This window comes from Vibrio crassostreae (assembly GCF_041439375.1).
Classification (GTDB): domain Bacteria; phylum Pseudomonadota; class Gammaproteobacteria; order Enterobacterales; family Vibrionaceae; genus Vibrio; species Vibrio crassostreae_D.
Genome location: NZ_JBGONY010000040.1, coordinates 1 through 47,421 on the forward strand (window position 1 = coordinate 1; position 47,421 = coordinate 47,421).

Sequence of the window (47,421 nt, forward strand, 5' to 3'; positions counted from 1 at the left end):
ATTTAGGTTCTGGCGCCGAGAGGTGTGAGAGTTCAAGTCTCTCCGACCGCACCATCATTGAATGAAACCCAGCTTTTTAGCTGGGTTTTGTTTTTTATCTGGAATATGTAAATCTGATAACTCCGTCACCAAGTATTTCTCCCTATCTAATCACTTCATGACTTTTTTATAAGACAATGTCTGCTCCATTTTCTAATTGAGTATGACTGCCCTATGAAAAACCTCACCCTAACGATCGGTTGCTACACAGACACTCCCAGTAAAAGCCAAGGCGTATATCAGGCTCAATTAGACTTGGAAAGCGGAAAGCTATTACCTTTAGAGCTCGTTGCAGAGTGCACTAACCCGTCTTTTGTCGTAGCGACAAAACTTGGCATCTATACCGCGTCTGAAATTGATCAGCCAAAACAGCCGCAGCTGATTCATATTCCTAGCCCTAACTCAAAGACGGTTAAGAACTCCGGTACTATCGCTGGCGGTCACCCCTGTCACATCACGATAGATCCACACAATAAGTTTGCTATCACGTCGCAATACTCATCAGGCACATTCGATATTTTTAGTTTAAGTATTAATGGCAATATCGATAAGCGACTCAAAACGATTGCTATGGTGGGTTCAGGGCCGAACAAAGAGAGACAAACTAGCCCGCACGCCCACCAATGCCTGTTCTTACAAAACTCGCCACAATTTGTCACCGTCGACCTTGGCGCTGATCGAATCAACTTCTATTGCTTTGATGAAGAACAGGAAGAGTTTCTAGACGAGCCTATGCAGTCTATTAAAGTGCCAGCCGGCAATGGACCTCGCCATTTAATCTTTAACAAAGCAGAAGACAGAGCCTATGTGATCTGTGAGCTCTCTGAATCGATACTTATGTTGGAAAAGGCTTTGGGTGTATGGAATATCGTAGAAGAAATTGATGCGCTTCCCAATATGGAGAAAGGAGAAGCTACGGCTGCGATAAAACTATCGCCAGATGAGCAATTCCTCTATGTATCTTGTCGACACCAATCAAGGATCAGTTGCTTCAGAATCGAGCCTACAATAAAAATGCCTATTTTTATTGATAGCTATAATACTGAAGGCAACTTCCCTCGCGATTTTCATATTACTGACTGCGGACGATGGGTTATCGCAGCAAACCAACACTCCAATAACATCACCTCATTCAAACGAAATAATGAGGATGGGTCTTTGGTTTATACAGGATACTCTTTAGAGATCGACGCACCGGTTTGCGTTACACAGCAGTTATAGCACTCAGCACCAAACAAAAAAGGAGAGCATCTGCTCTCCTTCTCTATATAGATAATCTGAACTAATAAATTAAAGGCCTAAGGCGTATTTCAATACTTGGGTTTTAATCGGCCCAGAGTTCTCTGCTAATTTTAGCGCAGCATTACGTGCAAACTTGAGCGGACCAATGTCGTTGCTGAATGTCTTGTAGAAAAAATCCATGCCACTCTGCATCATTAGGTTGTCGCCTCTTCTCATCACTTCATAACGTTTTGCTACAAACTGATTCAATTCACCCTTTTCGTTGGTGACATCCAACAGTACTGATACATCTTTAAAGCCTAAGTTAACACCCTGCCCTGCCAATGGGTTGATCGTATGTGCAGAGTCCCCGACTAAAATACAGTTATTCTTCGAATATGATTGAGCATGACGTCGTGTCAGAGGAAAAGAACCCGAATTCAAGACTTTAATATCACCTAACTCTTTAGGAAAGTGAGAAAGTACTTCGTTACGTAGTTTTTCAGGGGTCATTGCTGACAGTTGCTTAATACGCAGTGGAGAATCATACCAAACTAATGACCCCTGCCCGATTTCTTGACCGTCAGAGGTTAGAGAACACAAAGGCAAAAATGAACGAGGACCACTTGGTAAAAACTGCTGCCAAGTAATATCTTGCTGAGGCTGCTCGGTTTCTACGTTGATAAGCATACAGTGCTGGCGGTAGTCCCAAGCAGTAATACCGATACAAGCTTGTTGACGAACGGCTGAATTCGCGCCATCAGCACCAACCACCCACTTCGCAGACAACTCAGCCCCTGATTGAAGCTTTACGATATTGATTTCACCAAACTCAATCACATCGAGCTTTTCTGGGCATAACAGTTCGAGATTGTCGTAGGCATCAAATTGAGACCATAAACCTAATTGAATGAGTCTGTTCTCAACGATATAGCCCAAACGAGGAAGGTCTAGTGAGGCAGCATCAAATCGAGTACGACACTCTGGGTGCTCCCACGTCTCTAAACGTTTATAAGAACACACTCGCATTGCTGCAATACTTTGCCATGCACCAAGATTTTCAAGCAAATCGACCGATGCTTGAGAAATCGCTGACACACGAATGTCCATCGCTTGCCATTCATCAAAAGCTTGTGGGGCAAAACCTTCGATCACCGCAACACTCAGACCTTGCTTTGCAAAACCGATTGCTGTTGCTGCGCCAACCATGCCGCCACCGACTACTACAATATCGTAACTGTTCATATTTTGTACTTATCAGTTTGATTCTTTGACTGTTTTTGATTGTACTTTTTCATAACTAACTTGTAACCAAAAACCTTATTCGAAAAAAGGGTTATCCCTTATGGCATATGGCGTTAACGATAATAAAAACCACTACATAAGAGATTTGTTCAGACTACTAGTCAGTCGGTTTTGAAACCAGTACAATACGCCGCTTGCCGCTAGAGCCTGTCATAAAATTGAATACTGAATTATGACATATGGAGCTAGCGGATGAATAATGGGCGATTTGCTCCCTTAAATTAAACTAACGATCGAGCGAACATATAATGAGTAAGAAACTGCTAATTAAAACTTGGGGCTGTCAGATGAATGAATACGATTCATCAAAAATGGCCGACCTGCTTAACGCTGCAAATGGCTATGAGCTAACTGAAGTACCTGAGGAAGCAGACGTACTACTATTGAATACTTGTTCTATCCGCGAAAAAGCACAAGAAAAAGTATTCCACCAGCTTGGTCGTTGGAAAACGCTTAAAGATAAGAAAGAAGGTGTGGTGATCGGTGTGGGTGGCTGTGTAGCGACTCAAGAGGGTGATCACATTCGTCAACGTGCACCTTACGTAGACGTTATCTTTGGCCCACAAACACTGCACCGTCTGCCAGAGATGATTAAATCATCACTGTCTAACGAAAAGCCAGTAATGGACATCTCTTTCCCAGAGATCGAAAAGTTCGATAACCTGCCTGAGCCAAAAGCTGAAGGTGCGACGGCATTCGTTTCTATCATGGAAGGTTGTTCTAAATACTGTACTTACTGCGTTGTACCATACACACGTGGTGAAGAAGTTAGCCGCCCAATGGATGATGTACTGTTCGAAGTGGCTCAACTTGCAGAGCAAGGCGTACGTGAAGTTAACCTACTAGGTCAGAACGTAAACGCATACCGCGGTCCAACACACGAAGGCGATATCTGTTCATTCGCAGAACTGCTTCGTCTTGTTGCTTCTATCGATGGTATCGACCGTATTCGTTTCACAACTAGCCACCCGCTTGAGTTTGGTGACGACATCATTGAAGTTTACAAAGATACTCCTGAACTAGTGAGCTTCCTTCACCTGCCAGTACAAAGTGGTAGTGACCGTATTCTTACGATGATGAAGCGTCCACACACGGCTATCGAGTACAAGTCTATTATCCGTAAACTGCGTAAAGCTCGTCCTGATATTCAAATCAGTTCTGACTTTATCGTTGGTTTCCCTGGTGAGTCTAAACAAGACTTCCAAGATACAATGAAGTTAATTAAAGAAGTTGATTTCGATATGAGCTTCAGCTTTGTTTTCTCTCCTCGTCCGGGTACGCCAGCGGCAGATTACCCATGTGACGTACCAGCACAAGAGAAGAAAGATCGTCTATACGAACTGCAACAAACGGTAAACACACAAGCTATGCGCTTCTCTCGTCTAATGCTAGGCACAGAGCAACGTATCCTTGTTGAAGGTCCATCAAGAAAGAACCTAATGGAACTTCGCGGCCGTACAGAAAACAGCCGTGTTGTGAACTTCGAAGGTTCTGCAGACCTAATCGGCCAGTTCGTAGATGTGAAGATCACTGAGGTTTACACCAACTCACTACGTGGTGAGCTAGTTCGCACAGAAAAAGACATGGGTCTACGCGTTGTTATGACTCCAGCAGAAATGATGGAAAAAACAAAACGTGAAGACGAGCTAGGTGTAGCGACATTTACACCGTAGGCAATACAACTGTTTGAGCACAAAGCGCAAACACAAAGCTTGAAATTACCTAACTAAGTGACCATCTTAGAAATAGGGATATCACAATCAAAAGCCCGGTCTAAATCGGGCTTTTTGCTCTTTGTTTTATTTAAGAGCGAGTGGCACAAAATGAGAGGCTAATTTGAGCAATAAAATCGTTACCTTAGAGATAAATCTAGAGCCAGCCGACAACAAGCGCTTGGCTAGCTTATGCGGACCATTCGACGACAACATCAAACACCTTGAGCGTCGTCTTGGCGTTGAGATTAATTACCGAAGCAACTTCTTCACCATCGTTGGTAAGCCTCACACAGCAGCCGCTGCTTTAGACATCATCAAACACCTCTATGTTGAAACGGCTCCAGTTAAAGGCAACATAATCGATATCGAACCAGAGCAAGTGCATCTGGCGGTCACCGAATCTGGCATTTTGGAACAACACGTCGAGTCTGAAATCGAGTACGGCAAAGAAGTGACCATTAAGACTAAAAAAGGCGTCATCAAACCTCGTACGCCAAACCAAGCACAGTACCTAATGAACATGGTCACCCATGACATCACCTTTGGTATTGGGCCAGCAGGTACAGGTAAAACCTATTTAGCCGTTGCAGCAGCAGTTGATGCACTTGAACGCCAAGAGGTTCGCAGGATCCTACTGACTCGCCCTGCTGTAGAAGCCGGTGAGAAGCTTGGGTTCCTACCGGGTGATTTAAGCCAGAAAGTCGACCCATATTTGCGCCCACTTTACGATGCACTGTTTGAGATGCTCGGTTTTGAACGTGTTGAAAAGCTGATTGAACGTAACGTGATTGAAGTCGCTCCACTGGCTTACATGCGTGGCCGTACACTAAATGATGCATTTATCATTCTTGATGAGAGCCAAAACACCACGGTAGAACAGATGAAAATGTTCTTAACCCGTATCGGTTTTAATTCGCGTGCAGTTATCACAGGTGACATTACGCAAATCGATTTACCTCGTGGAGCGAAGTCTGGTCTACGTCATGCAACTGAAGTGCTGAGTGAAGTGGATGACATCAGCTTTAATTTCTTCATGTCTGAAGATGTGGTTCGTCACCCTGTTGTTGCTCGTATCGTCAACGCCTACGAGAAATGGGAAGCGAAAGACCAGAAAGAGCGCAAAGAGTTTGAAAAGCGTAAACGTGAAGAGCGCGAAGCCAAACTTCTTGAGGCTCAGCAGGCAGTTACGACACAATTAGCAACACAAAATAGTTCTGTGATTACAGAACAAGGTGATAAATAGATGTCTATTGAACTAGACCTGCAAATAGCAGTCGAAAATGAGCAAGGTCTTCCAACTGAGCAAGATATTCAGCTTTGGTTGGACAAGACAATTTCTCAGTTTCAAGAGAACGCTGAGTTGACGGTTCGTATCGTTGATACGCAAGAAAGCCACCAGCTCAATCATGAATACCGTGGCAAAGACAAGCCAACTAACGTGCTGTCTTTTCCATTCGAGGCACCTCCAGGGATCGAGCTAGATCTGCTAGGCGACCTCATTATCTGCCGTCAAGTTGTCGAAAAAGAAGCAGAAGAGCAAAGTAAGCCTCTGCTAGCACACTGGGCTCATATGGTTGTACATGGCAGTCTGCATCTGCTAGGTTATGATCATATCGAAGATGATGAAGCAGAAGAGATGGAATCACTCGAGACAGAAATCATGCAAACTATGGGGTTTGAAGACCCGTATATTCTAGAAAAGTAAATTGATTCTAGTAAAGTAGGTTGCAGAGAAACAATAACTCATCGAACCTGTGATTTCCGCAGGAATCTGAGTTGTAACGTGTGCTATCACACTTCTGATAGCGTTATTTTTTGAGAAATCATGAACGAAGGTAACCCCCCCACTTCTGAGGGAAGTAAAAAATCTGAAGGTCCGAGTAGAAAGTCCTTCTTTGAACGCCTAGGCCAACTATTTCAAGGTGAAGTAAAAGATCGCCAAGAGCTCGTGGATGTAATCCGCGACTCAGAAATTAATGACCTAATTGACCACGACACGCGCGACATGCTCGAGGGTGTAATGGAAATTTCAGAGATGCGAGTACGCGATATCATGCTGCCTCGCTCTCAAATGGTTACAGTTGAACGCACCGATGATTTAGATACATTGATTGCGCTTATTACTGATGCTCAACACTCTCGCTACCCAGTGATCAGTGAAGATAAAGACCATGTTGAAGGCATTCTATTAGCGAAGGACCTACTTAAGTATTTGGGTTCAGAAAGTGCCCCATTTGATATCGAACAAGTGATTCGCCCTGTCGTAGTTGTTCCTGAAAGTAAGCGAGTTGATCGCCTGCTTAAGGAGTTCCAAGAAGAGCGTTACCACATGTCTATCGTTGTCGATGAGTTTGGCGGAGTTTCTGGCCTAGTAACCATTGAAGATATCCTCGAAGAAATCGTTGGTGAAATTGAAGACGAGTTCGACGATGAAGAAGAGTTAGATATTCGTAAGCTGAGTAAGCATACCTTTTCTGTAAAAGCTTTAACCACTATTGAAGAGTTTAACGATACGTTTAACACTGCCTTTAGTGATGATGAAGTAGATACAGTAGGCGGCATGGTTATGACAGCACTCGGTCACCTGCCGGTTCGTGGCGAAATTGTAGAAATTGAAAACTACCATTTCAAGATAACATCAGCAGATAACCGTCGTGTAATTCAGCTACAGGTAACCATTCCTGACGAACAGCCTCTTCCGACTATCGAAGAATAACAACTTCTCTCTAAAGAGATGACAGAAATTAGATGACTAAGACCTTTATTCATCGCCTATTACGGCCGCTTGCGGCCGTTTTTGTTGGCGCTATAACCACCCTTTCATTCGCTCCATACTCCATATGGCCTCTTGCTATTCTCAGCCCAGCTTTGTTGCTGTTACTGATCCACAACCGCTCTCCTAAAAGCGCGCTTTGGATTGGCTACGCATGGGGTTTAGGCCAATTCACGACAGGTATCAGCTGGGTATACGTCAGCATTGATGGTTTTGGTGGCATGCCACTGGCGGCTAATCTATTTTTGATGGCATTGCTCGTTGGCTACCTAGCTGTTTATTCAGGTCTGTTTACCTGGAGTTTGAACAAGTTCTTCCCTGTTAATAATCTAAGCCGCTGTTTCCTCGCTGCTCCAGCATTGTGGTTAGTCAGTGATTGGCTACGTGGCTGGGTAATGACGGGCTTCCCTTGGCTTTGGTTGGGCTACAGCCAAATCGATTCGCCATTAGGTTCATTTGCACCGATTGGCGGCGTAGAGCTAGTAACTCTAGCGATCATTGTTTCAGCCTCTGCATTCGCTTATGCGATTGTTAACAGGGCTTGGAGTATCGCTATCATTCCCGCCGTCGTATTTAGTGCAGGTTTTGGTATTCGAAATATCGATTGGGTCACGCCGAACCCGGAAAAAACTACGTCAGTCGTTTTAATACAAGGCAACGTCGATCAAGACAGTAAATGGCTACCAAGTCATCGCTGGCCGACCATGATGAAATACACCGACCTCAGCAGAGAAAACTGGGATGCGGATATCATCATCTGGCCTGAAGCCGCTATTCCTGCTTTTGAAGTCGAGATACCCTCTTTTCTGCGCAACATAGACAGCGCTGCTAAGATGAATAACAGCTCAATCATCACAGGTGTACTGAATCAGTCTGAAGACAAGAAGTACTACAACAGCGTTCTCTCACTTGGTGTAAACCCATACGGTGAATACAGCTACGATCCAGACGAGCGCTATCATAAACATCACCTACTGCCATTTGGTGAGTTTGTACCGTTTGAGGACATATTGCGCCCATTGGCACCATTCTTTAACTTGCCAATGTCTTCGTTCAGTCGTGGTGATTTCATCCAACCAAACATCGTGGCCAACGGTCGTCATCTTGCGCCTGCGTTGTGTTACGAGATCATCTTTAATGATCAAGTTAGGCAGAATGTGACTGATGAGACTGACTTTATCCTCACACTCTCCAACGATGCGTGGTTTGGTCGTTCGATTGGGCCATTGCAACATATGGAAATCGCACAAATGCGGGCTCTGGAGCTTGGTAAGCCGCTTATTCGCTCTACCAACAATGGTGTGACGGCGGTGACAGATTACAAAGGCAACATCATCAAACAAGTGCCTCAGTTTGAAACGGCCGTATTAAAAGCTGAACTCATTTCAACGGATGGTCAAACGCCTTATCACACAGTAGGTACTTGGCCGCTGTATATATGGGCGATGCTCAGCTTGGTGATTGGTTGGCTAATAAGAAAGCCCAAAAGCTAGATTCGAGATTCGAGATTCGAGATTCGAGATTCGAGATTCGAGATTCGAGATTCGACGAAAGGTGATTGGAGGGTTGACTGATTGAGTCAACCCTTTTTATTACTGTGGTTTTGCATTGATACTGTACGGTTCAGGAGCTTACGGCTTAAGGGCCTTACGACTAAACCCTTTAGAGCCACATTTAATACATGGAATGATATTGGTTGGGTGGTTATATTCAGTTTGGTAACCACACTCGTCACATACCAAGGTTCCTAAGCCTATGACTTCACCCGCTTGATACAACCCCTGATGCTCTAAATCTTGGAACAGTTCAACCCACTCCACCTTAGTACGATCAGTGATATCCAACAGTCCTTGCCAAATAGAGTCTGCAATCATCAAATAGAATGGACCGCTTTTACTCTCTTCATAGCTTTCGGAAAACTCTTTTAAGTCCGACTTCACGTAGGCAGAAATCAATGAAAGCTCGTCTTTAGTCATATCATTAGCTGCTTTCGCATACTTGCCTGACGTTTCGATTTTGTTGTTGAGCTCTTCAGGACTATGCTTCAGCGTTTCAATCACCTCTTCGACGACTTCTTCATAGAGCGCTTTTTTCTTCGGCATAACAACCTCCTTAAGATAACCAACCTTTTAGTGAGCAAACGGGGGCGCTGCAATGCACTCCCGCTCACAAACAAATGCAATTCATACTCTTAAGTATAGTTGCCCTGCGAAATTCAGTGAAAATTACACAATCTACTAGGTAGCAACTGCAAGTATGAAGGGTATAACTATTGTTGTACTCAGCTCCTTTAGGTATTCTATGACGATCTGTAAGATTCTGTTCTAACCGAACTCACAAATTCCAAGATAACCGGATACCATCGATGCAAGAACAATATAACCCGCAAGAGATTGAACAAAAGGTTCAACAACACTGGGATAACAGCGAAACTTTCGTTGTAAGTGAAGACCCAAACAAAGAAAAATTCTACTGTCTTTCTATGTTCCCTTACCCAAGTGGCCGACTGCACATGGGTCACGTGCGTAACTACACCATCGGTGATGTGGTATCTCGTTTCCAACGTCTACAAGGCAAAAACGTAATGCAGCCAATTGGTTGGGATGCATTCGGCCTACCTGCAGAAAACGCAGCTGTTAAAAACAACACAGCGCCAGCACCATGGACTTACGAAAACATTGAGTACATGAAAAACCAGCTTAAACTTCTAGGCTTCGGTTACGACTGGAACCGTGAATTCGCAACATGTACTCCAGAGTACTACCGTTGGGAGCAAGAGTTCTTCACTAAGCTTTACGAAAAAGGCCTGGTTTACAAGAAGACATCTTCTGTTAACTGGTGTCCAAACGACCAAACAGTACTAGCAAACGAGCAAGTAGAAGACGGTTGCTGCTGGCGTTGTGATACTCCAGTAGAGCAAAAGAAAATTCCACAGTGGTTCATTAAAATCACGGAGTACGCTCAAGAGCTACTAGACGATCTCGACAACCTTGAAGGTTGGCCTGAAATGGTTAAGACCATGCAGCGCAACTGGATCGGCCGCTCTGAAGGTGTTGAGCTGTCTTTCGCTGTCAACGGCGAAGAAACGCCACTGGAAGTTTACACAACTCGTCCAGACACACTGATGGGTGTTTCTTACGTGGGTATCGCTGCAGGTCACCCTCTTGCAGAGAAAGCATCGAAGAACAACCCAGAGCTTGCTGCATTCGTTGAAGAGTGTCGTAACACTAAAGTTGCTGAAGCTGAACTAGCAACGATGGAAAAGAAAGGTATGGATACTGGCCTAACGGCTATCCACCCTCTTAACGGTCGTGTTGTTCCTGTTTACGTAGCAAACTTCGTTCTAATGGATTACGGCACAGGTGCGGTAATGGCGGTTCCTGCTCACGATCAACGTGACTACGAATTCGCAACTAAGTACGGCATCGACATTATCCCAGTAATCAAACCTGAAGACGGTTCTGAGCTAGATGTGTCTGAAGCGGCTTACACCGAGAAAGGCGTATTGTTCGATTCTGGTGAGTTCGATGGTCTTGCGTTCCAAGAAGCATTCGATGCAATTGCTGCGAAGCTTGAAGCTGAAGGTAAAGGTAAAAAGACAGTAAACTTCCGTCTACGTGACTGGGGTGTATCTCGTCAGCGTTACTGGGGTGCTCCAATCCCAATGGTAACCACTGAAGACGGTGAAGTTCACCCTGTCCCAGCAGACCAATTACCAGTAATTCTTCCTGAAGATGTGGTAATGGATGGCGTAACTAGCCCAATCAAGGCAGACAAATCTTGGGCTGAGACAACGTTCAACGGTGAACCTGCTCTACGTGAGACTGACACGTTCGATACGTTTATGGAGTCTTCTTGGTACTACGCACGTTACTGTTCACCACAAGCAGACGACATTCTAGATCCAGAGAAAGCAAACTACTGGCTACCAGTTGACCAATACGTTGGTGGTATCGAGCACGCTTGTATGCACCTGCTTTACTCTCGTTTCTTCCACAAGCTTCTACGTGATGCTGGTTACGTGACGTCTGACGAACCGTTCAAGCAACTACTATGTCAAGGCATGGTTCTGGCTGACGCGTTCTATCACGAAAACGAAAAAGGCACCAAAGAGTGGATTGCACCGACTGACGTAACGGTTGAACGTGACGGTAAAGGTCGCATCGAAAAAGCAGTCGACGATCAAGGCCGCGAAGTTGAACACTCAGGCATGATCAAAATGTCTAAGTCTAAGAACAACGGTATCGATCCACAAGAGATGGTAGACAAGTACGGCGCTGATACAGTACGTCTATTCATGATGTTTGCATCACCTGCAGACATGACGCTTGAGTGGCAAGAGTCTGGCGTTGAAGGAGCTAACCGCTTCCTTAAACGTGTTTGGAAATTGGTTCACGCTCATTCTTCTAAAGGTGCAGCTGAATCTGTTGACGCTTCTGCGCTATCTGGCGACCAAAAAGCACTTCGTCGTGATATCCACAAGACTATCGCGAAAGTAACGGACGATATTGGCCGCCGCCAAACGTTCAACACAGCTATCGCTGCAATCATGGAACTGATGAACAAGCTAGCGAAAGCACCTCAAGAGTCTGTACAAGATCGTGCAATTCTTGATGAAGCGCTAAAAGCAGTAGTTCGTATGCTTTACCCAATGACTCCACACATCTCTTACGAAATGTGGATTGCACTTGGTGAATCAAACGTAGACTCAGCAACATGGCCAACTTTCGATGAGAAAGCGCTAGTTGAAGACGAGAAGACTATCGTTGTAATGATCAACGGTAAGCTACGAGCGAAGCTAACGGTTGCTGCTGACGCGACAGAAGAGCAAGTTCGTGAACTTGGTCTAAACGATGAGAACGCTAAGAAGTTCCTAGATGGCCTAACGATTCGTAAAGTTATCTTCGTTCCTGGTAAGCTTCTAAACATCGTTGCTAACTAATTTCGTTAGTACAGTGCAATTGCTAAAGAATTAACGAACTTAATTCATCAAAAGCAGTCTGTAGACAGGGGAGCTAATTGCCCTGTCTACTTATTTAAGCGCTTTAGATTTGAGCCTAACAACTCAATCTAGCTAAAGCCTTTAAATAAGTATTCTACCTTCATGAGAGCCATCAAATAATGCGCCTGATTTCACTATCTTCATTGAAAGTTACTATTGTTGTTTTAACCGTCAGCCTGTTAAGTGCGTGTGGTTTCCACCTGCGTGGTGATTACTCCGTACCAGAAGAACTCAACAAGATCTCCGTAACCAGTTATGACCAATACAGTACGTTTACACGTATGATGAAAGGTCAGCTACGCATGAATGATGTAGAAATCGTGCCACCTGCTGAAAATACCCCTAACCTACACATTATTAGTGAGAGCGTTGGTGAGCGTACCCTTTCTCTATACCAAAACACTCGTGCAGCAGAAAAAGAACTGACATTTCGCGCTTCATATCGCGTAACGATCCCAGAGCTAGGCTCAAAGACATTCTCAACCAGCGTAACCCGCAGTTACCTAGACAACCCACTGACAGCACTTGCGAAGTCGGTTGAACGAGACATGATTGAAGATGAGATGCGCAAGTTGGCAACAAGCCAAATTCTTCGCCAAATGGCTCGCCTTAAAGCGACTATTGCCGCTGGTAACATGAACCTAGAAGAACTAGAGCACGTTGAAGTAAAAGAACTTGAAAAGCAATACAACATTAAAAACATCGAAGTTGAAGACGTTGAGATCGTACCGGCTTCAGAAGAGCAACCAACACTTAGCGAATCGACTGAGTAATAGGTTTATTTGATGCGTATTTTTGCTGACCGCTTATCAGAGCAACTTGCTAAACAGCTAAGCAGTGTTTACCTCATTTTTGGTAACGAGCCTCTGCTATTACAAGAAAGCCGAGAAGCAATTCAAAAAGCTGCAAAACAACAAGGTTTTGAAGAACGTCACCGCTTTGCTATTGATAGCAGTCTGGACTGGAATCAAGTCTACGACTGCACTCAAGCACTGAGCTTATTCTCTAGCCGTCAAGTCATCGAACTTGAACTGCCAGAGTCAGGCGTCAATGCCGCAATAGCGAAAGAGCTACTCGCAATCTCCGAGCATATCCACAGTGATATCTTGTTAATCTTGGTGGGCACTAAGCTCACCAAAGCTCAAGAAAGCGCTAAGTGGTTTAAGGCTCTTTCGAATCAGGGTCACTGGGTCAGTTGCCTAACGCCAGATGTCAGTCGGTTACCTCAGTTTGTCCAAGCGCGTTGCCGTCAAATCGGTTTAACGCCAGACCCTGAAGCGATTCAAATGCTGGCGCAATGGCATGAGGGTAATCTATTTGCTCTCACCCAAAGCCTAGAAAAACTGGCTCTCCAATACCCAGATGGAAAACTCACGTTAGTACGCTTAGAAGAATCGCTGAGTCGACACAACCATTTTACTCCATTCCATTGGAGTGATGCGTTATTGGCAGGCAAAGGTAACCGAGCACAACGAATCCTGCGTCAGCTAGAAGCTGAAGGTGTCGAACCCGTCATTTTATTACGTAGCATACAACGAGAGCTTGCTCTGCTATTACAAATGCAGCAACAAATGAAACAGATGCCGATTGGTCAGGTCTTCGAAAAACACCGTATCTGGCAATCTAAAAAGCCTCTTTATAACGCCGCGCTAACAAGAGTTTCGATTTCTCAATTACACTCTTTGTTCGCGTTGCTCACTCAAGCTGAATTGATGACAAAAACTCAATATGAGCAGTCGCCTTGGCCACTAATTCATCAGTTAAGCGTAGAGTTTTGTATCCCTTCAGCTTCAATACCATTCCACGCATAAAAGCGTGTTATATTCTAGGGTCAACAAGCCCTAAACAAAGCTAAATTCAGATTAAAGGAACACCCAGTGTTACGTGAAGAACTAAAAGATTTTCTTGCAGACAAAGCCGACGACATGAAAGCAGAATCGATTGTAACTATCGATGTAGAAGGCAAATCAAGCGTTACTGATTACATGATTGTTTGTACTGGCACCTCTAAACGCCATGTTGCCTCTATTGCACAGCATGTTGCTGATGAAGTGCGTAAAGCGGGTATGCAACCTCTAGGTATGGACGGTCAGCAAGAAGGTGAATGGGTTGTTCTAGATATGGGCACAAGCATGCTTCACGTTATGCAAGAAGAGCATCGTGAGCTGTACCAACTAGAAAAACTTTGGGGCTAAGCTTTGAAGATCCAGTTAATCGCAGTTGGCACAAAAATGCCAAAGTGGGTTGAAGAAGGGTTTAAAGAATACAAACGTCGCTTCCCTCACGATATGCCGTTAGAGCTCATTGAAATTACTGCAGGAAAGCGCGGTAAAAATGCCGATATTGCACGCATTCTTCAGAAAGAAGGTGAAGCGATGCTGGCAGCGGTGCCAAAAGGCAACAGAATTGTCACGCTCGACATCCCAGGTAAAAAATGGGATACACCACAACTGGCTGAGCAACTGGAAAGCTGGAAGTTGGATGGACGTGACGTTTCTATCCTGATTGGCGGGCCTGAAGGATTAGCACCGGCATGTAAAGCGGCAGCAGACCAAAGTTGGTCTCTGTCTGCGCTTACTCTCCCTCACCCATTAGTACGCGTTATCATGGCTGAAAGCTTGTATCGAGCTTGGAGCATCACTGCTAACCACCCTTATCATCGAGAATAAGCGTTAATGTTACGTAAACGTAGCCAAATCCGAGACTACAAAGCAGAAGCACGACTATTTACTAGTCGTGCTTTTGTTGCGTTTGCAGGTATCATAGTGATGATGTCGATGTTGGTTATGAACCTTTACAACATTCAAATCAACCAATATCAGGACTATAAAACCCGCTCTAACGACAACCGTATCAAGGTCGTTCCAATCGCGCCTAACCGTGGTTTGATTTACGATCGCAACGGTGTACTTCTTGCCGAAAACCGCCCCGTTTTCAACCTAGAAATCACACCAGAAAAAATCAACGATATGGATGACACGCTTGTCCGTCTACAAGAGTTAATCGAGATCCCACCAGAACGCATCGAGCGTTTTAATCGTGATCGCCGTAATTCAAGACGCTTCAAGTCAGTACCGATTCTGAACCAACTCACAGAAGAACAAGTTGCGGTCTTCTCTGTAAACCAACATAAGTTCCCTGGTGTTGAGGTCACAGGCACATTAAAACGTTTCTACCCTTATGGTGATGTGCTGACTCACGTTATTGGTTATGTTTCGCGTATCAATGACCGTGATATGCAGCGCCTAGCACGAGAAGAGAAAGACGCTAATTACCAAGCGACTCGTGACATCGGTAAACTTGGCATTGAGCGCTACTACGAAGACATGTTGCACGGTACCGCTGGTTATCAAGAAGTCGAAGTAAACAGCCGCGGACGAGTGATCCGCACTCTGAAGTTTGTGCCTTCGGTTCCGGGTAAAGATATCGTGCTCAACTTGGACATCAAGCTACAGCTATACGTACATAAATTACTTGATGGTCGCCGTGGCTCAGCCATCGTTCTCGACCCTAAAGACAATGGCGTGTTAGCCATGGTGTCTAGCCCAAGCTACGACCCAAATGCATTTGTGCATGGTATCTCCTCTAAAGGTTATAACGCGCTACTTCAAGACAAAGACCGACCTTTGGTTAACCGTGCAACGCTAGGTATTTATCCACCAGCGTCGACGATCAAACCTTTCATTGCTGTTGCGGCTCTGCAAGAAGGTGTGATTACACCTAATACAACGCGTAATGACCCAGGTTATTGGAAGATCCCTAACTCAAAAACAAGACCATTCCGTGACTGGTTGCGTTGGGGACACGGTGTCGTTGATATCGAGAAAGCGATAGAAGAGTCAGTGGATACTTTCTTTTACCAAATTGCTTATGACCTTGGTATTGATCGCATATCCAAATGGATGATGATGTTCGGATTCGGTGATTATACCGGCATCGATATTTATGAAGAAAGTAAAGCCAATATGCCAACTCGTGATTGGAAAATGGCAAGACACCGTGTGCCTTGGTACCAAGGTGATACTATCCCTGTCGGCATTGGCCAAGGCTACTGGACAGCAACACCAATGCAGATTGCAAAAGCCACATCAGTTTTAGTTAATGAAGGGGAAGTAACAGCCCCTCACCTACTGCGTTCAACCATTGATAACGGTCGCCCATTCGATGAACAAATTATGTCGGATATTGAAACTTACCCACCACTAACCGGGGTTAAGAAGAAGTATTGGGATATCGCTCAGGAAGGCATGAGACTGGCTAACCACGGTAAGAAAGGCACAGCAAGACGTTCATTCCAGAAGATGTCTTACCAAACCGCTGGTAAGTCGGGTACCGCGCAGGTGTTCGGCTTAAAAGAAGATGAAGAGTACAACGCGGATGAAATCGCAGAGCACTTACGCGATCACGCCCTCTTTACGGGTTACGCGCCTTTTGAAGATCCTGAAGCCGTCGTTACTATCGTTCTAGAAAACGCAGGTGGCGGCTCTTCTAACGGCGGCCCAGTAGTAAGAAGGATTTTAGACCATATTATCCTTGCAGAAGATTATCAAAGTGAGTCAATTAAATAATGAAACTTGATCCTTCAACTGGACGAAATAGAGCCTTATTCGAAAGGCTGCATATCGACCTGCCGCTTTTACTTGGCATTCTGGTTTTAATGGGCTTTGCCCTACTGATCATGTACAGCGCAAGCGGACAAAGCCTTGCGATGATGGATCGCCAGGCGATGCGTATGGCTCTGTCTTTAGGTGTGATGATCTTCCTAGCGCAAATCTCACCTCGCACTTATGAGACCTTGGCACCACTACTGTTTGCAGGTGGTGTCATCTTGCTATTAGGCGTATTGTTCTTTGGTGAAGCCTCTAAAGGTGCACAGCGTTGGTTAAACTTCGGCTTTGTTCGATTCCAACCCTCAGAGCTGTTAAAGCTGGCGGTACCTTTGATGCTGGCGCGATTTATCGGTAAGCGCTCACTTCCACCCACCTTCCAAACATTAGCGATCTCGCTAGTGATGGTGTTTGTACCTACGATTCTAATCGCAAAGCAACCCGACCTAGGCACATCTATCCTTATCGCCGCATCCGGTATCTTCGTGATATTCCTAGCAGGTATCAGTTGGAAAATCATTGCTAGTGCGGCAATAGCGTTGGGGGCATTTATCCCAATCTTATGGTTCTTCTTGATGCGTGAATATCAAAAAGTACGTGTAAGAACCCTTTTTGATCCTGAATCCGATCCATTAGGTGCGGGTTACCACATCATTCAAAGTAAGATTGCGATAGGTTCTGGTGGTATATCAGGAAAAGGTTGGCTGCAAGGCACTCAATCCCAACTAGAGTTCATTCCAGAGCGCCATACCGACTTCATTTTTGCGGTAATTGCCGAAGAGTGGGGCATGATTGGTATCTTGTTCTTGCTTGCCATCTACCTGTTTATTATTGGACGTGGCTTAGTGCTCGCTAGCCAAGCTCAAACAGCATTCGGCCGAATGATGGGCGGCAGCATTGTACTGAGCTTCTTCGTCTACATTTTTGTAAACATTGGCATGGTAAGTGGCATTCTACCTGTTGTAGGTGTTCCTCTTCCTCTGGTCAGTTATGGCGGTACTTCAATGGTTACCCTTATGGCTGGTTTTGGTATTTTAATGTCGATCCATACACACAGAAAAGCATTCTCAAAGGCGACCTAATCGATGTCTATTACAACGTTTCCAAAAAAAGCATCCTTAGTTGATGAGCTGCCAATCAAAAAAATAGTCTCTATCTTAGGGCTAGCGGTTTTAATCAATGGGTGTTCTTCACAAAAGCCAACAGGTCGCTACGATATTGATTCAGATATTGCACCAGACGCACCGATTTCGGTAGAGCATTTAGAAGATGCTCACCCTCAGTATGAACCTTATAGTTTAGGTGGTAATACGGATTACACTCTGCGTGGCGAAGACTACAAGATCGTAAAAAAGACCGAAGGGTTTACTGAGAAAGGCAAGGCCTCTTGGTACGGTAAGAAATTTCATGGTCACTTAACGTCTAACGGCGAGATCTACGACATGTATTCGATGTCAGCAGCTCACAAAACATTGCCAATTCCAAGCTATGTAAAAGTGACGAATACCGACAATAACAAAACCACTATTGTTCGTATCAATGACCGTGGCCCATTCCATGAAGGCCGAATCATTGACCTTAGTTATGCGGCCGCTTACAAGCTCGATGTATTAAGAACCGGCACGGCAAATGTTGAGATTGAAGTCATTACTGTGGCTATGCCAACCGACGCAAATAAAAAGGCCGCTTTACCGCAATTTATCATTCAAGTCGCAACATCTCCGCATGAAGATAGAACCGAGAAGTTAGCTAAAGATCTAGCCGAAAAGCTAGAAGTAGCAACGTTCTTGCAGCCAAATGATGACAACTACCGTCTGATGATTGGGCCATTTCATGACTATGCTCTGACTCAAGAAAAATTAGAACAAGTTAAGCTAATGGGTTACCCGTCAGCTTATATAAAAAAACACACCCTAACTCGCTAATTAATCTAACAGTTACTTCTGGTAATCAGCGCTCTGGTGTGACAGAGTGATTCTGTTAATATATGAATAGTTCACCAAATAATTGCATTCAAAATGATTAAATCTAATAAACTTGTTAAATCGATTTTTGCTACTTCTGTTGCTCTTTCTGCAACGATAGCTACATCGTCATTCGCCGCTCCTATTGTTGTTCCTGATGCACCTCAAATCGCCGCTAAAGGTTTTGTTCTGATGGATTACCATTCAGGCAAAGTACTAGCAGAGAAAGAGATGAATACTCAACTTTCTCCAGCAAGTTTAACCAAGATGATGACGAGCTACGTAATTGGCCAAGAGCTAGAACGTGGCAACATCAACTTAAACGACGATGTTGTAATCAGTGAAAATGCTTGGGCTAAAAACTTCCCAGATTCATCTAAGATGTTCGTTGAAGTAGGTACAACGGTTAAAGTTGAAGAACTGAACCGCGGTATCATTGTTCAGTCAGGTAACGATGCTTGTGTTGCGATGGCTGAACACATCGCCGGATCTGAAGATGCATTCGTTGACCTAATGAACGCATGGGCAAGCTCTATCGGTATGAAAGACACGCACTTCGCTAACGTGCACGGTCTAGACAACCCGAACCTATACTCAACGCCTTACGATATGGCGCTACTTGGTCAGGCTCTGATTCGCGACGTACCAGACGAGTACCGTATCTACTCACAGAAGAAATTCACTTACAACGGCATCACCCAGTACAACCGTAACGGTCTGTTATGGGATAAGAGCATGAACGTTGATGGCATCAAAACGGGCCACACAAGCAATGCAGGTTACAGCCTAGTAAGCTCAGCGACCGAAGGCAAAATGCGCCTAGTTGCTGTAGTTATGGGTACCAAGAATGCTAATGCTCGTAAGACAGAAAGTAAAAAGCTGCTTAGCTACGGCTTCCGCTTCTTCGAAACAGTGGCACCACACACAGCGGGTGAAACCTTCGTAGAAGAGAAGATCTGGATGGGTAGTAAAGACACCGTTGCACTGGGTGTCGACGAAGATACTTTCGTTACGCTACCTCGTGGTCAAGCTAAGAACCTGAAGGCAAGCTTCGTTCTTGAGAAAGAGCTAGAAGCGCCAATCAGCAAAGGCGATGTGGTTGGTAAACTATTCTACCAAGTCGACGGTGAAGACGTTGCTGAATACCCACTACTAGCACTTGAAGATGTAGACCAAGGCAGCCTATTCAGCCGCCTATGGGACTACCTAGTTCTTCTGTTCAAGGGTTTATTCTAAACCAGCCAAAGGTTTGTTCTAAGTAAAACCTAAGCTTGTTGTCTAGCTAACCTAATGAGTAAGTTCATGATTTACTCATTAGTGAACCAAAAGCCGCCATGTGCGGCTTTTGTTGATCTTGAGTTCGGTGATATTTACACGTAATATTCCGCCTTATTACTCGTGTCTGTTGACCGAATACGCTTTTTATCGACATTTCGCCAATTTGCGAGAGTCTAGCCTTTTGGAGCTAATCATGAACATCAATTCTGATGCAAAACTAAAAGACCTCTTAGAGTTCCCTTGTTCATTCACTTACAAAGTAATGGGCCACGCTAAGCCAGAACTGACTGAGCTAGTGCTAGAAGTGATCCAGCGCCACGCTCCTGGTGACTACAGCCCAACGCTAAAACCGAGTGCGAAAGGTAACTACCACTCTGTTTCTATCAATATTACTGCGACTTCAATTGAACAAGTAGAAACTCTTTATAAAGAACTGGGCGAGATCGAAATCGTTCGTATGGTTCTGTAGTCTTTGATTACGCATGAAAAACAGCGGCTTATTGCCGCTGTTTTTGTTTAAAGCACAGTATCGACACCAAATTCATTCAACTTAATTTTAAATAAATACAAAGAAAGTTGAAAAACCTTGCAGTCCGTCTGTAGTTAGAATCATGTTTCGCGTTTATAATGCGTTCACTTTATTAATCCTTGAGGGAGTGCCGCTTTGCAAAATAAGCTAATCGTAAAAAAATTAGGCCGTCAGGATTATGAACCTGTATGGAAAGCCATGCATAAGTTCACAGACGAACGCACGGAAGAAGACGTAGACCAAGTTTGGTTGGTTGAACACAACCCTGTCTTCACTCAAGGACAAGCAGGCAAAGCTGAGCATGTTTTAAATGCCGGTGATATCCCTGTGATACAAAGTGACCGCGGCGGCCAAGTGACTTATCACGGCCCAGGTCAGTTAGTTGCTTACTTTCTGATTAACATTCGCCGCAAGAAATTCGGAGTGCGTGATTTGGTTACTCATATCGAGAACCTCGTAATCAATACTCTGAAAGCTTACAATATAGATTCAGCTGCCCGACCTGACGCTCCTGGTGTTTATGTCGATGGCAAGAAAATCTGTTCACTCGGATTACGTATTCGACGTGGCTGCTCGTTCCACGGGCTAGCACTGAACGTCGATATGGACCTGTCTCCATTCCTACGTATTAACCCATGTGGTTATCAAGGTATGGAAATGGCACAGGTCAGCCAACTTGGCGGACCAAGTGAACTAGAAAACGTTGAACAACAGTTAATACAAGAGCTCGTAGAGCTACTCGGCTATGACCAAGTAGACATTCAAGCCACCAGTAACATTACAGCAGAAGCATAAAATCATGAGCAAACCAATCCAAATGGAAAAAGGCGTTAAATATCGTGACGCTGACAAAATGGCATTAATTCCCGTAAAGAATATGCCTGCTGAACAGAAAGAAGTTCTACGTAAGCCTGAATGGATGAAGATTAAACTTCCTTCAGACAGCCATCGTATTCAAGAAATCAAATCAGCAATGCGCAAAAACAACCTGCACTCAGTTTGTGAAGAAGCGTCTTGCCCTAACCTAGCCGAGTGTTTCAATCACGGTACGGCAACGTTTATGATTCTTGGCGCTATCTGTACTCGTCGCTGCCCGTTCTGTGATGTTGCCCATGGTCGTCCTGTTGCTCCTGAAGCAGAAGAGCCGAAGAAACTGGCTAAGACGATTAAAGACATGAAACTGAAGTACGTAGTAATCACTTCAGTTGACCGTGATGACTTGCGTGACGGCGGTGCTCAGCACTTTGCTGACTGTAACCGTGAGATTCGCGAACTAAACCCACATATTCGTATCGAAACACTGGTTCCAGACTTCCGCGGTCGTATGGATGTTGCGCTTGATCTAATGAAAGACAACCCGCCAGATGTTTTCAACCACAACCTAGAGACAGCGCCACGTCTATACCGTAAAGCGCGTCCAGGTGCGAACTACAAGTGGTCTCTTGATCTACTGAAGAAATTCAAAGAGCAGCACTCTGATATTCCAACAAAATCAGGTGTGATGATGGGTCTTGGTGAGACGAAAGAAGAGATCGTTCAAGTACTGAAAGACCTTCGCGAACATGGTGTGACTATGCTGACACTAGGCCAATACCTAGCACCAAGCCGCCACCACTTACCAGTAGAACGCTACGTGCCGCCTTCTGAGTTCGATGAGCTGAAAGAGATTGCTCTAGAGCTTGGCTTCACTCACGCAGCTTGTGGTCCATTTGTACGTTCTTCTTACCATGCAGACTTACAAGCTCAAGGTATGGAAATTAAGTAAGCCATTACTTAACTCCCCTCTATTTGAAAGGCGCATCCCCTCAGGTATGCGCCTTTTTAGTATCGACAAACTGTCACGTTACATCGCCATCATTCAGATACAACAAAGAAGACGAGTGAACAATAGACAAATGGACAAATGGACAAATGGACAAATGGACAATAATGGCTAATTAGCCGAAAGAAGCCCAGATAACCGTTGCTACCAAGATTGGGCACACGAACTTCACATACATAGGCCAAACCTTACCAAACCAACCCAATTGGAAATCAGAGCAACCTTGCTCAAGCTCTTTCACTTTTGAAGCTCGGCTCCATACCCAACCACCAAACACACAGAACATCAGTGCAGCGACTGGTTGAAGGTACTGAGTTGCAATCATCGCTACCATGCCAAACATCGCAGCAAAGTTGTAAACAATCACCACACTAAACAGCGCGATAGCACCACCAATCACCCAACTTGTTGACGTACGTTTAGTATTGAAGCGCTCACTCACTAACGCTACCGGGCCTTCTAACATTGAGATAGAAGAAGTCAGCGCGGCAATGGTTAGTAACAAGAAGAAAACAATTGCGAAGATCTGACCAAGCACACCTAAGCTATCAAACATCAACGGCAGAACAGTGAATACCAGTGTGTCAGAGCTCAATAGTGAACCGTCTTCCGCATAGATTTGAACGCCTTTTTGCATCGCAACAAACATTGCAGGCATTACTACCAAACCAGCAATAAAAGCCACTGCAGTATCTACCAGCGTCACGTTCATCGCCATTTTTGGCAGGTTTTCTTTCTTACTTAAGTAAGAGCCATAAACCAACATTGAACAGCCACCAATCGTTAGCGAGAAGAAGCCTTGCCCCATCGCCGCTAGAATCAGCTTTCTATCCCACACTTTCTCAAAGTCTGGAACTAGGTAATGTTTTAAGCCTTCCATCGCACCAGCTTGCGTCATGATGTAGACAAACAATAGGCCGAACAACACAAACAGTGCTGGCATCAAACGCGTCGACCACTTCTCGATGCCTTGCTTAACACCACCCTGTACAATCAGAATCGTCAGCACATAGAACGCGACGGTACCAAATACATTACGCTCAACGCTGAAGCCTTTAAACCAATCAGCAGCAGCCTCTAAACCAATCAGATCAGCGACGGCGCCAATTAGGAAGCAGATTAACCAACCACCAACAATACTGTAAAACGCCAATACGGCACTTGGTACACTTAAGCCAATCCAACCGACAAACTCACCGACTTTTTTACCTAAAGGGTTTGCCGTCAACGAGCGCATGCTATCAACTGGATTTGCTTGGCCGTGACGACCGATCGCCATCTCAACCACTAGCATTGGGAAAGCAACCACAAAGATCATGATCAAATAGACCAAAAGGAAAGCACCGCCACCATTGCTGGCAACTTGAGTCGGGAACCCCCAAATATTACCTAAGCCAACCGCTGCACCAGCCGCTGCTAAAATAAAGCCTAAACGAGAGCTAAAATGCTCTCTTGAAGAGGAAGATTGTTGGTCCATATCGCCCGCATTAAAAATCAGTGAACTAGTTGAGAAGTACAGTAATAAAAAGCAATGATAGGTACAACCAATAAATGAACAATTATCTAATTTTTACAATCAATGCGCTATTTAGAACCATAAAATTAACAAACGACCAGTCTTATCGTTCAATTAAAAGCAATAAAGCGAGGTGGCAGGCTTGAAAAGGAAATGGATTAAATTGAGATAAATACTCGCCGTGTGGCTACATTTGTACAAACAAAAAGAGCACCAACCGATGCTCTTGCTATTCATAAGTCGATCCAGATTAGATCGTGAAGACTTGATAGTCTTTTAGGTTCGGAATGATTTCATGCAACTCTTGCTCTTGCTCCGCCATCTCATCAAGAGAATCACAGAACTCGTTTGCTTCTTCTTGTACTTGTTGAGAGTGTTCTTTCATTCGCTCTTCAACTTTCAGCTTTAATTCAGCCATACTGTCAGCTAGTTCGGTAAGGTTTAGACCACCGTCTTGTTTCATTTTTTCTGACATCGCATTAAAAGCGCTAGAAATAAATTCTTGGTTAAAGATCTCTTTAGCCTTCTCGAAATCTTCAGACCAACCATTGGCCATCGAATCAAAGCTTTCTGCTGGTAGTACTAGCTCACCATCTTTGTAGTAACGAGCCTCAAGTTCAGCAAAATACGTCTTCATTGACTCTTTTACGTTATCAAACGACTCAGGCGAATCTAGGCTAGCAGCAATATCATCAATAACGTCATTGGCTAATGCTAAGCTCTCGTTAGCCATTTGCTTTGCGCGAGGTAAATACTCACTCATGCTGCCACGATACTTCTCTATTGCAGCTTGTTGGTTAGCATCGAGCTCAACTTTTTCGCCATGGATATAGAGGTCATTGTTTTCATCGAAGACCGCAGTATCACCATTCACCTGATGAATTTCGACTTTTTGGTCATCGATTCGTAATTCATTCTTCAAATCAACTCGACACTGCGCTGCAAACGTTGGCAGGCTCACAACAGCAATAACCGCTGTTAGTGATGCAATTAATACACTGTTTTTCATAACATCCTCTCATCAATCTGACAAATTACTATACCTTGGGTTTATACTTCTTTGTCAGAGCAACGTCTTATATTCCTTAGCCAATTATTCAGTCAACCGATATCACTTCGTAGCAAAACTGTTTATCAGCAACTTTAAATTCAATTTCATCACCGACTTCTTTACCCATTAACGCCTGACCAAAAGGTGCATTTGCCGTCACGATAGCTACTTCATTATAATTCCACGTGACAGACAGCCCCCCAACTCTCGGCCCCATAAAGAAGTGTTTATATTTATCTCGCTCGTCAATGACCACAACATAGCTGCTCACCGTAATCTTCTCACTATCACGCAGCACTAAGTTACGATAACACTGAATGTCGTCCTCACACTCTTGCACCCTCACCGCTTGACCATGGGCAAGATATGAAGCTTCTAGCGCCAATGTATCGTACTTATGTTCAGGCACTGTCTCTTCATCTGTCGCAGCGTCAATCGCGCGTTGAGTGGCAGATTGTGCGATACGTAATCGGGATTCGAGTTGCTCTATAATTATTTGGCGAAGCTCAGACTTATTCATACTATTGGGGTGCTTTTCTATAGGAGCTACAGAATAGAATTAGGTACAATCAGGTGCAAGACATTTGATTCATCAAGCGACGCTATCATGAATAGGCGCCCGCTTTAGCATCAATACGACACTTAATAACTCAGGTAGAACATAAATGATTGAGCAGAAGCTAAAACAAGTATTCGGATTCGACTCACTGCGTAATGGACAAAAGCAAGTCATTAATAATGTTCTATCTGGTCACTCAACTGCGGCCATATTCCCTACAGGCTCAGGTAAATCTCTGTGTTATCAATTACCAGCATTAGAATTGCCGCACTTAACCTTGGTGATATCACCGCTGTTAGCCTTGATGAAAGACCAACTCGCTTTCCTGCACAGTAAAGGCATTAGCGCGGCAGCAATCGAATCAAGCCAAGACAGACAAATCACCCAACAGGTCATGCAGTCGGTACGTAACGGTGATACAAAGATCCTCATGATCTCCGTTGAACGCTTGAAGAACGAGCGCTTTCGTCAGTTTATCTCTCAAGTGCCGCTCTCACTGCTTGTGGTCGATGAAGCGCACTGTATTTCAGAATGGGGACACAACTTCAGACCAGATTACCTGAAGCTTCCTCAATATCAGAAACAGCTCAATATTCCTCAAGTGCTGCTACTGACAGCAACCGCGACGACATCTGTTATCCAAGATATGAAATCGAAGTTTGAAATTGATGAGGAACGCGTTGTGGTTACGGGGTTCTATCGTCAAAACCTCGACCTGTCGATTCAACCTTGCGAACAAACCAGCAAGCTAGAAACCTTGTGTAATGTCGTTAACCAAGCTTCTCTCGCTCCGACTATTGTTTATGTCACCCTTCAACAAACAGCAGAGATGGTGGCTCAGCAACTTCGCAATGCTGGCGTTAATGCGGTGGCTTACCATGCGGGTCTTAAGCCTGAAAATAGAGATGCTATTCAACATCAATTCATGAATGATGAAGTGAGCTGTATCGTCGCAACCATTGCGTTTGGTATGGGCGTGGATAAGTCCAACATCCGCCGAGTAATTCACTTTGATTTACCAAAATCGATAGAGAACTACTCACAAGAGATCGGCAGAGCTGGCCGAGATGGTCAAGCGTCTGAATGTATTCTACTCGCTAACAAACATGGTTTAAGCACACTCGAGAACTTCGTTTTTGGTGATACGCCCGACAACATATCGATCCAGGCAGTATTGAAAGAGATCTACGAAAATCAAAACATTGGCGCTTCTGGCTCGAACCAATGGGAGATCATGCTTAACCAGCTATCACGTGAATCCAACATTCGTCAATTACCGCTTAAAACACTACTGGTGTATCTCGAAATTGAAGGTGTGATTGAGCCGAAGTACAGCTACTTTGCTGATTACAAATTTAAGTTCATTCGCCCAAAGCAGCAGATCACAGAGCAATTTCAAAGTGAACGTCGTCAATTTGTAGAAGCGGTTTTCCAATGCTCTCCTCAAGCAAGAGTGTGGTGCCAAGTCGACTTCGATGCACTTTGGACTCACTTCCAAGCCGATCGTCAGCGCGTAATTGCAGCTATCGATTACTTCAATGAACAAGGTTGGATTGAATTGGAGAGCAAGCAGATCACGGATGTCTACACGATCCACAATACTTCTGAAGATATGATGCAACTGTCCGAACGTCTAACTGAGTTGTTTAAAGCAAAAGAGAACAGCGAGATAAACCGTCTTGACCAAATGCTGAATTTCTTTGAGGCGGATACTTGCCTTAGCTCACGCCTTGCGAGTTACTTTGCTGATGATAAAGCACCAACAAACTGCGGTCACTGCTCTGTATGTAGAGGAGAAGTGGCAATCTTACCAACCGTTGATGTTGAACCTGTCGATGATGAGACGGTGATGACATGGATACATGAATTTATTTCTGCTAGCCAACAATTGATTACCGACGAAGCTATTACTCGCTTCTTATGCGGAATCGCCACCCCACTTTCAACCAAGCTTAAAGCCAGTAAAATGGTTGGTTACGGTAAGCTAGAGCAGCAACCATTCAGTGATACCTTAGCGCGAGTTAAGCAACTTCCTAGATAAGCTAATTTCCTTGATTAGAAAAAACCGACTAGGTTATCAAACCTAGTCGGCATTCAAATACCAACACTTCTAAATCTATACTCCCAACGCCTTACCCTAAAAGAAACTCAACTGGCGCATTTGATCTTTGGGTTGCAGCATCACACTTAAACCAAGCAGGCGTATTTCTCGCCCCTGTTGTCTTTTCAATATTTCACTTAACAGTTCTTTGAAGTGTTCACGATCTAAAGAGGCGTGGATGTGCTCAATAGTAGTTTGTTGAAAGTCGGCAAACTTGAGCTTAATGCCCTGTTTGATGATCGCTTTGCTTGGGCTGGCTTTTTCTAAACGAGTTTCGAGTTCAGGAAACAACTTGTCTTCGATTACCTGCCAGCATTCGGCGTAGGTTGAAATATTTTGGGTAAAGGTGCGCTCTACGCCTACCGATTTTCGCTCGCGCTCGATGATAACTTCTCGATCATCAATGCCATGACTGCGCTTCCAGAGTGATGCACCTTGACGGCCAAACTTGAGTAGCAGGTCTCGATAGTCAGACTCCTTGATATCCTTACAAGTAAAAAAGCCTGCTTGATGCAACTTTTCAATACTCACCTTGCCGACACCAGGAATCTTTTCAAGTGGTAGCTCATCGATCACTGATTGCACATCTTGTGGAGGGATAACAAACTGACCATTGGGCTTATTCAGATCCGAGGCAACTTTGGCTAAGAACTTGATCGGGGCAATGCCAGCCGAAGCGGTCAGGTTGAGTTCATTCCAGATATCACGGCGAATCGACTCAGCAATAAGTGTTGCTGAACCATGACACTGCGTAGAATCGGTGACATCAAGAAACGCTTCATCTAAGGAAAGAGGCTCTATGACAGACGTGTATCGAGAGAAGATTTCACGAATCTTTTTAGATATCTCGACATAGACCGACATTCTTCCCGGCACAACCAATAGATTAGGACAAAGCTGTAGCGCTTTTCCGGTCGGCATTGCAGAGCGAACACCAAACTTGCGGGCTTCATAATTACATGTGCTCAAAACACCGCGTTGCTTCTCATGCCCACCAACAGCTAACGGGCGATTTCGGTAAGCAGGGTTATCACGCATTTCTACAGCCGCATAAAAACAATCCATATCGACATGAATTATTTTTCTTATTTTCTCTTCGCCTGCGCTACACATCTAGGAATGACTCGACCTTACAACTGTATCAATAAACAGTATAATCCAAATTTTATCAGATTTAAAACGATCTCGAGTCCAGCTAAAAAGGTTTCGCTTCAATAGTCATAAGCTCTTCTGATACTATTGTTAACGAGTATTTAGTCTATAAGTAGGGATCGCTTGTGAGTGAAAAAATACTAGTGGTGGAAGATAGTCGAGCATTCCGCAACTACCTGTACCAACAGCTTAAAAATAGCGGTTATGAGGTCGCACTTGCTGAATCTATTGCAGAAGCAAAAAACATCTTGGAACAAGAGACGGATTTCTTGTGTGCCGTATTAGATTACTGCTTACCTGACGGGCAAGACGGTGAGATCATTGATCTCGTATTAGGCTATCAACAGAAAATAATTGTTCTTACCGGGATGTTCGACAATCAACTGCGAGAGCAAGTCCTAGCAAAAGGCGTTATTGACTACATACTTAAAGACAGTATGTCATCAGTAAGCTACCTACTCCCTCTGGTTCAAAGAATTTCGAATAATCGCCACCACAAAGCATTGGTTGTCGATGATTCAGCGGTTGTTCGCCGTTACATAGCTCAACTTCTAGAACACCAATATATCCAAACTATCCAAGCCGAAGACGGCGAACAAGCATTAAAGCTTCTTCATAACGATCCCGATATTACATTCGTTGTTACAGACCACGATATGCCGAACAAAGACGGTATAGCGATGATCCGTGAAATTCGACGCGATCACGATAGAAACCAGTTGGCTATTTTAGGGCTATCAGGTAGCGATGACCGCACCATGACAGCGCGATTCCTTAAAGCGGGTGCTAACGATTTCCTTTACAAGCCTTTTAACCAAGAAGAGTTTTTCTGCCGTATCCATCAACTGCTTGATATGAAAGAAGCGGCCAATGAGCTATTTCGACATGCCAACGAGGATGCTCTTACTGGCTTATGGAATCGTCGCTACCTGTTCAATCATCCTTGTAAAGGCTGCGATCAACGAAACATTGCTATGATGGATATCGACTTCTTTAAGAAAGTGAATGATACCTTTGGCCACGATGGTGGTGATGCCGTGCTGATCGATGTAGGGAAAATCATCAAAGATCATTTCAAAGACGATGTCGCTGTGCGCTTCGGTGGTGAAGAGTTTTGTATTCAGTCATGCGGTGCATTTGAGAGCTTTGTTGACAACTTAGAGTCCATGAGAGAAGCCATTGAAAGCCATGTTGTTGAGCATGACTCTCAAAGAATCAAGGTCAGTATTAGCATCGGCGTAACCGATTTAGACGCCAAGTTAGATGAGCAGATCAAAGCCGCTGATGAGCTTCTTTATACGGCAAAAGAGCAAGGTAGGAATCAGCTAGTGTTTGCGCGTAACAGCATGCAAATCGAACAATAGTCATTCGTTTTTGTTTCCATCGTTAATCTGCCAAGATAAATGACTAAGCCTCAAAACCAAAAAAGCTCAAGATGATAATCTTGAGCTTTTCAATTTAAGGGCATAGATAACTCTACCCCTTATGACTGTCACCCATTAAGCGATACGGTCTTTACTCCAAGCCGCTTCTTTTTGTTGGCGCTCAGCCAGCTTCTCTTCACGGTAAGCTTCACGTGCTTCACGCTTCTTACGCGCGTCGCAAGGTTCAGGGCAGTTACATACTTTATCAATACCAACAGCACCTAAGCCACCACAGCTACCTTTCACAACTTTCTTTTGGATAATGTAGCCAATTGACATCGCTGCGATTACTGCAAGAAAAACACCAAATGTAATCAGAAATGTATTCATAATTATCTCGCTTACCTTATTTACCTAAGTATGGCTTAAATGCTTCAGAAGCAATTTCTTTAAAGCCATCTGCTGTTTTTACCACCATGAACACTGGGATGTTATGCTGGTTTGCGACTTCCATTCCTTTTTCCTCACCTAAGACCATAAGGCCAGTAGATAAGCCGTCTGCAGTCATTGAAGACGGGTTTAAAACAGTCACAGAAACCACTTTATGATGAAGAGGCTTTCCTGTTTCTGGGTTGATGATGTGTGAGTAACGAACACCATCACGCTCAAAATAGTTGCGGTAGTCACCAGACGTTGCGATCGCCATATCACCAGGCTCGATGATCTCTTGGATGTTACGTTCGTCAATACTTGGCTTTTCGATGGCAATACGCCAGCCTACACTTTCACGGTTTAGGCCTTTCAAACGGATTTCACCGCCTACTTCTACCATGTAGTTGTGAATACCAATTGAATCAAGGTAATCAGCAACAACATCAACGCCCCAACCTTTTGCAATAGTTGACAGGTCGACATACAAATTAGGCAAGTCTTTAGTTAGCTTGTTGCCTTCAACGCTCAAGTGGTGAATACCAACCTTAGCTTTACGAGCAGCAAGTTCTTCATCTGATGGAACGACTTCCGGACGCGCTTCAGGACCAAAACCCCAAAGATTAACTAATGGGCCAACCGTAACATCCAACGCACCTTCAGTAAGACCGTTCAAACGAATGGCTTCTTTCACAACGATAGCAGTTTGTTCAGATACTTCGAATGCGTCCGCACCTTTGTGTTGATTGAAACGGCTCAGCTCTGAATCTTCACGGTAAGTCGACATTTGATCATTCACTTCTTCAAGTAGACGATCGATCTCAGTATGAACTTCATTAGATTCAGGAAATTCATCACCATTGATATATTTAATATTGTAACTGGTACCCATTGTTGGGCCACTTAAATGCACTTGCTCTCTTGCCTGATCACAGCCCGCAAGAAAAATCAAAGAAGTTAATGCAACAAGCCAAATTCTCACTTGCTTACTCCTGTCTAATGTTAAGGATTTATATAAGGAAAAATAAGAGTAAAAAATAGGTATTTTGAATGCCTTACTCTTTCTTATATAAGCCAGTATGTTGTCAAAAATAGTCTTAGAAAAACAAATGGCTGACTCGTGAGAGTCAGCCATAATATCAATCACTTAAATGGATTAACCACCGAAGTCATCTAGTAGGATGTTTTCATCTTCTACACCAAGATCTTTCAGCATGCCGATAACAGCCGCGTTCATCATTGGTGGACCACACATGTAGTACTCACAGTCTTCAGGAGCTTCGTGATCCTTCAGGTAGTTTTCGTACAATACGTTATGGATGAAACCTGTGTAACCGTCCCAGTTGTCCTCTGGTTGAGGATCAGACAGAGCACAGTGCCACACGAAGTTCTCGTTTGCAGCCGCTAGGCCATCGAAATCTTCAATGTAGAACATCTCACGCTTAGAACGTGCACCGTACCAGTAAGACATCTTACGAGTAGAGTTAAGACGCTTAAGTTGGTCGAAGATATGTGAACGCATTGGCGCCATACCTGCACCACCACCGATGAATACCATTTCATTGTCTGTGTCTTTAGCAAAGAACTCACCAAATGGACCAGAAATAGTACATTTGTCGCCTTCTTTAAGAGACCAGATGTATGAAGACATCACACCAGGAGCTACGTCAGGGTTGTTTGGCGGCGGAGTTGCGATACGCACGTTAAGCTTGATGATGCCTTTCTCTTCTGGGTATGAAGCCATAGAGTAAGCACGGATCGAGTGCTCTTTAACGATAGACTCGTAACGGAACAAGTTGAACTTATCCCAGTCACCACGGTATTCCTCAGGAATATCGTAATCTGCGTATTTCACGTGATGTGGTTCAGCTTCAATCTGAATGTAACCACCCGCGCGGAACGGAACTTCTTCACCTTCAGGGATCGCTAGAGCAAGTTCTTTGATGAAAGTAGCTTCGTTGTTATTCGAGATAACAGTACATTCCCACTTTTTAACACCAAAGATATCTTCGTCTAGTTCAATCTCCATGTCAGTTTTCATAGCAACTTGACATGCAAGACGTTCGCCTTCGCGAGCTTCACCTTTTGTGATGTGATCAAGTTCAGTTGGAAGGATGTCGCCACCACCAGACTTAACTTTTACACGACACTGACCACAAGAGCCACCGCCACCACAAGCAGAAGATACGAAGATACCAGCGCCAGCTAGGGCACCAAGTAGCTTGCTACCAGGTTGAGTAACGATCGCCTTTTCAGGGTCGCCGTTTACAGCAATAGTGATGTCACCTGATGGTACTAGCTTAGACTTAGCGAAAAGAATCACTAGTACTAGAGCCAATACAATAATGGTAAACATCGCTACGCCAAGAATAATGCTTTGCATTTGTTATTCCTTATTACTGGGTGCTTACCCTACAGTTGAACACCAGAGAAAGACATAAAGCCTAACGCCATCAGACCAACAGTAATGAACGTGATACCAAGGCCACGAAGACCTGGAGGTACGTCAGAGTACTTCATCTTCTCACGGATACCCGCAAGAGCAACGATAGCTAACATCCAACCCACACCAGAACCGAAGCCGTAAACAACAGATTCCGCAAAGTTGTAGTCACGAGTTACCATGAAAGATACACCACCAAAGATTGCACAGTTAACTGTGATCAGTGGAAGGAAGATACCTAGTGCGTTGTACAAAGGTGGGAAGAAACGGTCTAGAACCATCTCTAGGATTTGTACAAGTGCCGCGATAACACCGATGAATGCGATGAAGTTAAGGAAACTTAAATCGACACCTTCAACAAGCGCGTTTTCTTTCAGGATGTGTGTGTAAACAAGGTTGTTTACAGGAACAGCGATTGTAAGTACTACAACTACCGCAACACCAAGACCAAAAGAAGTTTTAACTTTCTTAGATACCGCTAGGAATGTACACATACCTAGGAAGAAAGAAAGCGCCATGTTTTCGATGAAAATCGATTTAACTAGCAGACTAATATAATGTTCCATGACTACCTTACCCCTTCGCTTCTACTTGTTCTGGTTTGAACACACGAATTGCCCAAATCAAGAAACCAATTAGGAAGAATGCAGAAGGTGCTAGAAGCATCAAGCCGTTTGGCTGATACCAACCACCGTTGCTCACTAGAGGTAGTACTTCCATACCAAATAGTTTGCCAGAGCCTAGAAGCTCACGGAAGAAACCAACAGTGATAAGAACGAAACCGTAACCAAGACCGTTACCAAGACCATCGACTAGAGATGGGATTGGCGCAGACTTCATTGCGAATGCTTCAGCACGACCCATTACAATACAGTTAGTAATGATTAGGCCTACGAATACAGATAGCTGCTTAGAGATATCGTATAGGTATGCTTTAAGCACTTGGTCTACCACGATTACTAATGATGCGATGATTGCCATCTGAACGATGATACGCACACTGTTAGGAATGTGGTTACGGATCAAAGAAACGAAGAAGTTAGACAGAGCAGTAACGAACATTACCGCGATAGTCATAACAAATGCTGTTTCTAGCTTAGTGGTTACCGCAAGAGCAGAACACACACCAAGAACCTGTAGCGCGATTGGGTTGTTGTCCAACACCGGCGCTAAGATGCTCTTTTTAATTTCTTTTGCACTAGACATTAGTTCAGACCTCCGTCACGAACTTTTGCTAGGAACGGACCAAAGCCCATATCACCTAACCAGAAGTCAAATGTATGTTGAACACCAACGCTAGTCAGTGTTGCACCAGAAAGGCCATCTACACCGTGCTCAGAACCTTGAGGAGCGCCACCTTTAACAACCTGAATAGCAGGTTTGTGGTTTTCGTCGAATAATTTCTTACCAACGAATTGAGCGCGCCAAGTTGGGTTCTCAACTTCACCACCAAGCCCAGGAGTTTCACCTTGCTCGTAGTAAGTGATACCAGAAACTGTGTTGCCATCAGTTTCTACCGCAACGAATGCGTACATCATTGACCATAGACCGTTACCGTGAACAGGGATGATAACTTTAGAAGTTTCAGCGCCATCTTTCACAAGGTATACAGTACCTGTGTTAGCACGACGAATGATCTTAGCGATGTCATCTTCAGCTGAAAGCTTAATTGACTGAGCTGGATCTTTTGCCGCTTTACGTTGGTCGTATGCAGCAGCATCGCCGTCAACGAAATCACCAGTAGCGAAATCAACTAGACGAGGTTCAATGTTCTCTGCGTACAGTGCTGGAATGTTACCCGCAAGTTCAATGCCCGCAACTTCAAGGATCTTAGTTTGCTGATCCAGAACTGCGTTAGCTTGTTGCTTAGGTTTAAGAACAACTGCAGCTGTTGAAACGATGATTGAGCACACTAAGCTCAATGCGATAACAACAAACAGCGTCTTTTTAATGCTATCGTTATTACTTGCCATAGCGCGCTAGTCTCCGCTTAATGTTCTTCTCGATTACAACGTGGTCAAACAGAGGAGCAAATAGGTTTGCGAATAGGATCGCAAGCATCATGCCTTCTGGGTATGCAGGGTTAACTACACGAATCATTACACACATTGCGCCGATTAGGATGCCGTACCACCACTTACCACCATTGGTAAATGACGCTGATACAGGGTCTGTTGCCATGAAGAACATACCAAATGCGAAGCCACCTAGAACTAGGTGCCAGTGCCAAGGCATGCTGAACATTGCGTTAGTGTCAGAACCGATCACATTAAACAATGTTGATACAGCAATCATACCGATCATAACACCAGCAATGATGCGCCATGAAGCAATGCCCATGTATACGATCATTGCAGCACCGATCATAAGTGCAAGCGTTGATACTTCACCGATAGAACCTGGAATGTTACCAATGAATGCGTCCATCCAAGTGATCGTCTCACCAGATACCGTGTTCATTAGCGCACTACCACCGCCTTGAGCCCATTGGCTAAGCGCTGTTGCACCAGAGAAACCATCAGCTGCAGTCCAAACTACGTCACCAGAAATCTGAGCAGGGTATGCAAAGAATAGGAACGCACGGCCAGCAAGTGCAGGGTTTAGGAAATTACGACCCGTACCACCAAAAATCTCTTTAGCAACAACAACACCGAAGGTAATACCTAGTGCAGCTTGCCATAGAGGAAGTGTTGGCGGAACAATAAGCGCGAACAAGATAGAAGTAACAAAGAAACCTTCGTTAACTTCGTGCTTACGCACCATACAGAACAGTACTTCCCAGAAACCACCAACGATAAAGACCGTCGCGTAGATAGGTAAGAAGTAAGTCGCACCCAAGAGCATCTTACTGCCCCAACCTGCATCGGCTCCTAAGGAGGCTCCAAGCATTTCGGTTAGCCAGTAGTGCCAGTTACCATCAATGATAGAAACTAGTTCTGCACCTGAATACATGTGGTTTAGTGCTGCAATAGCTTGACCACCTGCGTTGTACATACCCCAGAACATTGCTGGGAATACCGCAAGCCAAACCATGATCATGATACGTTTTAAGTCAACGCTATCACGGACATGCGAGCTTTTCTTTGTAACTGTACCTGGTGTGTAGAAAAGTGTTGCTGCAGCTTCGTAAAGCGCAAACCACGTTTCGTGTTTACCACCTGGTTCAAAATGATGCTCGATGTCTTCAATAAACTTTTTAAGGCCCATGAAAATTACCCTTCCTTCACAATTGTATCTAGGCATTCACGAAGTAACTGACCGTACTCGTACTTACCAGGACATACAAAGGTACACAGTGCTAAATCTTCTTCATCTAGCTCTAGCGCACCAAGTGCTTGTGCACTATCAACGTCGCCAGCACATAGATCGCGAAGCAGCAAAGTAGGCTCCATATCTAATGGCATTACTTTCTCGTAGTTACCAATTGGAACCATAGAGCGATCACTACCGTTTGTTGTCGTTGTCATGTTGAACAACTGACCTTTAAACACGTGACCAAGGAATGAACGAGTAACAGAGAACTTGTTCTTACCAGGCATAGCCCAGCCAAATAGCTCTTTATCACGACCTTCACGAAGAACCGAAACCTGTTGATGGTAACGGCCAAGGTACGCATGTGGACCTGAAGCGTGAACACCAGATAATACTGAACCTGAGATCAGGCGAACTTCACCTGGCATCAACTCGCTGTCCGTCAACTCTTCAAGGCTAGCACCAATTTGAGTACGAACTAGGCGTGGGTTATTAACTACTGGACCAGCCAGAGAAACAACACGCTCAGAGTAAATCTCACCAGTAAGGAACAACTTACCGAATGCGATAACGTCTTGGTAGTTAATGCTCCACGCTACATTTTGTGCATTTACCGGGTATAGGTAATGCATATGCGTGCCTGCAAGACCTGCAGGGTGTGGGCCATCAAAAACATGTTCTTCAACGTTAGACTGAGCTGAACGAGGTAAGCTAGTACCTTTTTTACAAACGTACACTTTACCGTTAGTCAGAGTTGAAAGAAGATCTAAACCAGCAACGAAAGCATCAGACTGCTCGTTAATGATTAATTCTGGCTCAGCTGCTAGCGGATTAGTATCCATAGCAGTAACGAAAATAGCCTGAGTTTCAGAATCAACTGCTGGAACCTTGCTGAACGGACGAGTTCGCAAAGCGGTCCATGCGCCAGACTCAACTAACTGAGCTTTAACCGTTTCACGGTCAAGACTTGCTAGTTGGTTAGCTTCATAGCTATTGAACGTGATTTGCTCATTGCCTGCTACTTCAATCACTACTGATTGAAGAACACGCTTAGCACCACGGTTCACTTCAATAACTTTACCGCTTGCTGGAGAAGTAAATACAACACCTGGGTTCTTTTTATCTGCAAAAAGAACTTGGCCTTTCTTCACTTCATCACCAACGCGAGCATGCATCGTAGGACGCATACCAACGTACTCTTCGCCAAGCAAGGCGACTTTAGTGATGGACTTACCATCATTAATCACCTGGGATGGAGTTCCTGCGATAGGAAGATCCAAACCCTTCTTTATTGTAATCATACGCACTTGCACTACTTTATCGGGAAAAAGATTCTTTTAATTGCGTAAATTCAGGACGTTTTAAAATCGCCCTTAGACACGACATTACAGTGTCCGGTTTTGGTAAATTTGAGATACCAAAATCGCAACATTACATTAATAAATTCACCACAAAGATTATGTGAGATTTATCAGGTGCCGTATTCTAGCATTTTTTGACAACTTGATGCCATGACCAATAACTTGAATACGGCCTATATTTGGTGAGATTTGAAGCATATGGACTCTAAAATATGTATAAATTTGACGAGCCGCACAGATAAAATGGCTTTTGAATCGTGTTTTAAACAAGAGATTAATACTCTGTCACAAACTCATATTTTTCGAGTTATGTTGAAACACTGTTAATAAAAACACTACTCGTTGTGGGTATTTTCAACCGCTCGATTTACCATCAGTTTGAGTGATATAACAACGAAAAACAGATGTATTTGGCAACAAAAAAGGTGGCATCGCCACCTCTTCTATATTCGATTACTCTACTATTTCCCACCGCCCATACACATTGGGCTATCTGGCACGTTATCTAGCTGCTTCAACCATTCATCTTTTGTATAAGTGTGAATGGACAGTGCGTGAATATTGTTCACAAGCTCTTCTGAAAGAGCTTTATTTACCGCTCGATGACGAGCAATAAGGCGTAAACCTTCAAACGCATCGCTGACAACAATCACTTTAAAATGACTCTCAGAACCGGCCGGAACATTGTGCATATAGCTCTCATTGATCACGTTTAAATGACTTGGTGAAAACTCATTGTGCAATTTTGTTTCGATAACTTCTTGGATCATTGTGATTCCTTTATAACGTATTGGCATTATCCGTGGGGTGAGTATAAACCCTAATAGGTCGAGTGTCCGAGTATTTAATAGCGAATGGCATAGGTTTGGTTGAGTTTTATCTATCTTGTTCAGGCCGCATTTGAGACAATATCTTTGTTATTTCTTACATAAGTATCTCAAGCAATGAAAACCGAACTTACCTTTCACGATAGAACTTTGACCTTACATCGTTTCCCAAAACGTTCAAATGAAACCCTTCAAGCTTGGGATGCGGGCGACGAATACCTGATCAGTCATGTTGAAGAGATGAATCTTGAACCTGGCAAACACATTCTGATCATGAACGACAGCTTTGGTGCCCTATCCACTTGGTTCTCGAAAGATCATGATGTCACCATGATGAGCGACTCATTTATTTCTCATCGCGGTGCGCTAAAAAACTTACAGCGTAATCAATGTAATCGAGTCAACTTTTTAAACACCATGGATGATATCCCGCACGGTATCGACCTTGTGATCATGCAGCTACCAAAGACCAACCGCCACCTAGTATGGCAGTTAAGTCAGTTACGCCAAGCACTGTCAGAAGGCTGCCAAGTGATCGGTGTCAACAAAGTCAAAGAGATCCACACCTCTACACTTAACCTTTTCGAGAAGTACCTAGGCGAGACCAAAACCTCGTTAGCGAAGAAAAAGCACCGCTTGGTTTTCTCTTCTCCAAATTGCCAACCTGTTCAAACGGTAGAGCCTTTTGTGGAGTGGGATGTAGACGGTGAAGATATCCGCCTGAAAAATTTACCAAATGTTTACTCAGGGGAAGCACTCGATCAAGGCGCTCGCTATATGCTAGAGCATATCCCTCAAGATCCAGAGCTGCGTCATATCATCGACCTAGGCTGTGGCAACGGTGTATTGAGCGTAAAAGCAGGGCAATTGAACCCACAAGCTCGTATTACCTGTGTGGATGAAAGCTTTATGGCTGTGGAGTCAGCACGCCAAAACGTCAAGGATAACCTTGGTGAAGACGGCAACTTCCAGTTCATCGCCAACAACTGTTTAGATGGCTTTAAGAAAAACAGCACCTACTTAGTGATGTGTAATCCTCCATTCCATCAGCAACAAGCGATTACTGATCACATTGCATGGCAAATGTTCTGTGATGCAAAGCATGTTCTTAGCAATGGAGGCAAATTAATTGTTATTGGCAACCGACACCTCGGATACGATGTCAAACTAGCGAGACTATTTGGTGAAGCTAACGTTGAAACGCTTGAACTAAACCAAAAATTTGAGATATTACAAGCAACAAGAGAGCCTGCGAATTTTAATAAATAAGCAGAAACGACTTCACAAGAATTTAAGATACCGAGCTTCTGGTGTGAATTTAGAAAGGATAAAGGAATGAAAAAACTGATTTTGGCTGCTTCTATTATGGCTTTGACAGCATGTTCAGCCCCTCAGCAAGAACAAATCAATGTAATGCCAGAAGCTTCACTAAGCTCAAGCAACCTTGTACAAGGCAAAACATACACACTAACCAGTAAAGATGTTCGTGCCGCTCAATATGTTGCATTGGTTGATAGTGGCCGTTCAAACATTCAACCAATTCATGCTAAGCAAAACATGCGTATTTCTCTAGAAAACGCTATTGCTCAGCAGTTAGAGTCTCAAGGTTTTCGTGCAAGCGTAAACAGTGAAAACTCAATTGTTTTGGAGATTCAAGAAGCGCTTGTTACCGTAGAACACACCATTATGGAAAACAAAATGGACGGTAAAGTGACGCTTGAAGTTACGGCTGAAACGCCTGAAGGCAAGTTAGTGAAAACATTCAACGGTACTGCAACGCGCACTGGTGCCTTGAGTGCGTCAAATGACGACATCTCTATGGTTCTTAATGACGTGATTAACTTGGTTCTTACGGAAATCGCTAACGACCAAGAGCTACAAACTTACATGAAGGAACGTTTCTAATGGTTCGTATTTTATCTTCTATCGCATTAATGTTGGTGAGCGTGAGCGTTTGGGCTGGTCCTAAAGTGAACGTAGAAACAACATTAGGCGACTTCACAATTGAGCTAAACCAAGAACAAGCACCGGTTAGCGCGGAGAACTTCCTAAAATACGTTGCAGACGGCAGCTACGAAGGCACTATCTTCCACCGTGTTATCCCTGGTTTCATGGCACAAGGTGGCGGCTTCGATCAAGACATGAATCAACAAGCGACTTATGCTCCTATCAAGAATGAAGGCAGCAACGGCCTGAAGAACGATACAGCAACAATCGCTATGGCTCGTACTAATGCGCCAGATTCTGCAACTCGCCAGTTCTTCATTAACTTTTCAGATAACGACTTCTTAAACGCTAAAGGTGGCAACCCTGGTTACGCTGTATTCGGCAAAGTAACCGAAGGCTTTGACGTTGTTCAAAAAATGGCAACGATCCCAACTAAGCGAATGGGCCGCATGTCAGACATTCCAGTCGACCCAATCGTCATCACTAAAGTGACCCTTCTTAAGTAATCCAATGTAGCGCCCTTATTTCTTAAGGGCGTTTTTCTATACAAGGACGCCCTATGTCATCAGGCACTCCCTCTCTTTCTTGGATGCAGACTTTTCGCAGCTACCTAGATAAACGTCTACTTTGGGTGTTTATGCTCGGCTGTTCGAGTGGCTTCCCATGGGTTCTTATTGGATCCAACATGTCTGGCTGGCTAAAAGATGCAGGTTTAACGCGTGCTGCCATTGGCTACTTTGGTAGTGTGTTTGCCGTGTATGCGATTAACTTTTTATGGGCACCATTGGTAGACCGAGTAAAACTGCCGGTGCTTCACGCAATACTCGGCCAGCGCCGCAGTTGGATCTTTTTCTGCCAAACCATTGTTTTAATCGGCACCTTATTCATCGCAGGCGTCAATCCCGCAGAGAATTTGGCGTTTACCTCAATGTTGGCGCTCGCTATTGCCATTGCCTCAGCCACGCAAGACATCGCGATTGATGCATTTCGTATTGATACCTTCCCAAAATCCGAAGCATCAAAACTGCCGCAAGCTTCCGCAATGGCCGTAATTGGGTGGTGGACGGGTTATTCACTACCAGGCTACCTTGCCTTTATTAATGCAGACTCAATCGGTTGGAATGGCGTGTATTACGGAATGGCAGGTGTCGTTGTTGTATTAATGCTGTTTACTCTTTTTGTCGGAGAGCCAAATACACAACGTGAAGCCCTACAAGAACAAGCACAACAGCGACACAATAAAGTGGTCGGCTCAAAGCTTGTCGCTTGGTTCAGTGTGACGGTAATTGAACCATTTTATGATTTCTTCAAAAGAAACGGAGTTCAAGTTGCCATTACTCTATTGCTGTTTGTGTTCCTATTTAAGATAGGTGAAGCCTTCCTAGGTCGCATGTCGATCACCTTCTATAAAGAGATAGGTTTCAGTAATGAACAGATCGGTCATTACTCCAAGTTAATTGGCTGGGGCGCGACGATATTCTTCACTTTGGTAGGCAGTGTCTTCAATGTGAAATTCGGTATTGTACGCGGACTGATGATCGGCGGTGTTGCAATGGCGGCCAGTAATCTAATGTTTGCGTGGATCGCTCACACTGGCCCGAGTGAAACCTTGTTCTTGGCAACCATCATTGTCGATAACTTTACAACTGCGTTTTCAACCGTAGCGTTTGTCTCTTTCTTAACACTATTAACCGGGCAAGCTTTCTCAGCGACACAGTATGCCTTGTTAGCATCGTTGGGGAATTTCGGTCGAACAACGCTGGCTTCATTCAGTGGTGAGTTGGTTGATTACCTCAATGATTGGTCAACCTTCTTTATACTAACCGCACTTATGGTGATTCCAAGTTTGATCATGCTCTATTCGTTGCGCCACTTTTTCACAGATTTACTGGAAAAAGCAAAAACCAACCAAGAGTAGTTGAACAAAAAAGCAAAAGAAAAGAAGGTAGCATCACGCTACCCTCTTTTTCTTTGTCACTAGTAACCTGTAAGAACTAGTCTGTTGTATCACTCACAATAAGGTTGAAGCCTGTGCCAGCCGAGTCATCGATCGCCACCACTTGATACACTACACCATCAGCTAAGGTTGCGGGCGCAGAGTCGATAGCCACAACCGACGGCTGACCCGCTACAGTAATCGTCACAAAATAAGACCCCGCCGCAACATAAATGCCATTCGCATAATCTTTGAACTTCACATCACTTAGCGCTGGAGTGCTACCAGAGATCCCCGCGTTTTCTGTTAAGTAAATATCCACCGAAGCCGCTATTGGGTTAGCAGCGGCGTGGGTAATGTTTAGCACCGCGCTGGTCGCAACCGGACGACGGTTTTCAGGAATAACCAATGGTTCCAAACTCAGTGGAGTTACCGTCCCTACTGCATAGATGCTGTAATCCATACCAGCAAATACCGCGACTCCATCTGCATCAATCAGTGCATTGGTTGTAGTGCCATCAGCAAAGATGTCAATGTCATAACTTCCTGCGGCTAAATCGATAAAACCGCGGATCTCTTTAAACATCAAATCAGCAAGAGGTGCAAATGCAGCTCCGTTGACAAAAACATCTACATCTGGGGCGCCATCAACGAGATGACCGACTCTTACTTCTGCAGTTTCTGCCATGTCGTAGATTAAAGATGAGCCCGAACCGTCCATTACCATCAATTTTACTGGAGAAGTGCTATTGGAGTCAGCTCTTGGCACAGCCGCGATCGTTAGCTCGCTACCGCCAGACAGAGTTATTTCTCCGGAGTCAAAAGCAATAGCATTGCCGCTCACGGTTTCTAATCTCACTCGGTATTGCCCTGCTGGAATATTGAGTACGTCAGTAAAGTCTTTATAACCGAGAGTGCCAAGCGGAGCACCCAATGGATCATTCGGCGCCGTTACGTATAAGTTCACATCTCCAACCCCTGTTGCCGCGTGAACAACTTGCACATCTAAACTTGAACTCGTTGCCGTTCCCTCAGAAGGTCGCGTCACAACTAAAGCCTCAACCGGGTTATTAGAACCGTCAGCGTCACCGACCACCATCACGGTGTAATCTAATTCACCGCTCAAATCGAATTGGCTTGGCGAAATTACAGTGGCAACTGCGTCACCTGGGAGTTGGACATCGACTTGAAGAGTTGTCTGGCCTTGATTTACTGAAGCGTACCCAGACGCTTGAGCATAATCGACGCCAGTCCAACGAGCCTGACTGTTAACGATAACATTAGCTAAAGGAGCATCGGGGGATGCATGAACAGCTTGTAGTTGTGTAGTAGGTTCATCGTCATCGTCACACCCAACAATGAACAGAGTTGATATTGCTACCGCTAATAATGGTGAATATTTCATGGTCTTCTCTCCAAAAAAGTTAGACCAGTTCGTCACACAAATGATTAGTCCAATAACTAACCTTTAAAAATTGTTTCAAAATCTAGTGCAGTGAACTGTCGTTGGTTCTCCGTGATTCAAAAAGTAGCTAGTTTTAATCCCTAGTCAGTCATCACATGAGTTAGTCATCAATTGATTCCAACATCATTACGCAGTTGTTCAAAAATAGATCAAAGACAAGATTGAGAGGTGATTTGAATGAGTCATTTTTTAAGAGAAAACGCTTAGAAAAGAATACTGTTGATTTTGATATGCATATCACTCTAATTAGTAGAATCGTTTGCTTAGAGCAGTATTTCACCTATTTATCCATAAAATAATCGAATTTCACAAAATCAATAGAATTAGAGGTGCATCGAGATGCATTGCTATCTTAAAGTTCCATCATTTAGATCAGTAGTGTGATCGATCTCACCTTAATAATTGTAGTTTTCACTCTGTCTCACTTTTATTTGAGAACAAAATCGCTATTATGCTCGGCATTCGGACATCATAAACACGCACGGATTAGCGGGTTACTTATTTCAAACATAGAGAGTTCCATTATGCGTAAATCACTTTTAACTCTTGGCCTACTTGCAGCAACTTCTGCTCCAGTAATGGCAGCTGATTATTCTGACGGCGACATCCATAAGAACGATTACAAATGGATGCAGTTCAACCTTATGGGTGCATTCAATGAGAAAGGCGTTACTGAGTCTACTCATGATTACCTAGAGATGGAATTTGGTGGTCGCTCTGGAATCTTTGATCTTTACGGTTACGTTGACGTATTCAACCTAACTTCTGATCCAGGTAGTGATAAAAATGGCCAAGAAAAAATCTTCATGAAGTTTGCTCCTCGTATGTCTCTTGACGGGCTAACAGGTAAAGATCTTTCTTTCGGTCCAGTTCAAGAGCTTTACGTATCTACGCTTATGGAATGGGGTGGTAACTCTGGCGTTAACACTCAAAAAGTTGGTCTTGGTTCTGATGTAATGGTTCCATGGTTTGGCAAAATGGGTCTAAACCTTTACGGTACATACGACTCAAACAACAAAGACTGGAACGGTTTCCAAATCTCGACTAACTGGTTCAAGCCATTCTACTTCTTCGAGAACGGTTCATTCATCTCTTACCAAGGTTACATCGATTACCAATTCGGTATGCAAGATGAGTACTCTCAAGTAAGCAACGGCGGCGCGATGTTTAACGGTCTTTACTGGCACTCAGATCGCTTTGCAGTTGGTTACGGCTTGAAACTATACAGCGATGTATACGGCTTTAAAGATGGCGCAAACCTTCCATGGGATGCATCTACACAAGCTGAATCTTCTGGCGTAGGTCACTACGTTGCAGTAACTTACAAGTTCTAGTCAAACTTCTAAGAAAGTTTCCTAAATGGCACCCTCGGGTGCCATTTTTTATTGCTTTCATTTAATGCCTCGCTATCCTTGCAGCATCACTTTCTTATCTCGGTATTGCTGTGAACATCACTATTGTTGGACCTGGAGCAATTGGCTCTTTATGGGCAATAAAACTACTTCAAGCTGGTCATAATGTCTCTTTGTGGAGCCGCTCCCCAGAAACCTCAATGGACCTATCACTTGATGAGCAAGCTTCACTTTCCTTCAGTAATAACAATATCGAAAAGCTATCTGCGAGTGACTTAGTGATCTCCACAGTCAAAGCTTGGCAAGTAGAAGAAGCTACCACTCCGTTACTTCAATATCTCGACTCTGATACCATTCTCATGTTCATGCATAACGGAATGGGCGCAGTTGATCAGATAGCGGCTCAAATTAATGATCACCCGGTAGTACTAGCAACCACCACCCAAGCCGCATTCAAGCCCGACAAGAATAATGTTTGTCACACAGGGTTAGGACAAACTCAACTGGGTGCTTTTAATCAAACGGGTCAGCAGTGCACGTTTTTAGTTGATGTATTGGAACATGCTCTCCCCGCTGTGAGTTGGAACCCACAAATAAAAACCGCGCTTTGGACCAAACTCGCCATCAATTGTGCTATCAATCCACTGACTGGGTTGGAACAAATCAAGAATGGCGAACTTGCAGACCAAAAGTTTGGGGATACTTTAAGCTCTATCGTTGAAGAGCTCACAAAAGTTATGCAAGCCGAAGAGATCGCTTGTTCATTCGACGAATTAGAAGCCAGCGTCAAACAGGTAATCCAAGCCACAGCGCAGAACAACTCATCCATGAAGCAGGATATGTTTTACCAACGCAAGACAGAGATCGACTTCATCACTGGGCACCTAATAAAAACAGCGCTTAAGCATCAGATAAAAGTTCCCGTTAACCAAAAGCTGTTCGATCAGGTCAAAGAGCAAGAAAATAGCTGGAATCATCAAGATTAGTCAGCAACGGTTAACAAGTCGCGATAAAATAACAATACCGCTAAGCACAACGCTAGCACCAATTTCCAAGATTTTAGGTAAGAATAGATGTTTGATATCAATCACATCCGAGAGCAGTTTCCTGCGCTATCACAAACCATCAATCAACAACCATTGATTTACTTAGACAGCGCGGCAACAACACAAAAACCTCAGGTAGTTATTGATGCCATTAGCCAATATTACTCCAAACAAAATGCCAATGTTCACCGTGGTAGTCATAGCTTAACAGCGAACGCGACCAGTCAGTTTGAAGCTGCTAGAGATAAGGTCGCTCAGTTCATTGGCGCAGCCTCATCAAAAGAGATCATCTGGACTCGTGGTGCCACCGAAGCACTCAATTTAATTGCTCAAACTTACGCAAGAAGTACCCTTCAACCTGGCGATGAGATCTTAGTGAGTGAAATGGAACATCACGCCAACATAGTGCCTTGGCAAATTGTTGCAGAACAAACCGGCGCTAAAGTCGTTAAAGTACCAATGACATCGGATTGCGAATTTGACCTCACTGCGTTTGATGCGCTTTTAAATGAACAAACCAAAATTGTTGCATTAGCTCAGATAACCAACGTAACAGGTTCTCGTCAGCCGATTGAAGTCGTCATCGAGAAAGCACACAAAATGAATGCGATTGTTGTGGTCGATGGCGCACAAGGCATCGTTCATGAGCCCGTTGATGTTGCTGCTTTAGGCGCTGATTTCTACGTTTTCTCAGGGCATAAACTCTATGCTCCAGCAGGTATTGGCGTGCTTTACGGTAAGCTTGAATTGTTAGAAGCGATGCCACCTTGGCATGGTGGTGGCAAGATGGTTGAGCGCGTATCTTTCTCTGGCACCACTTTTTCTGAACTGCCGGGTAAGTTTGAAGCTGGCACACCTAATGTAGCTGGAGCTATTGCTTTGAGCACTGCAATAGAGTGGTTGCATCAATTTGACCAACAAGATGTCAAGAATCATGTCCACCAGCTACAGCACAAGACCTACCTTGCACTCAGTAAACTGGGTGATATTCAGGTATTGGGTTATCAACCCAACGCAAGTGTGATTACTTTTGTAATGGACGGTGTTCACCATCAAGATATTGCTACGCTGTTGGATCAGCAAGGTATCGCAGTTCGCGCTGGTCACCACTGCGCTCACCCATTAATGGATGCACTTAATGTGAAAGGAACTGTTCGTATTTCATTTGGTATTTATAACAATCTAGATGATGTTGAAAAGCTCGTAGCGGCGATAGAAAAAGCCGTTGATATGCTTTAGGGAATAATGAAGCACAGTTAGAAGCAGTAACGCAATCCAAACGAGATTCCCTACTACGCTCCTTCGTCGCTTTAGGGAATAATGAAATGGACCCACCCTTCTAAACGGCGTCGCAATGCGCCAAGA

At 44.2% G+C, this 47,421-nt stretch carries 43 protein-coding genes; 27 read left to right on the forward strand and 16 right to left on the reverse strand.

Going from position 1 to position 47,421, the window contains the following annotated elements; genetic code table 11:
• Window positions 1-213: 213 nt before the first annotated feature.
• Window positions 214-1,260, forward strand: coding sequence for a lactonase family protein (locus ACED45_RS16040; protein WP_371714453.1), 1,047 nt, complete (start codon window positions 214-216; stop codon window positions 1,258-1,260).
• 69 nt (window positions 1,261-1,329) lie between these two features.
• Here ACED45_RS16040 and ACED45_RS16045 read toward each other — a convergent pair whose 3' ends face one another.
• Window positions 1,330-2,505: a 2-octaprenyl-3-methyl-6-methoxy-1,4-benzoquinol hydroxylase gene (locus ACED45_RS16045; protein ID WP_371714454.1), complete on the reverse strand. Its 1,176-nt coding sequence runs from the start codon at window positions 2,503-2,505 to the stop codon at window positions 1,330-1,332.
• Between the two features lie 308 nt (window positions 2,506-2,813).
• On the opposite strand from ACED45_RS16045, the gene miaB reads away from it, so the two are divergent.
• From miaB to lnt, 5 genes are all read left to right on the forward strand, one after another.
• Entirely contained in the window at window positions 2,814-4,238 is a 1,425-nt protein-coding gene (gene miaB, locus ACED45_RS16050; RefSeq protein WP_012603385.1) for a tRNA (N6-isopentenyl adenosine(37)-C2)-methylthiotransferase MiaB, read from the forward strand.
• A gap of 163 nt (window positions 4,239-4,401) precedes the next feature.
• Window positions 4,402-5,523 (forward strand): PhoH family protein, encoded by a 1,122-nt coding sequence (locus tag ACED45_RS16055; RefSeq protein WP_371714455.1) that lies wholly within the window; start codon window positions 4,402-4,404, stop codon window positions 5,521-5,523.
• Window positions 5,524-5,985 (forward strand): rRNA maturation RNase YbeY, encoded by a 462-nt coding sequence (gene ybeY / locus ACED45_RS16060; RefSeq protein ID WP_132968779.1) that lies wholly within the window; start codon window positions 5,524-5,526, stop codon window positions 5,983-5,985.
• A gap of 120 nt (window positions 5,986-6,105) precedes the next feature.
• A complete protein-coding gene (corC, locus tag ACED45_RS16065; protein WP_012603382.1) occupies window positions 6,106-6,996 on the forward strand; it encodes a CNNM family magnesium/cobalt transport protein CorC in 891 nt (296 codons plus the stop codon).
• A 32-nt stretch (window positions 6,997-7,028) separates the two neighbouring features.
• The gene (gene lnt / locus ACED45_RS16070) at window positions 7,029-8,546 is read left to right on the forward strand and encodes an apolipoprotein N-acyltransferase (protein WP_371714456.1); all 1,518 of its coding nucleotides are present in this window, start codon (window positions 7,029-7,031) and stop codon (window positions 8,544-8,546) included.
• Window positions 8,547-8,684: 138 nt separating this feature from the next.
• Here the strand turns inward: lnt and ACED45_RS16075 are convergent, their stop codons facing one another.
• Window positions 8,685-9,155, reverse strand: a complete 471-nt coding sequence (locus tag ACED45_RS16075) for a zinc ribbon-containing protein (protein WP_371714457.1) — start codon at window positions 9,153-9,155, stop codon at window positions 8,685-8,687.
• A 263-nt stretch (window positions 9,156-9,418) separates the two neighbouring features.
• On the opposite strand from ACED45_RS16075, the gene leuS reads away from it, so the two are divergent.
• The 12 genes from leuS to lipA all read left to right on the forward strand — a co-directional run bounded on the left by leuS (window position 9,419) and on the right by lipA (window position 22,198).
• Window positions 9,419-11,995, forward strand: coding sequence for a leucine--tRNA ligase (gene leuS, locus ACED45_RS16080; RefSeq protein WP_123284299.1), 2,577 nt, complete (start codon window positions 9,419-9,421; stop codon window positions 11,993-11,995).
• A gap of 179 nt (window positions 11,996-12,174) precedes the next feature.
• Entirely contained in the window at window positions 12,175-12,828 is a 654-nt protein-coding gene (locus ACED45_RS16085; RefSeq protein WP_371714458.1) for an LPS-assembly lipoprotein LptE, read from the forward strand.
• 12 nt (window positions 12,829-12,840) lie between these two features.
• Window positions 12,841-13,866 carry a DNA polymerase III subunit delta gene (holA, locus tag ACED45_RS16090; RefSeq protein ID WP_371714459.1) on the forward strand — a complete coding sequence of 342 codons (1,026 nt, stop codon included), beginning with the start codon at window positions 12,841-12,843 and terminating at the stop codon, window positions 13,864-13,866.
• Between the two features lie 66 nt (window positions 13,867-13,932).
• Window positions 13,933-14,250: a ribosome silencing factor gene (gene rsfS / locus ACED45_RS16095; RefSeq protein WP_004735247.1), complete on the forward strand. Its 318-nt coding sequence runs from the start codon at window positions 13,933-13,935 to the stop codon at window positions 14,248-14,250.
• Between the two features lie 3 nt (window positions 14,251-14,253).
• Complete coding sequence (gene rlmH, locus ACED45_RS16100) at window positions 14,254-14,724, forward strand: 23S rRNA (pseudouridine(1915)-N(3))-methyltransferase RlmH (RefSeq protein ID WP_004735246.1); 471 nt, start codon at window positions 14,254-14,256, stop codon at window positions 14,722-14,724.
• Between the two features lie 6 nt (window positions 14,725-14,730).
• Window positions 14,731-16,623, forward strand: coding sequence for a penicillin-binding protein 2 (gene mrdA / locus ACED45_RS16105; protein WP_371714460.1), 1,893 nt, complete (start codon window positions 14,731-14,733; stop codon window positions 16,621-16,623).
• Window positions 16,623-17,744, forward strand: a complete 1,122-nt coding sequence (gene rodA / locus ACED45_RS16110; RefSeq protein WP_048607962.1) for a rod shape-determining protein RodA — start codon at window positions 16,623-16,625, stop codon at window positions 17,742-17,744. The genes mrdA and rodA overlap by 1 nt, the downstream gene beginning before the upstream one ends.
• A 3-nt stretch (window positions 17,745-17,747) precedes the next feature.
• Entirely contained in the window at window positions 17,748-18,587 is an 840-nt protein-coding gene (locus ACED45_RS16115; protein WP_060983365.1) for a septal ring lytic transglycosylase RlpA family protein, read from the forward strand.
• Window positions 18,588-18,680: 93 nt separating this feature from the next.
• A complete protein-coding gene (locus ACED45_RS16120; protein WP_017067140.1) occupies window positions 18,681-19,862 on the forward strand; it encodes a serine hydrolase in 1,182 nt (393 codons plus the stop codon).
• Between the two features lie 232 nt (window positions 19,863-20,094).
• Entirely contained in the window at window positions 20,095-20,373 is a 279-nt protein-coding gene (gene ybeD, locus ACED45_RS16125) for a DUF493 family protein YbeD (RefSeq protein ID WP_026084358.1), read from the forward strand.
• A 195-nt stretch (window positions 20,374-20,568) separates the two neighbouring features.
• Window positions 20,569-21,228: a lipoyl(octanoyl) transferase LipB gene (gene lipB / locus ACED45_RS16130; protein ID WP_004737632.1), complete on the forward strand. Its 660-nt coding sequence runs from the start codon at window positions 20,569-20,571 to the stop codon at window positions 21,226-21,228.
• 4 nt (window positions 21,229-21,232) lie between these two features.
• Window positions 21,233-22,198 carry a lipoyl synthase gene (gene lipA / locus ACED45_RS16135; protein ID WP_371714461.1) on the forward strand — a complete coding sequence of 322 codons (966 nt, stop codon included), beginning with the start codon at window positions 21,233-21,235 and terminating at the stop codon, window positions 22,196-22,198.
• A gap of 172 nt (window positions 22,199-22,370) precedes the next feature.
• On the opposite strand, the gene ACED45_RS16140 is transcribed toward lipA, so the two are convergent.
• The 3 genes from ACED45_RS16140 to ACED45_RS16150 all read right to left on the reverse strand — a co-directional run bounded on the left by ACED45_RS16140 (window position 22,371) and on the right by ACED45_RS16150 (window position 25,342).
• Window positions 22,371-23,732, reverse strand: a complete 1,362-nt coding sequence (locus ACED45_RS16140; RefSeq protein ID WP_146491389.1) for a sodium-dependent transporter — start codon at window positions 23,730-23,732, stop codon at window positions 22,371-22,373.
• A gap of 289 nt (window positions 23,733-24,021) precedes the next feature.
• Entirely contained in the window at window positions 24,022-24,780 is a 759-nt protein-coding gene (locus ACED45_RS16145) for a YggN family protein (RefSeq protein WP_371714462.1), read from the reverse strand.
• An 88-nt stretch (window positions 24,781-24,868) separates the two neighbouring features.
• The gene (locus ACED45_RS16150) at window positions 24,869-25,342 is read right to left on the reverse strand and encodes a GreA/GreB family elongation factor (RefSeq protein ID WP_371714463.1); all 474 of its coding nucleotides are present in this window, start codon (window positions 25,340-25,342) and stop codon (window positions 24,869-24,871) included.
• Between the two features lie 145 nt (window positions 25,343-25,487).
• Here ACED45_RS16150 and ACED45_RS16155 point away from each other — a divergent pair, with 145 nt between their 5' ends.
• Window positions 25,488-27,422, forward strand: a complete 1,935-nt coding sequence (locus ACED45_RS16155) for a RecQ family ATP-dependent DNA helicase (protein ID WP_371714464.1) — start codon at window positions 25,488-25,490, stop codon at window positions 27,420-27,422.
• A gap of 96 nt (window positions 27,423-27,518) precedes the next feature.
• Here the strand turns inward: ACED45_RS16155 and dinB are convergent, their stop codons facing one another.
• Entirely contained in the window at window positions 27,519-28,595 is a 1,077-nt protein-coding gene (gene dinB, locus ACED45_RS16160) for a DNA polymerase IV (RefSeq protein WP_057623801.1), read from the reverse strand.
• A 164-nt stretch (window positions 28,596-28,759) separates the two neighbouring features.
• Between dinB and ACED45_RS16165 the strand changes: the two genes are divergently transcribed.
• Window positions 28,760-29,998 (forward strand): response regulator, encoded by a 1,239-nt coding sequence (locus ACED45_RS16165; RefSeq protein ID WP_048657907.1) that lies wholly within the window; start codon window positions 28,760-28,762, stop codon window positions 29,996-29,998.
• 135 nt (window positions 29,999-30,133) lie between these two features.
• Here the strand turns inward: ACED45_RS16165 and nqrM are convergent, their stop codons facing one another.
• The 9 genes from nqrM to bolA all read right to left on the reverse strand — a co-directional run bounded on the left by nqrM (window position 30,134) and on the right by bolA (window position 38,253).
• Window positions 30,134-30,388, reverse strand: a complete 255-nt coding sequence (nqrM, locus tag ACED45_RS16170) for a (Na+)-NQR maturation NqrM (RefSeq protein ID WP_009848378.1) — start codon at window positions 30,386-30,388, stop codon at window positions 30,134-30,136.
• Window positions 30,389-30,404: 16 nt separating this feature from the next.
• Complete coding sequence (locus ACED45_RS16175; protein ID WP_048657906.1) at window positions 30,405-31,409, reverse strand: FAD:protein FMN transferase; 1,005 nt, start codon at window positions 31,407-31,409, stop codon at window positions 30,405-30,407.
• Between the two features lie 174 nt (window positions 31,410-31,583).
• Entirely contained in the window at window positions 31,584-32,810 is a 1,227-nt protein-coding gene (nqrF, locus tag ACED45_RS16180; RefSeq protein WP_017631923.1) for an NADH:ubiquinone reductase (Na(+)-transporting) subunit F, read from the reverse strand.
• 29 nt (window positions 32,811-32,839) lie between these two features.
• Window positions 32,840-33,436: an NADH:ubiquinone reductase (Na(+)-transporting) subunit E gene (nqrE, locus tag ACED45_RS16185; protein WP_009848375.1), complete on the reverse strand. Its 597-nt coding sequence runs from the start codon at window positions 33,434-33,436 to the stop codon at window positions 32,840-32,842.
• A gap of 7 nt (window positions 33,437-33,443) precedes the next feature.
• The gene (locus ACED45_RS16190; RefSeq protein WP_371714465.1) at window positions 33,444-34,076 is read right to left on the reverse strand and encodes an NADH:ubiquinone reductase (Na(+)-transporting) subunit D; all 633 of its coding nucleotides are present in this window, start codon (window positions 34,074-34,076) and stop codon (window positions 33,444-33,446) included.
• The gene (locus ACED45_RS16195; protein ID WP_004735209.1) at window positions 34,076-34,843 is read right to left on the reverse strand and encodes a Na(+)-translocating NADH-quinone reductase subunit C; all 768 of its coding nucleotides are present in this window, start codon (window positions 34,841-34,843) and stop codon (window positions 34,076-34,078) included. The genes ACED45_RS16190 and ACED45_RS16195 overlap by 1 nt, the downstream gene beginning before the upstream one ends.
• Complete coding sequence (locus ACED45_RS16200) at window positions 34,833-36,077, reverse strand: NADH:ubiquinone reductase (Na(+)-transporting) subunit B (RefSeq protein WP_010439046.1); 1,245 nt, start codon at window positions 36,075-36,077, stop codon at window positions 34,833-34,835. The genes ACED45_RS16195 and ACED45_RS16200 overlap by 11 nt, the downstream gene beginning before the upstream one ends.
• A 5-nt stretch (window positions 36,078-36,082) precedes the next feature.
• Window positions 36,083-37,423 (reverse strand): Na(+)-translocating NADH-quinone reductase subunit A, encoded by a 1,341-nt coding sequence (locus ACED45_RS16205; RefSeq protein WP_032545690.1) that lies wholly within the window; start codon window positions 37,421-37,423, stop codon window positions 36,083-36,085.
• A gap of 521 nt (window positions 37,424-37,944) precedes the next feature.
• Window positions 37,945-38,253 carry a transcriptional regulator BolA gene (gene bolA, locus ACED45_RS16210; protein WP_371714466.1) on the reverse strand — a complete coding sequence of 103 codons (309 nt, stop codon included), beginning with the start codon at window positions 38,251-38,253 and terminating at the stop codon, window positions 37,945-37,947.
• A gap of 174 nt (window positions 38,254-38,427) precedes the next feature.
• Here bolA and ACED45_RS16215 point away from each other — a divergent pair, with 174 nt between their 5' ends.
• The 4 genes from ACED45_RS16215 (at window position 38,428) to ACED45_RS16230 (ending at window position 42,175) form a co-directional block, all read left to right on the forward strand.
• The gene (locus tag ACED45_RS16215) at window positions 38,428-39,579 is read left to right on the forward strand and encodes a methyltransferase (protein WP_371714467.1); all 1,152 of its coding nucleotides are present in this window, start codon (window positions 38,428-38,430) and stop codon (window positions 39,577-39,579) included.
• A gap of 66 nt (window positions 39,580-39,645) precedes the next feature.
• Entirely contained in the window at window positions 39,646-40,215 is a 570-nt protein-coding gene (locus ACED45_RS16220) for a YajG family lipoprotein (RefSeq protein ID WP_017067736.1), read from the forward strand.
• Window positions 40,215-40,763, forward strand: coding sequence for a peptidylprolyl isomerase (locus ACED45_RS16225; RefSeq protein ID WP_017071274.1), 549 nt, complete (start codon window positions 40,215-40,217; stop codon window positions 40,761-40,763). Before ACED45_RS16220 ends, ACED45_RS16225 begins: the two co-directional genes overlap by 1 nt.
• A 53-nt stretch (window positions 40,764-40,816) precedes the next feature.
• Window positions 40,817-42,175: an AmpG family muropeptide MFS transporter gene (locus tag ACED45_RS16230; protein WP_146491381.1), complete on the forward strand. Its 1,359-nt coding sequence runs from the start codon at window positions 40,817-40,819 to the stop codon at window positions 42,173-42,175.
• Window positions 42,176-42,251: 76 nt separating this feature from the next.
• Here ACED45_RS16230 and ACED45_RS16235 read toward each other — a convergent pair whose 3' ends face one another.
• Complete coding sequence (locus tag ACED45_RS16235) at window positions 42,252-43,598, reverse strand: DUF4397 domain-containing protein (protein WP_371714468.1); 1,347 nt, start codon at window positions 43,596-43,598, stop codon at window positions 42,252-42,254.
• Window positions 43,599-44,182: 584 nt separating this feature from the next.
• Between ACED45_RS16235 and ACED45_RS16240 the strand changes: the two genes are divergently transcribed.
• From ACED45_RS16240 to csdA, 3 genes are all read left to right on the forward strand, one after another.
• On the forward strand, window positions 44,183-44,992 hold the full coding sequence (locus ACED45_RS16240) for a nucleoside-specific channel-forming Tsx family protein (RefSeq protein WP_371714469.1): 810 nt from the start codon (window positions 44,183-44,185) through the stop codon (window positions 44,990-44,992).
• A 110-nt stretch (window positions 44,993-45,102) separates the two neighbouring features.
• The gene (gene panE, locus ACED45_RS16245; RefSeq protein WP_371714470.1) at window positions 45,103-45,996 is read left to right on the forward strand and encodes a 2-dehydropantoate 2-reductase; all 894 of its coding nucleotides are present in this window, start codon (window positions 45,103-45,105) and stop codon (window positions 45,994-45,996) included.
• 87 nt (window positions 45,997-46,083) lie between these two features.
• Entirely contained in the window at window positions 46,084-47,295 is a 1,212-nt protein-coding gene (gene csdA, locus ACED45_RS16250) for a cysteine desulfurase CsdA (RefSeq protein ID WP_371714471.1), read from the forward strand.
• The last annotated feature ends 126 nt before the right edge of the window (window positions 47,296-47,421 follow it).

Bases quoted from the DNA above. Each gene is read 5' to 3' on its own strand.
- ACED45_RS16040 (WP_371714453.1), top strand. From the start codon at position 214: ATGAAAAACCTCACCCTAACGATCGGTTGCTACACAGACACTCCCAGT.
- ACED45_RS16045 (WP_371714454.1), bottom strand. From the start codon at position 2,505: ATGAACAGTTACGATATTGTAGTAGTCGGTGGCGGCATGGTTGGCGCA.
- miaB (WP_012603385.1), top strand. From the start codon at position 2,814: ATGAGTAAGAAACTGCTAATTAAAACTTGGGGCTGTCAGATGAATGAA.
- ybeY (WP_132968779.1), top strand. From the start codon at position 5,524: ATGTCTATTGAACTAGACCTGCAAATAGCAGTCGAAAATGAGCAAGGT.
- corC (WP_012603382.1), top strand. From the start codon at position 6,106: ATGAACGAAGGTAACCCCCCCACTTCTGAGGGAAGTAAAAAATCTGAA.
- lnt (WP_371714456.1), top strand. From the start codon at position 7,029: ATGACTAAGACCTTTATTCATCGCCTATTACGGCCGCTTGCGGCCGTT.
- ACED45_RS16075 (WP_371714457.1), bottom strand. From the start codon at position 9,155: ATGCCGAAGAAAAAAGCGCTCTATGAAGAAGTCGTCGAAGAGGTGATT.
- leuS (WP_123284299.1), top strand. From the start codon at position 9,419: ATGCAAGAACAATATAACCCGCAAGAGATTGAACAAAAGGTTCAACAA.
- ACED45_RS16085 (WP_371714458.1), top strand. From the start codon at position 12,175: ATGCGCCTGATTTCACTATCTTCATTGAAAGTTACTATTGTTGTTTTA.
- holA (WP_371714459.1), top strand. From the start codon at position 12,841: ATGCGTATTTTTGCTGACCGCTTATCAGAGCAACTTGCTAAACAGCTA.
- mrdA (WP_371714460.1), top strand. From the start codon at position 14,731: ATGTTACGTAAACGTAGCCAAATCCGAGACTACAAAGCAGAAGCACGA.
- rodA (WP_048607962.1), top strand. From the start codon at position 16,623: ATGAAACTTGATCCTTCAACTGGACGAAATAGAGCCTTATTCGAAAGG.
- ACED45_RS16115 (WP_060983365.1), top strand. From the start codon at position 17,748: ATGTCTATTACAACGTTTCCAAAAAAAGCATCCTTAGTTGATGAGCTG.
- ACED45_RS16120 (WP_017067140.1), top strand. From the start codon at position 18,681: ATGATTAAATCTAATAAACTTGTTAAATCGATTTTTGCTACTTCTGTT.
- lipA (WP_371714461.1), top strand. From the start codon at position 21,233: ATGAGCAAACCAATCCAAATGGAAAAAGGCGTTAAATATCGTGACGCT.
- ACED45_RS16140 (WP_146491389.1), bottom strand. From the start codon at position 23,732: ATGGACCAACAATCTTCCTCTTCAAGAGAGCATTTTAGCTCTCGTTTA.
- ACED45_RS16145 (WP_371714462.1), bottom strand. From the start codon at position 24,780: ATGAAAAACAGTGTATTAATTGCATCACTAACAGCGGTTATTGCTGTT.
- ACED45_RS16150 (WP_371714463.1), bottom strand. From the start codon at position 25,342: ATGAATAAGTCTGAGCTTCGCCAAATAATTATAGAGCAACTCGAATCC.
- ACED45_RS16155 (WP_371714464.1), top strand. From the start codon at position 25,488: ATGATTGAGCAGAAGCTAAAACAAGTATTCGGATTCGACTCACTGCGT.
- dinB (WP_057623801.1), bottom strand. From the start codon at position 28,595: ATGTGTAGCGCAGGCGAAGAGAAAATAAGAAAAATAATTCATGTCGAT.
- nqrM (WP_009848378.1), bottom strand. From the start codon at position 30,388: ATGAATACATTTCTGATTACATTTGGTGTTTTTCTTGCAGTAATCGCA.
- nqrF (WP_017631923.1), bottom strand. From the start codon at position 32,810: ATGCAAAGCATTATTCTTGGCGTAGCGATGTTTACCATTATTGTATTG.
- nqrE (WP_009848375.1), bottom strand. From the start codon at position 33,436: ATGGAACATTATATTAGTCTGCTAGTTAAATCGATTTTCATCGAAAAC.
- ACED45_RS16190 (WP_371714465.1), bottom strand. From the start codon at position 34,076: ATGTCTAGTGCAAAAGAAATTAAAAAGAGCATCTTAGCGCCGGTGTTG.
- ACED45_RS16195 (WP_004735209.1), bottom strand. From the start codon at position 34,843: ATGGCAAGTAATAACGATAGCATTAAAAAGACGCTGTTTGTTGTTATC.
- ACED45_RS16200 (WP_010439046.1), bottom strand. From the start codon at position 36,077: ATGGGCCTTAAAAAGTTTATTGAAGACATCGAGCATCATTTTGAACCA.
- ACED45_RS16205 (WP_032545690.1), bottom strand. From the start codon at position 37,423: ATGATTACAATAAAGAAGGGTTTGGATCTTCCTATCGCAGGAACTCCA.
- bolA (WP_371714466.1), bottom strand. From the start codon at position 38,253: ATGATCCAAGAAGTTATCGAAACAAAATTGCACAATGAGTTTTCACCA.
- ACED45_RS16215 (WP_371714467.1), top strand. From the start codon at position 38,428: ATGAAAACCGAACTTACCTTTCACGATAGAACTTTGACCTTACATCGT.
- ACED45_RS16220 (WP_017067736.1), top strand. From the start codon at position 39,646: ATGAAAAAACTGATTTTGGCTGCTTCTATTATGGCTTTGACAGCATGT.
- ACED45_RS16225 (WP_017071274.1), top strand. From the start codon at position 40,215: ATGGTTCGTATTTTATCTTCTATCGCATTAATGTTGGTGAGCGTGAGC.
- ACED45_RS16230 (WP_146491381.1), top strand. From the start codon at position 40,817: ATGTCATCAGGCACTCCCTCTCTTTCTTGGATGCAGACTTTTCGCAGC.
- ACED45_RS16235 (WP_371714468.1), bottom strand. From the start codon at position 43,598: ATGAAATATTCACCATTATTAGCGGTAGCAATATCAACTCTGTTCATT.
- ACED45_RS16240 (WP_371714469.1), top strand. From the start codon at position 44,183: ATGCGTAAATCACTTTTAACTCTTGGCCTACTTGCAGCAACTTCTGCT.
- csdA (WP_371714471.1), top strand. From the start codon at position 46,084: ATGTTTGATATCAATCACATCCGAGAGCAGTTTCCTGCGCTATCACAA.